The organism is Sphingomonas sp. Ant H11 (genome assembly GCF_000797515.1).
Lineage (GTDB): Bacteria > Pseudomonadota > Alphaproteobacteria > Sphingomonadales > Sphingomonadaceae > Sphingomonas.
Map to the genome: position 1 here is coordinate 1 of NZ_JSBN01000032.1, position 47095 is coordinate 47095.

The following is a 47095-nucleotide window of genomic DNA, read 5'->3' on the forward strand; positions in this document are numbered from 1 at the left end:
GCGACGATTCGTCTCTCAGGAGCAACTTAACCATGTTTTCGGGATCAATCCCGGCGCTCGTCACGCCGTTCTCCGCCGACGGCGCGTTCGATGAGTCGGCGTATCGCGATCTGGTTGAATGGCAGATTGACGAGGGTTCGACCGGTCTCGTGCCCTGCGGCACCACCGGTGAAGCGGCAACGCTGAGCGTGGAGGAGCATTTCCACATCGTCGGCATCTGCGTCGACCAGACCAGGGGCCGCGTGCCGGTGATCGCGGGGGCGGGCTCCAACGACACGCGCGTCGCGATCCACAATATCAAGGCGGCCAAGGCGGCGGGCGCAGATGCCGCGCTGATGGTGCCACCGTATTACAACCGGCCCAATCAGGAGGGCATCTTCCGCCATTTCGAGGCGGTGGCGCAGGCGTGCGACTTGCCGATCGTGCTGTACAATGTGCCCGGCCGCACCGTGACCGACATCGCGGTCGAGACGGTCGCGCGGATTGCGCATGCCTTCCCCAGCGTGGTCGGCATCAAGGATGCGACGGGGGGTGATCCAGCGCGCATCGGCGCAGCGCGCGGCGTGCCCGGCGGGGTTCGTGCAGCTTTCGGGCAATGACGACATGGCGCTGGCGTTCAACGCGACCGGCGGGGTGGGGTGCATTTCGGTGACCGCCAATGTCGCGCCGGCTTTGTGCGCGGCGTTCCAGGCGGCGTGTGCGGCGGGGGACTATGCGGCGGCGCTGGAGCTGCACGACCGGCTTTTCGCGCTGCATGTGGCGCTGTTCACCGATGCTTCGCCGGGGCCGGTGAAATATGCGCTGAGCCGGGTGCGGCCGGACTTTCCGAAAGCGCTGCGCTTGCCGATGACCTGGCCGAGCGAGACGAGCCAGCGCGCGGTGGATGCGGGGCTGGCGGCGGCTGGGTTGGTTTGAGGGGGTAGGGTTAGCCTCTGGGCTTGGTGGAAAGCCGCCGTTTCGTGCCTTGGCGATTGCGGGTATAAATAGACTGGAAAGGCACGCCGGATGACCGCGAAGAAAACACGCATCATGTATATCGAGGACAAATCCGAGGGCCTGAACGGCCCCGCCCGTATTGGTCGCGTCACCCTGTCGAAATCGGGTCAGTCGGTTCACTATGCAGGTCGCACCTTTCAGCGCCTCGGTGGGCAGGGCTTCAAGGCGAACTATTTCGATACGGAGAGCGGAGCGCACTTCTGGATTTCCGGGCCGTGCAAGGATGGCTCTGATCGGCTCAACAAAGGAAGCGCAAATCCGATCGATATCGATGGTGACGTGGAAGCCGAATATTGGGCTGATATCCGAGGTCAGAAACCGCCGCGTTGAACGTTCGCAACTGGGCGGTATCTGCTGTTATCGCGCCAGCCACGCGAACATTGAAAAAATAACGGCTGCAAACCCAAATAGCGATACGATGGCCGCAGCCCATCCTGCCCAAGGGCCATATTCCTCGTTGATCCATCCAACGAGATCGGTCGTCGCCAGGAAAATCTCTTCCATATTGCGACGATACCGCAAGCGCATTGCGTCCGCTATTGGTTAAAATCTTCCATGGTCGCTCTGGCGATCCCGCCCCGCAGCATAGCGCTTGGTCGTCCCCCGTTCGTTTACGAACGAACGATGGGGGGCTGGTAGGGATTGAGCGGCCAACCCGCCGCTCAATCCTTGGCGAAAAAGCGGTCGATCACGTCGCGCGCCAGGCGGGCCGGGCGCAGGGTGGTGGCGTCGAGGCAGCACCAGCTCGATTTGACTTCGGCGAGCACGTCTTCGCCGCGCTTGATGATCGTTTCGTAGAAAGCGCGCGCGCCCTGCACCTTTTCGAGCAGCACGGTGGCGATCACTTCGTCGTCGAGAAAGGTCGGCTTGCGATAGGTGATCTCGTGCTTCAGCGCGACCCAGGCGTGAGTCGCCAGCGCTTCTGCCGGGGCAAAGCGCTGCCAGTGGCTGACCACCGCATCCTGTACCCATTTGAGATAGGAGGCATTGTTGACATGGCCCATGAAATCGATGTCGGCGGCATCGATGGCGATGGCGAAGCTGTGCGTCGCGAATTTGGGGCTCAGGCACTCGGTCATACCCTCACCTTATAGGATTGGCGCGCGCATAGCGAGCGAACAACGCGCGCGACCTGCGCAAAATGTGCGATCTTGCGGTGGGTCGGTGCCAATCTGCGCTTGTGGCTTTTGTTTCGCGGCGACAGCGCCTACATCGCCGCTCTTATGGCCCGTCCAAAGCCCCCCGTTTTCGAAAAAACCAAGATCGTCGCCGAGAACCGGCGCGCGCGTTACGATTATGCGATCGATACCGTCTATGAAGCGGGCATCGCGCTGACCGGGACCGAGGTGAAGAGCCTGCGCAGCGGCACCGGCTCGATCGCCGAAAGCTATGCCGAGGTGAAGGACGGTCAGGTGTGGCTGATCAATTCCAACGTGCCCGAATTCAGCCACGGCAACCGCTTCAACCATGAGCCCAAGCGCGCGCGCAAACTCCTGCTGCACGAGCGCGAGATCAACAAGATGCACGGCGCGGTGGCGCGCGAGGGCATGACGCTCGTGCCGCTGATGGTCTATTTCAATTCCAAGGGCCGCGCGAAAGTCGAACTGGCGCTGGCCAAGGGCAAGAAGGCGCATGACAAGCGCGATTCGATCAAGGAACGCGACTGGAAGCGCGAGCAAGGGAGGCTGATGCGCGACCGTGGTTGACGTCGTCATCCGCGCCCGCCGCACGGCACAGATCATCGCATTCGCGCGTCGCCACATCCCCACGCGGGAAAGCGTGGAGGCGAATCGCTATCTTCGTCCCGTTGCGCACCGCATTCTCGCCCCGGAATTGTGGCGCTTTACGCGTCGTTCGGTGCCGCGGGGCGTCGCTTTGGGGCTCTTTACGGGCGTCCTGTTCCCATTCGCGCACATGCCCCTGGCGGCGGTGACTGCGCTTCCGGTGCGTGCCAACGTACCGGTCGCCGTCGGGACGACGTTGTTGCACAACCCGGTCACAACGGTGCCGCTATTCTGGTGCGCCTACGAACTCGGGCATTGGGTGTTGCGGCTCGATCGCAGCGTGCCGGGCGCGCCGATTGCCAGCAATGTGAAGGCCAATGTCGGCCTGCTCCATTGGCTGGTTTCGCAGGGTGGTCCGGCGACGATTGTCGGCCTGATTTTGATCGCTGTGGCGCTGTCGGCGGCAGGTTTTTTTCTGGCCGGACTGGTGTGGCGCGTCCGCATCGGTCGCAAATGGCGCAGGCGTGCTGCGCAAAAAGGGCCGAAACAAGCGATTTGACGGAATGTGTCATGCGGTTACAACACGCTCCATTAAATGTCCGTTGAGAGGATTTTTGCATGCGTCGTTCGTTGGTCACGGTTTCCCTGCTCGCGTCTGCGGCACTGGTGGGGGTGACCCACGCAAATCCGGCACCGAAGCCCAAGGTTGCAGCGAAGGCAGAGCCCGCGCCGAAAGCGGCCGGTGCCGAGATCGGCGCGTTCGGGCTCGATATTGCCGGCATGGACACCAGCGTTAAGCCGGGTGATGATTTCGTGAAGTTCGCAGGCGGCAAGTGGGAAGCAGCCACCGAGATTCCGGCGGACAAGGCGACGTACGGTATGTTCAACCGCTTGGCCGACCGCTCGCTGGAACAGACCCGCACGATCCTGGATGCTGCGGCGAAGCGTCCCGGCGACAAGATCGGCGATTTCTATGCGAGCTTCATGGATGACGCCGCGATCAACGCCAAGGGCATCGATCCGATCAAGCCCTGGATCGCCGAAATCCGCGCAGCGGGCGACAAGACTGCGCTGGCGGTCGAGATGGCCAAGCTGCAACGGATTGGCGTGGGCGGCCTGTTCCGCATGGGCGTAGGCCAGGACGACAAGGCCCCCGATACCTATATCGTCGGGCTGAGCCAATCGGGCATCGGCTTGCCCGATCGTGATTATTATCTGAAGGACGACCCCAAGCTCGCCGACACGCGCGCAAAATATCAGGCCTATCAGGTGCAGATGCTGGGCCTCGCCGGTGTGGACGATGCCGCGGCGCGCGGCGCGGCGGTCTACGCCTTTGAAAAGACGCTGGCGACCGCGCATTGGGACCGCATCAAATCGCGCGATTCCGATCTGACCTACAATAAGTGGTCGGCGGCTGACTTCGCGGCCAAGCCCCGGGCTTCCCGTGGGAGGTCTACATGAAGACGGCGGGGACCGCAGGCCAGGGCAATTATCTGGTCGGGATGCCCAGCGCGTTGACCGACGAAGCCAAGGCTTTCGCCGATGCCCCGGTCCAGGTGGTCCAGGATTTCCTGATCCTGCGCTTGCTGCGCAGCTACGCCGGCGTTCTCGCCAAGCCGATCAACGACGCCAATTTCGCCTTTTATGGCACGGTGCTGAGCGGTGCGCCGCAGCAGCCGGTGCGGTGGAAGCGCGGCGTGGGGATCGTCAGCGGGGCGATGGGCGAACAGGTCGGCCAGGAATATGTCGCGCAATATTTCCCGCCCGCGACCAAGGCGGCGGCGGACCAGCTCGTCAAGAACATCATCGCGGCGATGAGCGTGCGGCTGGACAATCTGACGTGGATGGCCCCGGAAACCAAGGTAAAGGCGCACGCCAAGCTCGCCGCCTTTACCCCCAAGATCGGCTATCCGTCGAAGTGGCGCGACTATTCGGCGCTGACGGTGAAGCGCGACGACATCGTCAGCAATGTCGCGGCGGCGAACGCGTTTGAATATGAGCGCGATCTGCACAAGCTCGGCCAGCCGATCGATCGCACCGAATGGGGCATGACCCCGATGACGGTGAACGCCTATGCCAATCCGCCGATGAACGAGATCGTCTTCCCGGCGGCGATCCTGCAGCCCCCCTTCTTCGACGCCAAGGCGGACCCGGCGGTCAATTACGGCGGCATCGGCGTGGTGATCGGGCATGAACTGAGCCACCATTTCGACGATCAGGGGCGCAAATACGATCCGACCGGCAAGCTCGCCGATTGGTGGACCGCAGAGGACGTCAAACGCTTCACCGCGATGACCGACAAGCTGGTCAAGCAGTATGACGCGTATGAGCCGCTGCCGGGCCTGCACATCAAGGGCGGGCTGACACTGGGCGAAAACATGGCGGATCTTGCCGGGCTGGCGCTGGCTTATGATGCGTATCACCGCTCGCTTGGCGGGAAGCCTGCTCCGGTGATCGACGGGCTGACGGGCGACCAGCGCTTCTTCCTTGGCTATGCGCAGGTCTGGCGGATCAAGTTCCGCGAACCGGCGCTGCGTTCGCAGGTGATTTCGAACGAACATTCGCCCGGGCCCTTCCGCACCGCCGAGGTGCGCAACGTCGATGCCTGGTACAAGGCGTTCGGCGTGAAGGCGGGCGAGAAGCTGTATCTTGCCCCGGCTGACCGTGTGAAGGTCTGGTAAAGGCGGTATTCTGCACCGCGCCGCCTGGACGGGTGGCGCGGTGCGGCGGTGTCTGGCCGCTTTGCCCTTGACGCTCCCGGCGCATCGCCCAATGCAGGTGCGGATGGCATCGCTTCCAACGTCTCCGAACCCGTCTCGCGGCGCAGCTTTGATCGCGATTGGCTGCGGCTGCGCGGCTGCGGCGATCGTTCTGGTGGTGATCGGCAGCGCGCCGATTGCGGCGGCGTTCTTTGCGACCGCGCTCGTGGCGACGGGCGGGCTGCTGTTGTTCCGCCGTCTGTTCCCGCGCACCGCGGAACTCGCTGCCGAGCCGGATTGGAGCGTCGCGCGTACGGTTGCGGAGAGCAGCCCGGATGCGATTGCGGTGACCGATCGTGCCGGACGGTTGGTGTGCGCCAACAATCGCTACGAGACGCTGTTCGGCGGCTTTGCGACCCCGCCGGGGCTGCCGTTTGATGCGACTGGTGTGGAGCTTTTGGGGGCTGCCGGACGCGCCGCCTGGCGTGATGGCTCGGCGGGAGTCGCCCGGCTCCTCATCAAAGGCGCGCAGCTTTCCGCCGAAGTGACGCGGGCCGGCGAAGACGGCAACCTTCTGGTCTGGCGTTTCCATGCAACGCAGGGCCTGGATCTCGCCCAGACGATGGAGAATTTGATCTCGGGAGCGACGGGCGATCGACTCGGCAGCGCCGGGATCATGGCGGCGTTGATCAATCCCGACGGGCGGATCCGGGCGGCGAACCGCGTGTTGCGGGCACGTGCGATGGGGCATGAGGAAGGCGCGATCGTCGGTCGCGACTTTGCGCGCTTTCTGATCACCGACTCGCACGGCATGGCGCGGTTCGAACGCGAAGGGCTGGCGCAGAACCCGTTGCGCGTTCTCCAGATCCCGTTTCTCGATGGGGAAGACGCGCCGATGCTGGTCGCGCTGATCGACGAGGAAGAGAATAGCCAGCCTGCCATTGGCGAAAGCGCGGCGGCGCATATCAAGAGCCTGGTGTCGTTGATGCCGTTCGGCGTTGCCTTGATCGGCGGCGACGGGCGCTTCGTGCAGATGAACGACGCCTTTGCGCGGGCGGCGGCGGTCGATCCGCACAGCCCGCCCATCTATCCCGGCGATTTGCTGGTGCGCGAAGACAAGGGTGTGGTCGCCGACGCGATCCGCCGTTTTGCCGGTGGCGCGACGCATTCAACCGACCTTGCGGTGCGGCTGAAGGATCATCCCGACGAGCCGGTCGCCCTGTCGATCGCGGGTGCGCGCGGCCTCGGCAATTCGGCAGTGTTGTTGAGCCTCAAGGACAATAGCGAGGAAACGCGGCTGAAGCGCGAAGTGGCGCAGGCCACCAAGATGCAGGCGGTGGGGCAGCTCGCGGGCGGTGTTGCGCACGATTTCAACAACATCCTCACCGCGATCATCGGGCATTGCGATTTGATGCTGATGCGCCATTCGCCCGGCGACAGTGATTATGACGACATCCAGCAAATCCGCGCCAACTCCAACCGCGCGGCCAGCCTGACGCGGCAATTGCTCGCTTTCTCCCGCCAGCAGACGCTCAGGCCGCAAGTGCTGCAACTGCCCGACGTGATTTCCGAAGTCACCAATTTGCTTAAGCGCTTGTTGGGCGAAAGCGTCACGCTTACCGTCAAACATGGGCGCAACCTGGGGCCGGTGCGTGCAGACCCCGGGCAACTCGAACAGGTCGTCGTCAATCTCGCGGTGAACGCGCGCGATGCGATGATGGCGAAGGATCCGCGCGGCACCGGCACGCTGGCGATCCAGACCTATGCGGTCACCACCGCCGAAGTGCGCAAGCTCGCATCGGATATCCTTCCGGCCGCCGATTATGTCGTGCTTGAAGTGGCCGATACCGGCGGCGGTATCCCGCCCGATGTGCTGCCAAAATCTTCGAGCCCTTTTTTACGACCAAGGAGGTGGGAAAGGGCACCGGGCTCGGTTTGTCCACCGTTTATGGGATCGTCAAACAATCGGGTGGCTATATCTTTGCCGATAATGTGAAGGCTGGACCGCGCGGGCAGGCGGGGGCGGTATTTACCATCTACTTGCCGGTCCACACCGTCGGTGCCTTGGCGGAAGCGCCACCCGCACGGATTTTGCCGCGCGAGAAGCCGGTCGATCTCTGGGGCACAGGCACGATCCTGCTGGTCGAAGACGAGGACATGGTGCGGGCCGTTGCCGAACGGGCGCTGACACGGCAGGGCTATACCGTGCTGTGCGCCGAACATGGGGAGGCTGCGCTCGAACTGTTGGCATCCGGCCCAAAGCCCGATCTGCTCATATCGGACGTGATGATGCCGTTGATGGATGGACCGACCATGGTGCGGCAAGCGCGCGCGCGCTATCCCGATCTGCCGATCGTGTTCATGTCGGGCTATGCCGAGGAGACGATTCGCAAGTCGATCGATCTCGACAACGTCGCCTTTCTGGCAAAACCGTTTTCGGTACAACAGCTTGCTGAAGCGGTGCGGGCGGTATTGGGTGCGAAATGATTTGGCGCATTCCGGCATGCCCGGCTAAGGGCCTATTATGAGCGGGCCACAGACCATTTTGATCGTCGAGGACGAACCCTTGATTGCGATGATGATCGAGGATTTTCTCGATGTCTTGGGAAAGCGTCATGGCGGCACGGCGGATAGCGTTGTGGCCGCGCTGGCGTTGATTGAAGCGGGTGGCATCGACGCTGCCATCCTGGACGTCAATTTGCGCGGCGGGGAGAAGAGCTTCCCGATCGCGGCGGTGCTCGCGGAGAAGGGCATTCCGTTCGTTTTCGCGACCGGCGGGTCGCATGATAGCGTCGGGGAAGAGTATCGCGATCGTCCGACTCTGGCCAAACCTTTCACGATGGATGGGGTTTCCAAGGCATTGGCGGCATTGGGCTAATCAGGCGGCTGATGGGGGGCTGATCACGATCAACCCAACAAAGCCGGCCTGATGCGGACCCATCGCGGCGCTCTGCCGTTTCTCCTGCCACAATCCCGGCACGGAGACCGATCGTGGCACTTTCCAGCTCAGACATTTCGCCATCCGCTTTGACAAACCCGCAAAAGGTTGGTCCCAAACCGCCGTTCGAACGCCAGAGCCAGCCTTGGCCGGGCCTTGCGCGCGACATGCGGCCCCGGCCCGATCACGGTGAATCGACCTATCGTGGCTCCGGTCGTCTGGCCGGTCGCAAGGCTTTGATTACCGGTGGCGACTCCGGGATGGGACGGGCGGCCGCCATGCTTACGCGCGCGAAGGAGCCGACGTTGCCATCAACTATCTGCCGGAAGAGGAGGCGGATGCCCGGGACGTGATCGATCTGATCCGCGCTTCGGGCCGAGTCGGAGTCGCCATCCCCGGGGATTTGTGCAGCGAGGATTTCTGCGCCACCCTGGTCCAGACCGCAGTCGATACGCTTGGTGGGCTCGACATTCTGGTCAGCAATGCCGCCCGACAACAAACCCACGGTTCGATCCTCGACATTTCCACCGAGGAATTCGACCGGACGATGAAGACCAATATCTACGCGCCGTTCTGGCTCATCAAGGCGGCGCTGCCGCATCTGGCACCGGGATCGTCGATCATCGGGACGACGTCGGAGCAGGCAACCGATCCGTCAGAAGATCTGTATGATTACGCGCAAACCAAGGCAGCAACCACCAATTATGTTCGCAGCCTAGCCAAACAACTGGCGTCGCGGGGAATCCGCGTGAACGGCGTCGCACCGGGGCCGATCTGGACCCCGCTGCAGGTGTCTGGCGGCGCGACGATGGAAAAGCTCGAGCAGTTTGGTGGTCAGACGCCGCTCGGTCGCCCGGGGCAACCGGGCGAGCTTGCCGGGATCTACGTTCTGCTGGCCGAAAGTGGCGGCAGCTACGCCACCGGACAAGTCTATGGCGCAGCGGGCGGCAGCGGAATGCCGTGATCCTGCCGGTTTTTTTAAAGAGGTTGTCGTTCTACTCTTGTTCCATAAGAACAAACGCGATACACGGTGCATCACGCATTGAACGCACCCGGCGTTCGGTCTAGCGCAGGAGGCTACCAATGGCGGTATCGTTGAAGGTCATCGACAGCAAAATGGCAGCCTCAGACAAGCAAGCAGACAAAGCCACCGCAGAACGCGCCAAGGCGCTGGAAGCGGCGCTCGCACAAATCGACCGCGCCTTTGGCAAGGGCTCGGCGATGAAGCTGGGCTCGAAACAGACGATGCAGGTCGAGGTGATCTCGACCGGCTCGCTCGGGCTCGATATCGCGCTCGGCGTCGGCGGCTTGCCGCGTGGGCGCGTGATCGAGATTTACGGGCCGGAAAGCTCGGGCAAGACCACGCTGGCGCTTCATGTCATCGCAGAGGCGCAAAAGGGCGGCGGCACCGCGGCGTTCGTCGATGCCGAACATGCGCTCGACCCGGTTTATGCCAAGAAGCTCGGCGTCAATATCGACGAGCTGATCGTGTCGCAGCCCGACACGGGCGAGCAGGCGCTCGAAATCGTCGATACGCTGGTGCGCTCCAACGCGATCGACGTGCTGGTGGTCGATTCGGTCGCAGCCTTGGTGCCGCGCGCGGAAATCGAAGGCGAAATGGGCGACAGCCATGTCGGTTTGCAGGCGCGACTGATGTCGCAATCGCTGCGCAAACTGACGGGCTCGATCAGCCGCTCGCGCTGCATGGTGATTTTCATCAACCAGCTGCGCATGAAGATCGGCGTGATGTACGGCAACCCCGAGACGACGACCGGCGGCAATGCGCTGAAATTCTACGCCTCGGTGCGCCTCGACATTCGTCGCACCGGCCAGATCAAGGATCGCGACGAGATCATCGGCAACACCACACGCGTGAAGGTCGTCAAGAACAAGGTCGCGCCGCCCTTCAAGCAAGTCGAATTCGACATCATGTACGGGCAGGGCGTGTCCAAGATTGGCGAGATTCTGGATCTGGGCGTCAAGGCTGGGCTGGTCGAGAAATCGGCGCGTGGTTCAGCTATGACAGCGTCCGCATCGGGCAGGGGCGTGAGAACGCCAAGACCTTCCTCAAGGAAAATGTCGAAATGTCCGATCGTCTGGAAAAGGCGATTCGCGCACGGACCGACAAGGTCGCCGAGGAAATGATGGCGGGTGCGGAACCCGATGAAGGTGACGACGAGATGTGAGTTTCGCCCCGGTCTGCTGCGGCGGGCCGGAGCAGGGGATGGCGGCAGTGCACGGCTGCGTCCCACCACGATGGCGGTATCGAGCGCTCTCGGTGCCGTCGCAGAGACCGGGAAGGCCCGCCAGCGATGGCGGGCCTTTCATATTGCGGCGGCGGGATGGCCGGAGTGCAGAGTGGCGACCCCCGGCGTCGGGCACCGCAAGGTAGCGTGTGACTTGTGTGCCGCATCGCTGCTAGGATGCGGGCAACAAGCCGACCCGGAGAGTCCTCATGACCTTGATCGTCCACCATCTCGAAAACTCGCGCTCGCAGCGGATTCTGTGGATGCTCGAGGAACTCGGGCTCCCCTATGAAATCAAGCGCTATGAGCGGAACAAGCAGACGATGCTGGCTCCGCCCGAACTCAAGCGAATCCACCCGCTTGGCAAATCGCCGGTGCTCGAGGATACCGAGCTGGGGGATGTGATCGTCGAAACGGGCGCGATTGTCGAGTATCTGGTCGAGCGCGGCGATGGTCGGTTGGGGCCCCCCGCGCACCGCGATGGTGTGCTGCGCTATCGCCAGTTCCTGCATTATGCCGAAGGTCGATGATGCCGCCGCTGCTCGTGCTGCTGGTCGTCAACCGCATTCCGCTGCTGGGCAAGACCGCCGCCAAGCGTATCCAACCGATGATCGACGTCCATCTCGATTATGTCGAAGCCGAGCTGTCGAGCCGTCCATGGTTTGCGGGCGACACGATCACGGGTGCCGACATCATGATGAGCTTCCCGCTGGAGGCCGCGCGCAGCCGCGCGGGCCTCGATGCCTCGCGCCCGGCGACGATCGCGTGGCTCGACAAGATCCACGCGCGCCCGGCCTATCAGGCGGCGCTCGCCAAGGGTGGACCCTATGCCTATGCGTGACGGGCGTCTTTAAAGCGGATCGGACCCCGTTCGCCCTGAGCTTGTCGAAGGGCTCCTATCCCAGCGCGGTGAGCGCGCGGGGAAGAAGGGCTTCGACAGGCTCAGCCCGAACGGCTTTTGGGCGGTCCTGCTTAAGATTAACCGGCGCTATGCGTGATCGGCGCGCGGCAGTTCGTTCAGGCCGATCTCGGGAGGCTCGGGCGCTTCCAGCGTCCCCTCCCATTTGGCGATGACGCTGGCGGCGATGGCATTGCCGACGACGTTGGTGGCCGAGCGCCCCATGTCGAGGAAATGGTCGACGGCGAGGATCAGCAGCAGGCCGGCCTCGGGGATGTGGAACACGGGCAAGGTCGCCGCGATCACCACCAGGCTGGCGCGCGGCACGCCGGCGATCCCCTTGGAGGTGATCAGCAAGGTCAGCAGCATCGTCACCTGCGCGCCGATCGACAGATGGATGTCGTAAGCCTGGGCGATGAACAGCGACGCGAAGGTCATGTACATCATCGACCCGTCGAGGTTGAACGAATAGCCGAGCGGGACGACGAAGCCGGCGATCTTGGGCGGCACGCCGAAGCGCTCCAGCGCCTCCAGCACGCGCGGCAGCGCTGCCTCGGACGAGGCGGTGGAAAAGCCGATCATCAACGGCGCGCCGATATAGCGCAGCAAGCTGCGCGTGCGCGGGCCGACGATGAGGTAGCACAGGCCGAACAGCAGCGCCCACAACACTGCCAAGCCGAAATAGAAGCTTCCCATGAAGTAAGCGAGGTTCTTGATGACGCCGGGGCCCTGCTCGGTCAGCGTGGCGGAGACAGCGGCGAACACCGCCAGCGGCGCGAACATCATCACATAATTGGTGATTTGCAGCATCACCGCGACCAAGGCCTCGGTCGCGCGGACGAGCGGGGCGGCTTTCTCGCCGACCGCCGAAATCGCGACGCCGAGGAACACCGAAAAGACCACGATCTGCAGGATTTCGTTGGTCGCCATCGCATCGAAGATCGACGAGGGCACGACATGGGTGACGAACTTGGCGAGATCGAACCCGGCCTTGTCGAGCCCGGTGCCGACGGTCACGGGCGGCACCACCAGATGCGGCGTGAGGCCGAGCACTTCACCCAGCGACGCGGTGACATGGAACAGCACCAGCCCGAGCGAGAGCGACAACAGGCTCGCGCCGACGAACCACGCCACCGCACGCAGGCCGATCCGCCCGAGCGCGCCGGTGCCGCCCATATGCGTGATGCCGACGACGAGGGTCGAGAGCACCAGCGGCGCGATGATCATCTTGATCAGCCGCAGGAACACCGTGGTGATGATCGAAATATAGCCGGCGATCTCCTTCAGCCGCGCTGCGCTGGCGGGGGTGCCGTCATCGATCGTGGCGTTGAGCGTCCATCCCACGGCGAGGCCCAGCACCAGCGCGATCAGGATATAGGTCGTCAATCGCTTCGCCACATGTCACCCCTTTTTGTCGTTCGTGTCATCAACGGGAGAAAGTGCGAGCGGTCAAGCCGAAGCGCTGCGTTGCTGCGTTGCGGCGGGCGCTTTCCGCTGGCACAGTTACGCCAAGGACAAAGGGGCGCGAGACGATGAAGATGTTGACGCGGCGTGGGTTTGCAGCCGGAGCGGCGTTGCTGCCGGTGTTTTCGGCCAGTGGCGTTCTGCGCGCGGCCGAGCCCGATCTCGCCGGTTTGCGCAATATCGCCAGCGGCGCGGTGGCGATCGGGCCGGGCGAGCGCAGCGCCCGCATCGCCCGCGCGCAGGCGCTGATGAACGCGCAGGGCATCGGCGCGGTGCTGATCGAATCGGGATCGAGCCTGGTCTATTTCACCGGGGTGACCTGGTTTCGCAGCGAGCGCCTGACCGCGGCGATTCTGCCGGTCGAGGGCGAGCCGTGCATCGTCACGCCGTTCTTCGAGGAACCCTCGGTCCGCCAGACGCTGGGCGTCGCGGCTGACGTGCGCGTGTGGCAGGAGGATGAGGATCCGCTGAAGCTGGTCGCGGGCTTCCTGCGCGAGCGCAAGCTGGCGGAGCGGCCGATCGGCATCGAGGAGACGGTGCGCTATTTCGCGGTCGACGGTCTGCCGCGGGCGCTGCCGGGGGCGAAGATCGTCTCGGCCAATCCGGTCGTGCGCGGGGTGCGGATGCGCAAGACCGCGCCCGAGATCGCGCTGATGCAGACCGCGACCGACGTGACGATCGCCGCCTATCGCTGGACCTGGCCGCGCGTGGAAAAGGGCATGAAGCCTGCGGACATCGCCGCGCTGATGAACGCCGCCACACGGCAATTGGGCGGGGCACCCGAATTCGCGTTGGTGCTGATCGGCCCGGCGGCGGCGCTGCCGCATGGCAGCCACGAACCGCAAGTGGTGGCGGACGGGCAGATCGTGCTGATGGATTGCGGCTGCACCGTGCAGGGCTATCAGTCCGACGTCTCGCGCACCTTCGTGTTCGGCAGCGCGAGCACGGAACAGCGCACGGTGTGGGATCAGGTGCGCGCTGGCCAAGCCACGGCCTTCGCCGCCGCCCAGGTCGGCACGCCGGCGGGGGCGGTGGATGATGCGGTGCGCGGGTTTTATGCGTCGCTCGGCTATGGGCCGGGCTATCGCTTGCCCGGCCTCTCGCACCGCACCGGCCACGGCATCGGGCTTGACGGGCATGAGCCGGTCAACCTCGTCCACGGCGAAACCATGCGGCTGGCCGAGGGCATGTGCTTTTCGGACGAGCCGGGCCTGTATCTGCCGGGCAAGTTCGGCGTGCGGCTGGAGGATTGCTTCCACATGACCGCGAGCGGGCCGAAATGGTTCAGCGTGCCGCCGACGTCGATTGATGCGCCGTTGGGGTGAGGGGGCGGGGGATGTAAGCTGGGTGGCCAATTGTGCCGAAGCAGCCGGATTGGTGGGACGCGGACGTCGCTTTCCATGCATCTGCCTGTTCGGTAGGCTTGGCATTCAGACGATTGGAACGGGGTGGGGATATGGTGAGACGCTCGTTCATCGCGGGCCTTGTCGGCGCAATCGGTTTTGGCAGAGTAAGGGCGAGTGAAATGGTCACGCGCTTCCCGCCAGTTCCAACATGGCACCCCTCATTTGAACAGCCGCTTGATGAAGTCGTCGGGCGCGTGAACTACTATACAAATGGCAAACGGGACTTCGTGGTCTTCACGCATGGCACTTGCATCATACTCGAAGATGGCCTGTCCGACGCGGGTGCCAGCGCCTTCGCGTTAAAGACGCTTGCCGAAATACTTGGCTTCCATCCGGATATGAACCCTGCGCCTATGGACGATGGGAACATCATTGTTCGCTACAACCATCCCGCCGTGAACGTTGTATTGAACGCGGTAGCCAAGACTCACTGGTCAGAGATTGAGAGAATGCATTTGGAAGGGCTCACGAAGTCTGAGGTTCTTATAACACCGCTTGGACCCAATAAGTTTGATGACTTTGGAAAACAGGCGCTTCTGGGCAGAGCGTATATGTTCATGGACGCTCAGCATCCGAAGATTAAAGCGATTCATCGCCATCGGTAGCGTCCGCTTCTGCTCGCAAACAGGCCGCCCGCGGTTTTGATGCTATGATCAGTTCGTCCCACCACACGCTTCCCCGACGAAGGCCGGGGCCCAGTGGTGGGCGGGTTATGGCGGGGGCTGGTCTTTCTTGCATCTGCCCTACCTACTGGGCCCCCGGCCTTCGCCGGGGGAAGCGCGTCTTGGGGCGGCGCGCTCCCGTCAGATCAACGCCGCCGAGAACGCGCTCTTATCGCCGTGCCAGCGCGCCACCGCCGCCGCCCGGTCCTTTTCCGCCGCTGCCGTCTGCCCCAGCGCTGTCAGCGCGTCGGCCCTGATCGACAGGCTCACCGGGTCGAGCGGGCGGCGGGCGAGGGCGGCGTTGGCTTGGGCGAGCGCTTGCTGGGCATCGCCCGTGGCCAGCAAAGCGGCGGCGAGGCTGCGTTCGGTTGGATACCACCACACGGGCGGATCATCGAAATGGACCAGGACCTTGGAGGTCTCGATCTTCGCCGCCGTGCGATACGCTTTCACCGCGTCGTCCGGGCGGTGTTCCAGCATGGCGGCGCGGCCTTCCAGCACGGCCTTGGCGATGCGCATCAGCGCGGTTGCCTGCAGGCTGGCATCTTCCTTGTCGGCGGGGCCAGCACGCAGCGGGATCGCTGCTGCTTCGGCACGGACTGCGGCGGCATTGCCGAGGCGCGCATAGGCTTCGCCGCGCGCATAATGGCGATAGGCGCGCAGGAAGCCGTATGCCGCGCCGGGTTCGGGCAGCGCCAGCACTGCCGCCGGATCGGCGAAGCGGCCTTGGGCGAAATAGGCGGTGCCGCCGACCATTTGCTGGAACGGATCGGATTTGGGTGCGCGCGACAGCGCCCCGAGGACGGGCTCGGACAGCGCCAATGCATCTTTCGCGTCGCCCGCGATCAACGCGCCGCCAATGCCGAAATGGACGTTGTGCGCATGGTAAGGCTGGCGGAACACGCCGTCGGGCTCGGGCGCATGCGCGGCCTTCGCATCGGCCACGCCCAGCGCCGCCGCGCGGACATTGGCGTCGGCGGCATCCTGATAGCGGCCGATCCAGTAATAGGTATGGCTCGGCATATGGATCAAATGGCTGGCGGCGGGGGCGAGCGCGGCGAGGCGGTCGGCATAGCGCTCGGCGCGGGCCGGGAAGCCGTTCATCTCGGTCGCGTGGATGTAGAAATGGATGGCGGGGGTGAAATCCGGGTTGCGCTTGAGCACCGTCTCGAGCAGCGCGACCGCGCGCGGCAGCGTGTCGCCGCGCTCGCCCAGCGCCGCCGGGATCATCCAGGCATCGGCGGCGAGCGTGAGCAGTTCGTCATTTTCGGGATGCGCGACCGCGATCGCTTCCATCGCGCGGGCGTAGGCGATGTCGCCGGGGCCTTTGCCGCCGCCATTTTTGTAGCGCAGCGCGAGGGCCGCGAGCAGTTGGCGTTCGAGCAGCGGGCCGCTCGCGGCCATCGGGATGGCGGCGTCGACCAGCTTGCCCATCTTCACTTGGGTGGCGGCGTCGACGGGGAAGTTGATCGTCGGGCCGCCCGACCAGGCTTCGCCCCAGCGGCACATCGCGCAGGCCGGGTCGAGTCGCGCGGCTTCGGCAAAGGCGGCGTGTCCGGCATCGTGCGCGAAGGCGTGGCTGAGTTGCAGGCCGTTGTCGAAAAAAAACGCCTGAGCCTGCGGCTTGGCGGTGCGGATCGGGAGCGCGCCCGCGCCGAAGCCGGGCAGGATGCGCGCGACGCTGGGGGCGATGGTGTCGTCGCCGCAAATGGCGTGCGGCGGCGCGCTGGCGGTCGCGCGCGCCACTTCGGCCGTGGGGGCGAGCAACAGCAGCAGTGGCGCAATCTTCAACACGCGCATCACGGGTCCCCGGGCAAGTTCCCTGCGCGATAGCCGATCGCGACGAACCGAGCCATGCTTGAGATACGCACGCGCCTCGCCTAAGCACCGGGCATGACCCAGCTCTCGCTCTCGACCAACGACATTCGTCGCAGCTTCCTCGATTATTTCGCGGCCAATGGCCATGCGAAGGTCCCGTCCGCACCGTTGGTGCCGCAGAACGACCCGACGCTGATGTTCGTCAATGCCGGGATGGTGCCGTTCAAGAACGTGTTCACCGGCCTGGAATCGCGGCCCTATTCGACCGCGACGTCTTCGCAAAAGTGCGTGCGCGCGGGCGGTAAGCATAATGACCTCGACAATGTCGGCTATACCGCGCGGCACCACACTTTTTTCGAGATGCTCGGCAATTTCTCGTTCGGCGATTATTTCAAGGAACGCGCGATCACGCTCGCCTGGAATTTGCTGACCAAGGAATGGGGGCTCGACCCCAACCGGCTGACCGTCACCGTCTATCACACCGATGACGAAGCGTTCGATTTGTGGCGCAAGATCGCGGGATTGCCCGAAGAGCGCATCATCCGCATCGCCACCAACGACAATTTCTGGTCGATGGGCGACACCGGCCCGTGCGGGCCGTGCTCGGAGATCTTCTTCGACCATGGCGACCATATTTATGGTGGCCCGCCGGGAAGCCCCGAGGAAGATGGCGACCGTTTCGTCGAGATCTGGAACCTCGTCTTCATGCAGTTCGACCAGGCCGCCGATGGCACGCGCACGCCGCTGCCGCGCCCGTCGATCGACACCGGCATGGGGCTGGAGCGCGTGGCCGCCGTGCTGCAGGGCGTGCACGACAATTATGATACCGACACCTTCAAGGCGCTGATCGCGGCGTCGGTGGCGCTGTCTGGCGCGCCGCTGACGCCCGAGACGCAGGCGAGCCACCGCGTGATTGCCGATCATTTGCGCTCGTCGGGCTTCCTCGTCGCCGATGGCGTGTTGCCCGCCAATGAGGGGCGTGGCTATGTGCTGCGCCGGATCATGCGCCGCGCGATGCGCCATGCGCATTTGCTGGGCGCGAAGGAGCCGTTGATGCACCGGCTGGTGTCGGCGCTGGTTTCGGAAATGGGTGCGGCTTACCCCGAACTGGTGCGCGCGCAGGCGTCGATCGAATCGACCTTGCTGCAGGAAGAAACGCAGTTCCGCCGCACCTTGGTGAACGGTTTGCGGCTGCTGGAAGAAGCGACCGCAGGGATGGCCGAAGGCGACACGCTGCCGGGCGAGACCGCGTTCAAGCTCTACGACACGTTCGGTTTTCCGTATGATTTGACCGAGGATGCGCTGCGGCGCCAGGGCTTCGGGATCGATCGCGCCGGGTTCGACACCGCCATGGCCGAGCAGAAGCGCGCCGCGCGCGCCGCTTGGAAGGGATCGGGCCAGCGCGCCTCGGATGATGTGTGGTTCGACATTGCCGAAGCCAGCGGCAGCACCGAGTTCATCGGCTATGCCAGCGAAGAAGGCGAGGGCCAGGTCGTCGCGATCGTCAAGGATGGCGCGCGGGTCGAGCGCGCCGGGCCGGGGGAGACGGTCGAGATCGTCGTCAACCAGACGCCTTTCTATGCCGAGAGCGGCGGCCAAGTCGGCGATACCGGCACGCTGACGGGTGGCGGCGTGCTGGCGCATGTCGAGGATACGCGCAAATATCTCGGCCGCCTGTTCGCGCATCAGGCGAAGATCGAACAGGGCGAGATCGCGGTTGGCGATGCGCTGCATCTGACGATCGACAGCGGCCGGCGCGACCGGATTCGCGCCAACCATTCGGCGACGCACTTGCTGCACGAGGCGCTGCGCCAGCGGCTGGGGCTGCATGTCGCGCAAAAGGGCAGCCTGGTCGCGCCCGAGCGGCTGCGCTTCGACTTTTCGCAACCGACCGCGATCGACCCCGCCGCACTGGCGCAGGTCGAGGTCGACGTGAACCACCAGATCCGTGCCAACGGCCCGGTCACGACTCGCTTGATGACGCCCGACGAAGCGATCGCGGAAGGGGCGATGGCGCTGTTCGGTGAGAAATATGGCGACGAAGTGCGCGTCGTGTCGATGGGGCGCGAGGGCGACGAGATCTACTCGCTCGAACTGTGCGGCGGCACGCATGTCCGCGCGCTGGGCGACATTGGCCTGTTCACGGTGGTGAGCGAAGGCGCGGTGTCGAGCGGTGTGCGTCGCGTCGAGGCGCTGACGGGTGAGGCGGCGCGGTCTTACCTCACCTCGCGCGACGAGAAACTGCGCGAGGCGGCGACGGCGCTGAAATCCTCGCCCGACGAAGTACCGGCGCGCGTGGCGGCTTTGGTCGAGGACCGGCGGCGGCTGGAGCGTGAATTGGCCGAAGCCAAGAAGGCGCTGGCGCTGGGCGGCGGGGCCGGTGCGGCTGCGGCGGGGCCGGAAGAGGTTGGCGGCGTGCAGTTCCTCGGCCAGGTGGTCGAGGGGCTCGACCCCAAGGGCCTGCGCGGCGCGGTGGACGAGATGAAGCAGCGCGTCGGCTCTGGCATTGCGATGATCGTCGCGGTCAATGAGGGACGTGCGTCGGTGGCGGTTGGTGTGACGGCCGATCTGGTCGCGACGCGCAGCGCGGTCGATCTGCTCAAGATCGCGGTAGCGACGCTGGGCGGGCAGGGTGGCGGCGGTCGCCCCGACATGGCGCAAGGCGGTGGGCCGGATGGTGCGAAGGGTGCCGAGGCGGTTGCGGCGGTGAAGGCCGCGCTGGCACGCTAAGCGCTCACGCCGCAGTCTCGGTTGGCTGCGGCGGTTAGTCCTTGCTCAGGCGCGCGCGGATCAGGCGCGGCGCGACCTCCAGATCGGCGGCGGCCTTGATCTCCTGGCGCAATTCGGCGCGCTTCTCGTGGATCGAGACGATCACCGGGCCGACCGCGACGCCGAGATCGGTCAGCACTGCCTCGGCCAATTGCAGCGAGCTTTCCAGCGTCTCGGGCACTGCGTCGCTCGCGCCTGCTTTGTAAAGTTCGGCGGCATGGGCGGTGTCGCGGGCGCGCGCGATGATCGTCAGATCAGGCACCCACCCACGGACCCGCCGTGTGAGCGCAACGCTCAGCACCGGATCGTCCATCGTCAGGATCAGCGCGCGCGCGCGGCCGAGATTGAGCCGGTCGACCAGTTCCGGGCGCACGACATCGCCGAAAATCACCGGATAGCCATCGGCCCGCGCCGCCTTCACCGCATCGATATCGGCCTCCACCGCGACATAGGGCTGGCCGTGGACTTTCAGCATGTCGCATACCATCCGCCCGACGCGACCGAAGCCAATCACAACGGTGCCGGGGCCTTCCTCCGGGATCGACGCCTCCGGTGAATCACCCTGGCGACGCTCGATCCGCTTGGCCGCGCGTTTGCCAAGCAAGGCGAGCAATGGCGTGATCGTCAGGCCGATCGCGGTGACGGTCTGCCAGAAGCTGGCGAGGCCGGGCGCGAGCAGTTGCGCCTGCCCCGCCGCCCCCAGCACGATCAGCGTCGTTTCGGACGGGCTGCCCATCAACATGCCGGTTTCCGCTGCCACCCCACCCCGGATGCCGGCCAGCCGCAGCAAACCGAAAGTGACCAGCGCCTTGATCGCGACGACGGCGATGATGGCGAGCAGATACGATCCCCAGTCGGCGACGATCGCGCCGAGATCGACGCTCATGCCGACGGTGATGAGGAACACGCCGAGCGCCAGCCCCTTGAACGGCGCGGTCATCACTTCGACTTCGCTGTGGTAATTGGTTTCGGCGATCAGCAGCCCGGCGATCAACGCGCCGACGATCGGGGAGAGCCCGGCTGCCGTCGTCGCCAGGCTCGCGGCGATCACCACCAGCAACGACGCCGCGAGGAACAGTTCCGGGCTCTTGGTGCGCGCCGCCTGGGCGAACAATTTGGGCAGGAAGAAGCGCCCGCCGACGAACAGGATTGCGACCGTCAGGATCGCGCCGCCGCCAACGCGCGCGAATCCCATCCATCCGCCCGCCGCCGCCATCGGCCCCAGCGCGCCCAGAATGAAGATGATCGGCACCAGCGCCAGATCCTCGAACAACAGCATGGCAAACGCCGTACGCCCGACAGGGCTCGACGTGCCCGCGATCGGGAGCACCAGTGCGGTGGACGAAAGCGCAAGCGCAATACCCAGCGCGAACGATCCGGTCCACGCCACGTCCGTCAACAGGTGCAAGCCGGTACCGAGTATCAGCCCCGATCCGATCAATTCCGCCGCACCGGTGCCGAAGACAAGTCGGCGCATCGACCACAAGCGTTTGAACGACAACTCGAGCCCGATCGAAAACAGCAGCAGCACGATGCCGAATTCGGCAAAAGGCTCGATCGCGTGCGGATCGGAAATGGTGATGTGGTAAAGCCAGGGATAGCTGGGGACGAGCGCGCCCAGCCCCGACGGGCCGACCAGTAATCCGACGAGAATGAAACCGATGACCGGGCTGATCTTGGCCCGCGCAAAAGCGGGGATAACGAGCCCGGCTGCCCCCAGGATTACAAGGGCGTCGCTGAAACCGGTGGAGTTTAGGGGAGATGCCATTGCGCCACTGTACGCAACACATTGGCGGCTTGTCAGCTTTTGACTGACAAAAAAGACCTTTAGTGGCCGAAAGACGGTTCGGCGGCCACGGGTCCGTATCGGACGCGGTGGCCGCCAAGTAGATTTGGGAGGAGGGTTAGGCCGAAGCGCCCATCGCCTGTTCGAGATTGACGCGCACCTGCTCGAAGAACTGCTCGGTCGTCATCCACGGCTGATCGGGGCCGATCAGCAGCGCCAGATCCTTGGTCATGTGGCCGTTCTCGACGGTCTGGATGCAGACACGCTCGAGCGTCTCGGCGAATTGGGTCACCTCGGGGGTGCCGTCGAACTTGCCGCGATATTTCAGGCCGCCGGTCCAGGCGAAGATCGACGCGATCGGGTTGGTCGAAGTTGCCTTGCCTTGCTCGTGCTGGCGGAAGTGGCGCGTAACGGTGCCGTGGGCGGCCTCCGCCTCGACCGTCTTGCCATCGGGGGTGAGCAGCACCGAGGTCATCAGGCCGAGCGAGCCGAAGCCCTGTGCAACCTGGTCGGACTGCACGTCGCCATCATAATTCTTGCACGCCCAGACGAATTCGCCGTGCCACTTGAGCGCCGAGGCGACCATGTCGTCGATCAGGCGATGTTCGTAGACGATCCCCGCTTCCTTGAACTTGTCCTTGAACTCGGTCTCGAACACTTCGGCGAACAGATCCTTGAAGCGGCCGTCATAGGCCTTGAGGATGGTGTTCTTGGTCGACAGGTACACCGGCCATTTCAGGTTCAGGCCGTAATGCATCGAGGCGCGCGCGAAATCGCGAATCGAATCGTCAAGATTGTACATCGCCAGCGCGACGCCCGCCGACGGGAATTGGAACACTTCGCGGTCGATCACTTCGCCGTCATCCCCGTCGAACACCAGGCGCAGCTTGCCCGGGCCGGGAACGAGGAAGTCGGTCGCGCGATACTGATCGCCGAATGCGTGGCGGCCGACGACGATCGGGTGCGTCCAGCCTGGGATCAGGCGGGGCACGTTCTTGATCACGATCGGCTCGCGGAAGATGGTGCCGCCGAGAATGTTGCGGATTGTGCCGTTGGGCGACTTCCACATCTTCTTCAGGCCGAATTCCTCGACGCGGGCCTCGTCGGGGGTGATCGTCGCGCATTTCACGCCGACGCCGTATTTCTGGATCGCCTTTGCGCTATCGACCGTGATCTTGTCGTCGGTCGCATCGCGGCTCATCATGCCGAGGTCGTAATATTCCAGATCGATATCGAGATAGGGGAGAATGAGCCGTTCGCGGATCCACTGCCAGATGATCCGCGTCATCTCGTCGCCATCGATTTCCACGACGGGCGTCTTCACCTTGATCTTCGCCATCACGATCTTTCCTATGGGAGTTTCGAGGAGCGTCTAGGAGCATGGCGCGCGGCGATCAACCCGGTGCGGAACGGCAGGAGCGCGGGATGATGATTGTGGCACGGGGGACGTGTGGGGTAGGGAAGGGGGATGCTTCCTCCCGAAACACCAAATCCGTCCGCCGAAGCCGTGAAATGGCGCATCCCCGATCTGCACCCGGAAGGGCGCAAATATGTCGCCATCGCCGGGGTGATCGCGCTGGTCGCATTGGTCTGGTTCGGCTGGTTCGTGGCGTGGCCGTTGATCGGCATCACCTTATGGGTCGCCTTGTTCTTTCGCGATCCGGTACGCGTAACGCCGAGCGGCGAGGGGCTGATCGTATCTCCTGCCGACGGGCTGATTTCGATGATTCAGCGCGTACCGGTGCCGCGCGAACTGGCCGGCCCGAATGGCCTGGGCGATGCGCCGCTGGTGCGCGTGTCGGTGTTCATGTCGGTGTTCGACGTCCATATCAACCGCACGCCGATCGCGGGAACGGTGAAGCAGGTTGTCTATATCTCGGGCAAGTTCGTGAATGCCGAGCTCGACAAAGCAAGCGAGGACAATGAGCGTCAGCATATCGTCGTCGAAGGCCGACCGGCTGCGGATGGCACCGTGCGGCGCATTGGTTTTACGCAAATTGCTGGCCTGCTCGCGCGTCGGATCGTGCCGTTCGTCAAGCCGGGCGACATGGTCGCGGCGGGGCAGCGCATCGGTTTGATTCGCTTCGGCAGCCGGGTTGACGTCTATCTGCCCGATGATTGCGCGTGCCAGGTTGTGCTTGGCCAGCGGAGCGTAGCGGGCGAAACGATCCTTGGCCGCGTAGGCGGCACTATGGCGGCCGGGATCGCGCAGTGATGCGACGGATTGTCATCGCATGAGGTCTCCGTATCGGCGCGGCGCGGCACGGGGGCTGCCACTGCGCGCGGTTGCGCCCAACGCCGTTACCGCGCTTGCTTTGTGTTCCGGCCTGACCGCATTCGCTTCGCGATTGCCGGTCAGTGGGAAACCGCAGTCGTGATGGTGATGATCGCCAGCGTGCTCGACGGGATCGACGGGCGGATCGCGCGCATGGTGCGCGGCGAGAGCCGCTTTGGGGCCGAGCTCGATTCGCTGTCGGATGCCATTTCGTTCGGCGTATCGCCCGCGCTGATCCTCTATTTGTGGTCGCTGAAGGATCTGCCCCGCGTCGGCTGGCTGTGCGCGCTGGTGTTCGCGGTGTTCTGCGCGCTGCGTCTCGCCCGGTTCAACGCAGCGATCGACGTGGTGGAGCAACCGCATAAATCCGCAGGTTTTTTGACTGGCGCGCCCTCTCCGGTCGGTGCCGGGCTGGCGATGCTACCCCTTTATTTGTGGTTCTGGACCGGTCTCGACTGGTGGCGTTCGCCGCTGATCGTAGCGCCCTGGGTCGCGCTGATGGCAGCGTTGATGGTGTCGAGCGTCGCGACCTTCAGTTGGTCTTCGCTGCGTTTGCGCAACAATATCCGCTTCGAAGCAATTGCGGTGGTGGTTCTACTGGGGGCAGCGCTCATCTCCGCTCCCTGGCACACGCTCAGCTTCCTGTGCGTCGCATATCTCGCGACATTGCCGTTCAGCATCGTCGCCTATGCCCGGGTCAAGCGGCTGCGCGCAGCGGCGTCCGTGCCAGCGCTGGGGCGGTCGTCCCCCGCACCCGCAGACGCGGCTCCCTGACCGTTACCTGCGTTTGGAGAGCAGCGAGAGGGTCGGCTCCATCGCGCAAGATCGCGACGATCCGCGGCAGCGCAGGTGCCAGGGTCAGGTAGAAAACAGCAAGGCTCGCGGCGAAGGCACTCGCGAACACCAGAAAACTCACAACGGCCATCGTTCAACTCCTTCATTCACGGTGAAGAGTCACAAAGTCGCAACATTCACGGGCCGTGTTCCGTTCCACGTTCCGCTCTGAGACCCGTTATGTTCTCATTGCGTTCCGTCGTCAAGCGCATTGCCGGACTTGATTTGCCGGAGCGTCTCGGATAAAGGGCGCGCCTTCACACCGCATGGGAAGCACACATCACCGGTGTCCGAGCAGGTTCGCCTGTCCGGATTACTCGCTTCCCAGAGGATCAACCGGAAAGGAACTACCTTATGGCGGCACCTGTCGTCTCCATGCAGCAATTGCTCGAAACGGGCGCGCATTTCGGCCACCAGACGCACCGCTGGAATCCGAAGATGAAGCCCTACATCTTTGGCGACCGCAACGGCGTCCACATTCTCGATCTCTCGCAGACCGTTCCGCTGTTCGCGCGCGCGCTCGAATTCGTCGCAGCGTCGACCGCCGCTGGCGGCAAGGTGCTGTTCGTCGGCACCAAGCGCCAGGCGCAGGAGCCCGTTGCAGAAGCAGCCCGTCGTTCGGGCCAGCATTTCGTCAACCATCGTTGGCTGGGCGGCATGCTCACCAACTGGAAGACCATTTCGGGTTCGATCAAGCGCCTCAAGACGCTGGAAGAGCAGCTTTCGGGCGACACGCACGGCCTGACCAAGAAGGAAGTGCTGCAGCTTACCCGTGAGAAGGACAAGCTCGAGCTGTCGCTCGGCGGCATCCGCGACATGGGCGGCATTCCCGACGTGATGTTCGTGATCGACGCCAACAAGGAAGAGCTGGCGATCAAGGAAGCCAACACGCTGGGGATCCCGGTCGTCGCGATCCTCGATTCGAACGTTTCGCCCGACGGCATCGCCTTCCCGGTTCCGGCCAATGACGACGCCAGCCGCGCCATCCGCCTGTATTGCGAAGCGATTGCGATCGCCGCGACCCGCGGTGGCCATGAGCAGCTGTCGCGTCGCCAGGACATCGGTTCGATGGAAGCTCCGCCCGCCGAGGAAGCGCTGAGCGTTGCTCCGGCTGCGGCCGCCGACATTACGCCGGCAACGACGCGGCTCTGCAGGCCGAGCTGGCTGCGGAAACCGAGCGCCAGATCGACGCGTAAGCGTCGCAGAACTGACATACGGACGGGGTAGGGCGCGGCTCTATCCCGTCCAAAACCATATTCTACTGAGATAAGGACCAACGACATGGCCGAGATCACGGCAGCTGCGGTAAAGGACCTGCGCGAAAAGAGCGGCGCGGGCATGATGGATTGCAAGAAGGCGCTGACCGAAGCCAATGGCGACATGACGGTGGCGATGGACTGGCTGCGCGCCAAGGGCCTCGCCGCGGCCGCCAAGAAGTCCAGCCGCACTGCGGCCGAGGGCCTGATCGGCGTCGAAGTATCGGGCACCAAGGGTGCTGCGGTCGAAGTGAACTCGGAGACGGATTTCGTCGCCAAGAACGAGCAGTTCCAGACCTTCGTTCGCGACGTGACTTCGGTCGCGCTCGAACTGGGTGACGATATCGCGACGATCAAGGCCGCCCCGCTGGGTGCCAAGACGGTCGAGGAAATCCTGACCAACAACATCGCCACGATCGGCGAGAACCAGAACCTGCGTCGCGCCAAGCGCCTCGAAGTGTCGGCTGGCGCGGTTGTTCCCTACATCCACAACGCAGCGGCCCCCGGCCTCGGCAAGATCGGCGTGCTCGTCGCGCTGGAGAGCGAAGCGGGCAAGGATGTGCTCGAGCCGCTCGGCAAGCAGATCGCCATGCACATCGCAGCAGCCTTCCCGCTGGCGCTGAACGAAGATGGCCTCGACCCCGAGATCGTCGAGCGTGAGCGCGCGATCGCGACCGAAAAGGCAGCGGAAAGCGGCAAGCCCGCCGACATCGTCGCCAAGATGGTCGAGGGTGCGATCGCCAAGTATCGCAAGGAAAACGCGCTCGTCAGCCAGCTGCTGGTGATGGACGGCAAGACCAAGATCTCGGACGTCGTTGCCAATGCCGCCAAGGCAGCCGGCACCGCGATCGTGCTCAAGGACTATGTCCGCTTCCAGCTCGGCGAAGGCATCGAGAAGGAAACGAGCGATTTCGCGGCGGAAGTCGCGGCCGCTTCGGGTGTGCCGCAGGCGACTGCATAACACTCGGCCCCGCTCGCGCGCGAGGCCGCAAATGCCGAAGGGCCGTGCCGGTGAGGTGCGGCCCTTCGTGTATTCGATCTGCACGGTTTCCGCGCTTCCAATCGCAGTGCGTGCCCGATAAGGTCCGCGCCGCACCGCCCCCAGGGCGATCATGACCCTTTGCAGTCTGGAATGCCGTGACCACCCCGCACTTTAAACGTATTTTGCTGAAATTGTCGGGCGAGGTCCTGATGGGGGCCGGTGGCCTTTCGATCGACCCTGACGTCATTGCCCGTGTGGCCGCCGAAATCGCCGATGTGAAGCACCAGGGGTATGAACTCTGCGTCGTCGTCGGCGGGGGTAACATCTTCCGGGGTATTTCCGGCGCGGCGCGCGGCATGGACCGCGCCACCGGCGATTATATGGGGATGCTGGCGACCGTGATGAACGCGCTCGCCGTGCAGAACGCGCTGGAAAAGATCGGCGTCGAGACGCGCGTGCAATCGGCGATCCCCATGGCGTCGGTGTGTGAACCCTTCATCCGCCGCCGCGCCGAGCGCCATCTCGAAAAGGGTCGGATCGTGATTTTTGCAGCGGGCGTCGGCAGCCCGTTCTTCACCACCGATAGCGGGGCCGCGTTGCGCGCCGCCGAGATGAAGTGCGACGCCCTGTTCAAGGGCACGTCGGTCGACGGCGTCTATGATGCCGACCCGAAATTGGTCCCGACCGCCAAGCGTTTTGAAACCGTGAGTTACGGCACTGTGCTCGCGCAGGATCTCAAGGTGATGGACGCGAGCGCGATCGCGCTTTGCCGCGACAACAAAATCCCGATCGTCGTCTTCAACATCCGTCAGCCCGGCAATCTTGCTGCGGTTCTGCGCGGTGAAGGCGTGTCGACGGTCGTTCAAACCACAGCAGGAGATTAAGTCATGGCCGCTTATGACAAGGCCGATCTCGAACGCCGCATGGCGGGCAGTGTCGAATCGTTGAAGGGCGATCTCGCCGGTCTGCGCACCGGACGCGCATCGACCTCGCTGCTCGATCCCGTCACCGTCGAGGTCTACGGCGCGCAAATGCCGCTCAATCAGGTGGCGACCGTGTCGGCACCCGAGCCGCGGATGCTGTCGGTACAGGTGTGGGACAAGTCCAATGTCGGCCCGTGCGACAAGGCGATTCGCTCGGCCGGGCTCGGGCTCAACCCGATCGTCGATGGCACCACCCTGCGCTTGCCGATTCCCGATCTGACCGAGGAGCGCCGCAAGGAGTTGGCCAAGCTCGCGGGTAAATATGCCGAGGATGCGCGCATCGCCGCGCGCAATGTGCGTCGTGACGGCATGGATTCGCTCAAGGTCGATGAAAAGAAGGGCCTGTTCGGCGAGGACGAGCGCAAGAAGCTCGAAACCGAAGTGCAGAAGCTGACCGACAAGACGATTGGCGAAATCGATGCGGCGGCGAGCGCCAAGGAAAAGGAAATTTTGGGCAAGTGAGGCCATTTGCCGCCTCTGCTCCCGAGTTGGTGACCGGCAAGGGCGCGGGGGTGTTGCCGCGCCATGTCGCGATCATCATGGATGGCAATGGGCGCTGGGCCAAGAAACGCCATTTGCCGCGGGTCGCTGGCCATCGGCAAGGCGTCGAAGCGGTGCGTCGTATCTCGCGTGCTGCGCGCGCGATGGGGATTGAGGCGCTGACGCTCTATGCCTTTTCGAGCGAGAACTGGCGACGCCCGGAGAGCGAAGTCAGTGACCTGATGGGGTTGCTGCGGCTGTTCATCCGCAATGACCTTGATGAGATGGTGCGCGACAATGTGCAACTGCGGGTGATTGGCGATTATCGCCGGTTCACCCCCGATCTGGTCGAACTGATCGACACCGCAGTCGCGCGTACCGCAGTCAACACCGGGCCGATCCTGGTGATCGCGCTCAATTACGGCGCGCAAGCGGAGATTGCGGCGGCCGCGCGGCGGCTTGCGGAACGCGCGCAAGCAGGCACGCTCGATCCGACGACGATCGACGAAGCCGTGTTCGAGGACGAGCTCGACACGCGCGACCTGCCGCCGCTGGATCTGTTGATTCGCACCTCCGGTGAGGTCCGTTTGTCCAACTTCCTGTTGTGGCAAGCGGCCTATGCCGAATTGCTGTTCGTCGATACGCTGTGGCCCGATTTTGACGCAGATACGCTGGCTGCTGCGGTCGAAACCTTCGGACAGCGGCAGCGTCGGTTCGGGGGCCTGTGACGCCACCTCCCGTGACGCCGCTTGCCGAGCCGCGTGGCCCGTCCAATCTGACGCTGCGCATCATCGTCGGGATCGCGCTGGTCGCGGTCGCATTGACCGGCGTTGTATTGGGCGGGATCGCATTCTGGCTACTTTGCGTGGTGCTCGGCATCGTCATGATGGGGGAATGGGCGGGACTGCAGTCCGCGCCGAACGAGACCAAGCGGCTTGCGCAATATGCGTTGTCGGTGCCGCTTGCGATTATGGCCCCCGTAATTGGTGCGGGAGCGGGGTTTCTCACGCTCGGCTTGCTAATCGGCGCGGGCTTCTTCGTGGTGATCGTGACCGGGCGGCGCGGGCTGGCGCAGGGCATCTTCTATGTCGGGCTGCCGATCATGGCCTTGCTGGTGATCCGGCGGCAAGATGAGGGTATTCTCTTTACGCTGTGGGCGCTGGCGTTGGTGTGGGCATGCGACATCGGTGCCTATGCGGCGGGTCGCGTTATAGGCGGGGCGAAGATTGCGCCGGCCATCAGCCCGAACAAGACCTGGGCCGGGCTGGGCGGTGGCGTTTTGGCGGCGGGCCTGTTCGCCGCGTTCCTGCATTATCGCTATGGCTTGCCGGTGCGCATGACGCTGGCGACGCCGGTGCTGGCAGTGTTGGCGCAGGCCGGGGACTTTTACGAAAGCTGGCTGAAGCGGCGGGCAGGGGTGAAGGATAGCGGCTCGCTGCTGCCCGGGCATGGCGGGGTGTTGGACCGCCTTGACGGGCTGGTGCCGGTCGCGCCGGTCGCTGCGTTGCTGGTGCTGTTACCGAAGGTATATTGGTGGTGAAGACGATAACGATCCTTGGGGCAACGGGCTCGATCGGCACCTCGACGCTCGACCTGGTCGAGCGCGAGCCGGACCGGTTCGAGGTTCTGGCGCTGACCGCCAATCGCGATGTTGCGGGACTGGCGGCGGCGGCGATCCGCACGCGCGCGAAGCTGGCCGTGGTGGCGGACGAGGCTTGCCTGCCCGATCTGCGGGCGGCGCTGGCAGGCACCAACATCGGCACTGCGGGCGGACGCTCGGCTGTGGTCGAGGCGGCCAGCCTTGGGGCCGATATCACGATGGGCGCGATCGTCGGCTGTATCGGGCTGGAGCCGGTGATGGCGGCGATTGCGGGCGGCAAGACCGTGATCCTCGCCAATAAGGAACCGTTGGTCTCGGCGGGCGATGTCGTGCTGGCGGCGGCGGCCCGGCATGGCGCGACCTTGCTGCCAGCCGATTCCGAGCACAACGCGATCTTCCAATGCTTCGATGCCGCACGGCCCGAGCGCGTGCGCCGCATCATCCTGACCTGTAGCGGCGGTCCGTTCCGTACCTGGACGACCGAGGCGATGCGCACCGTCACCCCCGAACAGGCGGTCGCGCATCCGAACTGGTCGATGGGCGCGAAGATTTCGATCGATTCGGCCACCTTGTTCAACAAGGGGCTGGAGTTGATCGAGGCGGCGCGGTTGTTCCCGGTGCCGCATGATTCAATCGAAATCGTCATTCATCCGCAATCGGTGATCCATTCGCTGGTCGATTATGTCGATGGCTCGGTGCTGGCGCAGATGGGTCCGCCCGACATGCGCACGCCGATCGCGCACTGCCTCGCCTGGCCCGATCGCATGGCGACGCCGATGGCTCCGCTCGATCTCGTTGCAATCGGGCGGCTCGATTTCGAGGCGCCCGATGCTGAGCGTTTCCCCGCGATCCGGCTGACGCGGGCGGCACTCGACGCAGGGGGCGCACGCCCCGCGATCCTGAATGCGGCGAACGAGGTGGCGGTCGCGGCCTTTCTCGACCGGGAGATCGGCTTCCTCGAAATTGCCGCAATCGTCGAAGATACCCTGTCGGCATATGATCCGGCCGCACCGGAAAGCGTGGATGATGTTCTGGCGGTCGATGCCGAAGCGCGCAGCATGGCGCGCAGGCAGATTGCGGTTCGTGGCGGGGCGTTAAGAGGGACGAATGTGAAGGATATCGTCGCTTGAGCCATTCTCCCGGACTGCTGGTCACCCTTGTCGGCTTTGCGCTGGTGATCGGCCCGCTCGTCTTCCTGCATGAGATGGGGCATTATCTGGCTGGGCGGGTGTTCGGCGTGAAGATCGATGCCTTTTCGATCGGTTTCGGGCGCGAGCTGTTCGGCTGGACCGACCGACGCGGGACTCGCTGGAAGTTCAGCGTGCTGCCGCTCGGCGGCTATGTGAAGTTTGCGGGCGATCTCAACGCCGCCAGCACGCCCGACCCGGCATGGCTGGAATTGCCTGCCGAGGAGCGCGCACGCACGTTGCAAGGGCGTCCGGTGTGGCAGCGCGCGATCGTCGTGGCAGCGGGACCGATCACCAATTTCGTTGTCGCGGTTGTGATTCTGGCGGCGTTCGCGATGGCCTATGGTGTCGATCGTACCCCCTCCATCGTCGGCGGCGTCAGCCCCGGCAGCACGGCGGCAGCGATCGGCTTGCAGACCGGTGATCGAATCACCGCGATCGATGGGCGCGCGATCAACACTTTCGAAGATGTCTACGAATTCGCGGTGTTACGGCCCGGTTACCCGGTGGTGGTCGAATATGAGCACGCGGGAAGCCGGATTCGGCGCGTTGGCGTCCTGGGTACCGCCGTGCAGCGCGACAGTTTTGGCAACACCTTCAAAAAAGGGCTGCTCGGCATATCGCCGACCACCCCGGTGCCGCATCGGGTGGGCCTGTTCGAAGCACCGGTGGTCGCGTCGAAATGACCGGCAGAATCCTGCGGTCCACGGTCGAAGGATTGGGCCAAATCCTTAGCGGGCGCCGCTCAACCGACGAACTTGGAGGGCCGCTCCGCATCGCCAAAGTGTCGGGCGAGCAATTCTCGCTGGGCTGGCCGGTGTTGATCTATTTCATCGCCGGTGTGTCGATTAATCTGGGATTCATCAACCTCTTGCCAGTCCCTCTGTTGGACGGCGGCCATTTGTTTTTCTACGCAATCGAGGCGATCCGGCGCAGGCCGGTCGCGCCGAATGTGCAGGAATGGGCGTTTCGTGCAGGATTGGCGGCGATTCTCGCCTTGATGGTGATGGTAACGTTTAACGATCTCGGCGCTTTCGGCCTGTGGAAGGCCCTGACCGGCTCTTGATCGGTTGACGCAGGTGAGGCAGGGCGGGCCGACGAGTTTTCGGCCACGCGGAATTTTCTCCGATTTGGGGTGGGATGTGACAGCAATCAAGGTTTCCAAATACGGCGCACGGGCCACCGCCGTGTTGCTCGCAGGCACGATGCTCACCGGCGTGCCGACCGTTGCGGTCGCGCAGACGACGGGCCAACCCGCGGCGACACCGCAGCCGGCACCGGCACCTGCACCAGCGCAGGTCGTCGCACCGGTCACCCGCACGATCAAGGCGATCCGGGTCGAAGGTTCGCAGCGTCTCGAACCCGAGACGGTGCTGTCTTACACCAAGCTGCGCACCGGTCAGGTCTTCACCAACGAGACGCTCGATCAGGCGATCAAGGATCTCTACGCCAGCGACCTGTTCGCCGATGTGACGATCGGCGGTGCCGAGACCGGCGACATCGTGCTGCGCGTGCGCGAAAACCCGATCATCAACCGCGTCATCTTCGAGGGCAATAAGCGGCTGAAGGAAGACAAGATCAAGAAGGAGGTGAAACTCGCCCCCCGCCAGATCTTCACCCGCACCGCCGTGCGTCAGGACGTGGCGCGCATCATCGAACTGTATCGCCGCCAGGGGCGCTTTGCCGCAGTCGTCGATCCCAAGATGGTGTCGCTCGACCAGAACCGCGTCGATGTCATCTTCGAGGTGACCGAGGGGCCGAAGTCGAAGGTCCGCCAGATCAACATCCTCGGCAACGAAGTGTTTTCCGACAGCAAGCTGCGCGAGCAGATGGCGACCAAGCAAGCGCGCCTGACGACGCTGCTCAGCTCGAACACCAGCTATGACCAGGATCGCCTGGCCTATGACCAGCAGAAGCTGCGCCAATTCTATCTGACCGAAGGCTATGCCGACTTCCGCGTCACTTCCGCCGTTGCCGAGCTGACCCCGGACAAGAAGGACTTCATCATCACTTATGTGGTGGAAGAGGGGAAGCGCTACAAATTCGGGGACGTGACCGTCGACAGCGACATTCGCGATTTCGACAACAAGCGGCTCGCGGCAAACCTCGGGATCAAGAAGGGCGACTGGTACAACGCCAAGAAGGTCGAGACCTCGGTCGATTCGCTTAGCGAGGCGGCGGGCCTGTTCGGTTACGCTTTCACCGAAGTGAATCCGGACTTCCAGCGTGACAAGGACACGCTGACGATGGGGATCAATTTCCACATCGCCGAAGCCAAGCGCACCTATGTCGAGCGCGTCGAAATCAACGGCAACACGCAGACTCAGGACAAGATCATCCGTCGTGAAATCCGCCTGTCGGAAGGCGACGCGTTCAACAGCTTCCAGGTCAAGCGTTCGCAGGACCGCATCAACTCGCTCGGTTTTTTCCAGGACAAGTTCGAGATCAAGCAGACGCAGGGGGCGGCCCCCGACCGTGTGGTTTTGACGGCCGATGTCGAAGAGAAATCCACGGGCGAATTGTCGCTGTCGGCAGGCTATTCCAGCCTTGAACAGTTCATCATTCAGGCGTCGATCAAACAACGCAATTTCCGCGGCAAGGGCCAGGAGTTGCGCGCCAGCGTCAATTATTCGACCTATTCCAAGTCGGTCGAGCTAGGCTTTACCGAGCCCTATCTGTTCAACAAGAATATCGCGATCGGCGGCGACATTTTCCGGCGCGATTACAACGCCTTCAACTATCTCGGCAATACGCGGCAGACCACCTACACGCAGGTGTCGACTGGCTTCCAGGTCCGTGCCGGTGTTCCGTTGACCGAATATTGGCAGCTCGCCGGGCGTTATGGCCTAAGCTATGACGAAGTCGGCCTCGACAAGAGCACCTATTTCAGCGACTCGAATAACGACGGCATTCGCGGCAATTCTCCGGGGGACACCTGCGAGCCGCTGCTTGCCGGCCGATATTTGTGCGACGCGATCGGTAATCGCTGGACGTCGTCGATCGGCTATTCGCTGGTGTTCGACAGCCTCAACAGCCGACTGCGCCCGACTGCCGGCCAGCGCTTCATCTTCAGCCAGGATTTCGCAGGGCTTGGCGGCGATGTGAAATATATTCGCTCGAAGATTGAAGGATCGAAATTCTTCAACATTGGTGCGGGGTTCATCGGGTCGCTCAATGCCGAGGGTGGTTACATCCATTCGCTGGAGAAGAGCCGTGGCGTTGGGATCGACAATGTCCGCATTACCGATCGCTTCTACCTGGGCGAGCCGGACTTCCGTGGCTTCGACATTCGCGGCGTTGGGCCGCGCGTCCAGCGCATCGGCTATACGACCGATGCGTCCGGCAACCAGACGCTGGTGACCGACCGTACCCAATTCGTCGACGACGCATTGGGTGGCCGGGCTTATTATCTCGGCAAATTCGAAATCGAGATTCCGCTCGGCGCGGGCGCGCGTGAGCTTGGGCTGCGGCCGTCCATCTATGTGCAGGCCGGTGCGTTGTTCGGCATCACATCGCCGGTTTTGTCGGGCAGCCAGTTTCCGACAACAGTGGACCCGGTCACGGGGCGGGTAACGTACCAGCCGTTGATCTCGCCGGTCTATGCGACCAACGGCCAGCCTTATTACACAGTGCCGGCGACCGATGCGACCAATCCCGGGGCAACCACGACGTGTCAGACCGGCTATTCTGCGACGATCGGCGGCACGTGCGTCGGCACATCGACCAATACGCCCTACACGACCACACAGGCTCCGTTCAAAGAAGTCTTCGGCGGCAACTCGGCGCGTCCGCGCATCTCGGTTGGCGCGGGCGTCAACTGGAACTCGCCGTTCGGGCCGCTGCGCATCGATCTTGCTTACGCTGTCCTCAAGGACAAGAGCGACGACTCCAAACTCATTACTTTCAACGTAGGGACACAGTTCTGATGAAAATGTATCAAAAGCTCATGCTCGGCTGCGCGCTGATCGCGCCGACGCTCGTTGCGGCGGGCTCTGCACAGGCGCAGGTTTCTGGCGTAGCGATCGCCGATCCGGAAACCGTGATCCTCACCGCCAAGGCACTCGATGCCGCCAACACCTCGATCGCGACGACCTACAAGGCACAGCTCGACCAGGCCAATGCTCGCCAGCAGGCTTTGCAGACCGAGTTGAACACGCTGTACGCGCCGCTTGACCTCAACAAGGACAAGAAGCTCGACGACGCTGAAATCGCCGCCGCCGAAGCCGCGAAGAACCCGGCACTGGCCAAGATCGAAGCGGCGCAGAAATCGGCCCAGACCGATCTCGCCCGCCTGCGCGGCCCGGCGATCCTCGCGCAGGCCTACGCGATCGAGCAGATCTCGCAGAAATATTCGGCTGCGATGAACGCGGTCGTGACCGCCAAGAAGATCAGCCTGTTGCTGTCGGCTAACACGGTGCAGTTCAGCACGCCCGCCGTCGACGTGACCGACGACATCAAGGCTGAACTCGACCGTACCAACCCGTCGGTTCCGATCACGCCGCCGGCCGGGTGGCAGCCGAGCCAGCAGACCCAGCAGCTCCTCCAGCAATATTTGCAACAGCAGCAATATGCCGCCGCGATCCAGGCACGCCGCGCTGCGGCCGCCGCGCCGGCACCGACCGGCAAGGCACCGCAGGGCCGCTGAGCGACACGATGGCGGATGCAGACGAAACAGGGCGGGGCGCAATCGGCCCGCTCGACATTGGGCGAGTGATGGCGGCATTGCCGCATCGCTACCCGATGCTGTTGGTCGACCGTGTCGAGGATCTTATCCTCGACCGGTCGATCACCGCGATCAAGGCGGTGACGATCAACGAGCAGTTCTTCCAGGGGCATTTCCCAGGACGACCGATCATGCCCGGCGTGCTGATCGTCGAGGCGATGGCGCAGGCTGCGGGGATTCTCGCGGTCGAGTCGCTGGGGCTCGCGGGCTCGGGCAAGCTCGTCTATTTCATGGCGATCGACGGGGCGAAGTTCCGCAAGCCGGTCGAACCCGGGGTGCTGCTCAAGCTCGAGGTCGAATTCGTCCAGAAGCGTTCCAGCGTGTGCAAATTCGCCGGACGCGCGACGATCGACGGGCAATTGGCGGCCGAGGCGAACTTCACCGCGATGATCGCCGACCCGCCCAAGGCATAACGGCCGCACAAGACGCATTGCTACACGGCGCGGGCTCTGATAGGGCCCGCGCCTTCGCTGCTGGTCGGTAACCAGCGGCCTTTCGGAGATTTACGACGTGAAAAAAGGCATTCACCCCGATTATCACACCATCACGGTGCAGATGACCGACGGCACGCAGTTCCAGACCCGCACGACCTGGGGCAAGGAAGGCGATCTGATGACGCTCGACATAGATCCGCTCGCGCATCCGGCCTGGACCGGTGGTCGCGGCACGATGCTCGATTCGGGCGGCCAGGTTGCGCGCTTCAACAAGCGTTTCGGCGCGATGTCGTCGATCGGCAAGAAGTAAGCTTCTTCGCGTCGTTAACGACGCATTAGCGATAGTCGCCTACTCTTCCCTCCTCGCGGTTTTCGCGGGGAGGGACGTTAAATGATTGCCGCCGAATTCGAACCTGTCGTCCAGACCGATCGCCGCCGCAGTCCGCGTGCGCCGATCTCGCTTGACGCAAAGCTGGGTCGTGGCGGATTCGATCGCGCGCTGTGCAAGGTGACCAACGTGTCGCTGCATGGTGCCAAATTGCACACATATTCCCCGATGAAAAAGGGTGCCAGGATCTGGCTGACCTTGCCGCGTATCGGGCAAGTCATCGCCACGATCGTGTGGGCCGATGATTTCGAAGCCGGTTGCCAGTTCCAGGAACCGCTCGACGACACCACTTTTGCAGCATTGACCGGCGCGAACGTCGAATTTGTCTGAGCAGCTCACGGCTGGGCGGTGCCGCGTTGCGCGGGTGTCCCGCATTTAGACGCCGCTAACCAAAAGAAGCACTGGTCGAAATCGTAAACGCGGCGTTAACCTGTTGCCATGCAACGGACCCTCTCGCTCGCCGCGCCCAGCGCCCGTCACCCGTTCCGCCGCTCCGTCGTAACCGGGCGGGTAGAGCGCGCGCGGGTCCGCGATGAGGGCGACATCAGACTGTTCGCGCTCAGCTTCACAGCCTTCTTCGTGTGCTTCTACACGTTCATTTTCTGAAGCGGCGAGTCGCCGCCGTTTGAGCTGGGTCGTCAGTCGCAGGCGAGGTGCAGCTTTTGCGCCAGCCACGCCGATACAGGACACATCGCCGCCACGATCAGCAGCATGTTTTCGGGCGATAGCCCGGCGACCGCCAGTCCCTGCACCGCCACCGCACCGATGGTCATCGCGCCGGCATTGACGACATTGTTGGCGGCGACGGTGCGGGCGGTTTGATCCTTGGTCACCGTGGTGGTGAGGAAGGCGTAAAGCGGAACGACGAACATGCCGCCGGTCACCGCAATTCCCATCAGTGCCACAATCACCAGCACAGCGCGGGGGAATCTCGATAAAGGTCATCACGTCGTACAGCGTGCCGTGCGGTGCGGCGGGCCAGTCGCGGCAGAGGAACGAGAAAGCGACGATAAACGCGCCCATCGCCAGCACCGAGGCAGGGGCATATTTCGCCGAGGTGTGGCCTTTCAGCAGCGCGTTGATCAGCACCGATCCGACCGCGACACCAATCGAAAACAGCGCGATCATCAGCGTCAGGACATGTTTGTCGGCCGTCAGCACATTCTTGGCGAGCGGCTGGAAGATGATGATGAGCACTGCCCCCATCGTCCAGAAGAAGCTGATCGCGCAGATAGCGAGGAACAGGCGGCGGATGTGCATCGTCGCGGAAATCAAGCGCCACGACGACGTGAAGGGATTGTAGCTCACCACCAGTTCGCGGCCTTCGCGCAGTGCGGGCGGGATTTGCAGCGATGCGATCCAGCCGACCGCTGCGACCACCAGTACCACGATCGCGGCATGCTGCACGGCGATGAACCCGCCGAGCACGGTGCCGATCAGGATCGCGAGATAGGTGCCCGATTCGACCAGACCAGTGCCGCCCAGCACTTCATCCTCATGCAGATGCTGCGGCAGAATCGCGTATTTGATCGGACCGAAAAACGCCGAGTGCACGCCGAGGAACAGCACTGCGGCCAGCATCAGTACCAGCCCGGCGGTGGTATACCCCGCCCAGGCGATCATCAGTCCGCTCGCCCCGACGATCATGATGCCGATCTCGGCGGTCTTCACCACCCGGATAATCTTGGCCTTGTCGTGCGTGTCAGCCAATTGCCCCGCAAGCGCGGACAGCAAGAAAAACGGCAGGATACCAAGCGCGGTCGCGAATGCCGTGAAATTCTGCTCAAGCCGTTGGTCGGCGAAAATCCGGTAAATGGCGAATTGAACCATCACCGTCTTGAACAGATTGTCGTTGAACGCCCCAAGGAACTGCGTGACGAACAAGGGCAGAAATCGGCGCTCTTTCAGCAAGCCGAGCGCGTTGAGCATGATGTGTTTCGAGGCCTCGATATCGCGAAATAAGGACCGCCCATAGCCCAGCCGGGCTAGCGCCAGCAACCCGCTTGTCATGTTGGGGTTTCGCGCGCGGGATCGGGCGAGTAGAGCGGGTGTGTGCTGACCTTACCCAACTTGCTCACCCTGTCGCGGATCGTCGCGGTGCCGCTGCTTGCCTGGTTCCTGTGGTGGCCGGGCTGGGCGGAGGGCTATGCAGCGGGATTCGTGCTGTATTGCCTGATGGGCATCACCGATTATTTCGACGGGTATCTCGCGCGGGCCAACGGAACGGTGTCGAAGCTCGGCGTGTTCCTTGACCCGATCGCCGACAAGATCATGGTCGCGGCCGTCATCCTGCTGCTGGTGGGCACCCGCGATGGCAATCCGGCGGTTATCCAGGGCGTGCATCAGATCGCCGCGCTGATCATCCTGCTGCGGGAAATCACGGTGTCGGGCCTACGCGAGTTCCTCGCGCAATTGCAGGTGTCGGTGCCGGTGTCGCGGCTCGCCAAATGGAAAACCACCCTGCAGATGGTGTCGCTGGGAGCGTTGATTCTGGGTGGCGCGGTGCCGCTCTACCCGTGGGTGGCGCACGTCGGCCTGGTTACCCTGTGGGGCGCAGCGGTGCTGACGGTGATCACCGGTTGGGACTATCTGCGCGTCGGCCTGAAGCATATGGACTGAACTGTGGCGATCGAGATGCTCTATTTCGCGTGGGTACGCGAACGGATTGGACGTGGCGGCGAGATGGTTGACCCGCCAGGCGACGTCGTGACGGTCGCCGATCTGATCGGCTGGCTGGCGAACGGGAGCGCGGTGCACGGCGCGGCCTTCGCGACCCGGCGCGCTTGCGCGCCGCGGTCGATCAGGTGTTCGTGCCGCTGGACGCGGTGCTGGGGTCGGCGCGTGAAGTTGCTATTTTCCCACCGGTGACCGGCGGATGATCGTCGTCGATCCTGCCCGCATCGACGCCGCCGAGCAATTCGCAGCCTTGTCTGCCGCCGGGGCAGGGGGCATCGCCACCTTCGTGGGCCTCGTCCGCGCCGATGACGGCGTCGCGACGCTGGAACTCGAACATTATCCCGGGGCGACCGAGGCGGCCCTGCAGAGGCTGGTGGACGAAGCGCGTGAGCGTTGGGCGCTGATCGATGCGCGGATCACGCACCGGGTCGGTGCGATGGCACCGGGGGATGTGGTGGTGTTTGTCGGCACAGCGGCACCGCACCGCGCGCCCGCGCTGGAGGCTTGCGCCTTTCTGATCGATCGCTTGAAGACCGACGCGCCCTTTTGGAAAAAGGAAACACGCGGCGACGAGACCCGTTGGGTAGAACCACGCGGCAGCGACGATGCCGCCGCCGCGCGGTGGACGCTTTAGCCGAGCTTGGGCGACAGTACGCCGTTGACGACATGCACGACGCCGTTCGACTGGGCGACGTCGGGGGGTTTCGATGTAGCTCTTATTGCCGTTGACGTCGGTCAGCTGCACGCCGCCACCGATCAGCTCGATCGTCAGCGGTTCGCCTTCGACAGTGGTCAATACCGCCTTGCCACCACCAGCGGTGACCTTCGCCTGGATGTCGGTCAGCGTCAGCGTACCCGGCACGACGTGATAGGTCAGCACCTTGGCCAGCGTGGCCTTGTTCTCAGGCTTCAGCAGCGTGTCGACCGTGCCCGGCGCGAGGCGGCTGAAGGCATCGTTCGTCGGCGCGAAGACGGTGAAGGGGCCGGGGCCCGCCAGGGTCGTGGCAAGGCCTGCAGCCTTCACTGCGGACACCAGCGTGGTGAGGTTGGGGGCAGCGGCCGCGTTCGTAGCGATCGGCTTGGTCGCATCCATTACGGCCCCGCCGACCGTCGGGTTCGCGCGGGGGCTGCTGCCGGGGCTGCGGGCGCTGCCGGAGCCGCTGGCGCGGTCTGTGCGGTGGCGGCAGCACCGAAGGCGAGTGCGCCAGCAACGGTTGCCAGATACAGGTTGGTCTTGAACGTCATCAGTTTCTCCACTGGATCAGGGAGCCTCTGTTACAGGAGGCTCCCCCAAACTACGGTCGAGCGGCCGAATAGTTTCGTCAAGCCGGTTCCGCCAACGCCGTCGCCAGCAATTGAAAGTCTTTCTCCCGCGGCGAACCGCGTCGCCAGACCAGTGCGATTTTTCGCGCCGGATTGGCGGCATCGAGCGGGCGCGAGACCAAACCGGTATGATCGAGGATGCCGGCCTTCAGCGCCATTTCGGGCAACATCGTGAGCCCCAGCCCATTGTCGATCATCTGTACGATCGTGTGGAGCGACGTGCCCATCATCGTCGCCTCGGCTCGCAATTCCGGCCGGGCACAAGCGGATAACGCATGGTCCTTAAGGCAATGCCCGTCCTCGAGCAGCAACAGCCGTGTCTCGTCGATTTCCGCAGAGGGCATCGCACGCGCGATATTGCCCATCTCGCCCGGCTGGCCTGCCACGAACAAGCGATCCTCGAACAGCACCTGCGCGCTCACCTCGCCACACGCGAACGGGAGCGCCAGCAACACGCAATCGGCACGCCCGTGATGGAGGCCCTCACAGGCGGCACCGCTGGGTTCCTCGCGCAGGAAGAGTTTGAGGTCGGGATAGTCGCGCCGCAACCGCGGCAGGATGCGCGGAAGCATGAACGGCGCGATCGTCGGGATCACGCTCATCCGCATCTCCCCCGATAAGGGGCGTCCGGCAGCGCGCGCCATGTCGCCCAGTTCATCGGCTTCGCGCAGCACGCGGCGCGCTTTGTCGGCGATGCGGTCGCCCAGCGGGGTGAAGCGCACGACGCGGCGGGTGCGCTCGACCAGGGTCACCCCGATCAGGGTTTCGAGTTCGCGGATCCCCGCCGACAAGGTCGACTGTGTCACGAAACACGCCTCGGCGGCACGCCCGAAATGCCCGTGATCCTGCAGGGCAGCGAGATATTGCAACTGTTTCAGGGTCGGCAAATAGGTCGCCATTTATCGCTCCACTCGATCAGAAGCGTGTAAATAACCCATTGGATCGATAAAAACAGGCCCTATATGAGCCTGTGCAACAGACGGTGCAGAAGCGCTGCGGTGGAGGATGCCAGAAGAGGCCCCATTTTTAGGAGGCCCAGAATATGTTGACCATTGGCGATAAGCTCCCCGATTTCACGGTTCCCGTTCAGCAGGGCGTCAACGCGCTTCCCGCCGGTGAAACGCTCAGCCAGGACGCGTTCCCAGGCAAGTGAAGGTGCTGTTCTACTGGCCAAAGGATTTCACCTTCGTCTGCCCGACCGAAATCGTCGGTTATGCGGGCCTGAAGGGCGATTTCGAAGATCGTGACGCGGTGCTGATCGGTGCGTCGACCGATACCGCGCACGTTCACCTCGCCTGGCGCAAGTCCGACCCCGATCTGGCCGCGGCGGATTTCCCCTGGCTGGCGGATAACGGTGGCGTGCTGGCGTCGCAGCTCGGCATTCTCGACAAGAACGAGCATGTCGCGTTCCGCGCGACCTTCATCATCGATCCCGACAACGTCATCCAGGCGGTGCAGGTCAACGGCCTGAACGTCGGTCGCAACCCGGCGGAAACGCTGCGCGTGCTCGACGCACTGCAGACCGACGAGCTGTGCCCGTGCAACTGGAACAAGGGCGACGACGTCCTGAAGATCGCGGCGTAAGTCGGTAAAATTCCCCTCCCGCTCTGCGGGAGGGGCTAGGGGAGGGGCGTACCGTAGGTCGAGCGCCCCTTTTCTATGTCAGGCCCTCCCCCAACCCCTCCCGCAAGCGGGAGGGGAGCGAGAAAGAAACATCATGTCACTTAAGGATTTCGCCGGGACGCTCCCGGATTTCGCCAAGGATATTCGTCTCAACGTCGGCTCGCTGCTCAACGAGGCGCATTTGCCTGACCAGCAAAAATATGGCCTGTTCCTGTCCTGCGCGCACGCCACCGGCTATAAGCCGCTGGTCGACGTGACCGAGGCCGAGGTTGCCGCGAAGCTGACCCCGGAAGCGGCGAATGCGGCGCGCGCGGCGGCGGCGGTGATGGCGATGAACAACGTCTATTATCGCTTCACCCATCTCGCCGGGAATGCCGAATATCAGACGATGCCGGCCAAGCTGCGCATGAATGTGATCGGTGCGCCGGGCATCGACAAGGTCGATTTCGAGCTGTTCAGCCTTGCCGTGAGCGCGATGAACGGCTGCGGCATGTGCATCGACAGCCATGAGCAAGTGCTCAAGAAGGCCGGTGCCACCGCCGAAGCGATCCAGACCGCGGTGCGGATCGGTGCGGTGATGAAAGCGGTTGCGACGGTCCACGCCGCCGTCAATTAAACGTCGTTCAGGCGAGCGCCGCCCAAACCGAGTAGGCGCTCGTCGCGGTCAGCAGCGTGCCGATCAGCCCCATCAGCGGGCGCGTCGGCACGCGCTTGGCGATGACAGCACCAAAGGGGGCCGCCAGCAACCCGCCGATCAGCAGGCCCAGCGTCTGAAGCGTGAACGCCTTCCACCCCATCGTGGTGATGAAGGTTATCGAGATCGTCGAGGTCAGGAAAAATTCCGAGGTGTTGACGGTGCCGATGGTGGTGCGCGGCGGCGCCCCCTGCACCAGCAAATTGGAGGTCACCACTGGACCCCAGCCACCCCCGCCCGCCGCATCGAGAAAGCCGCCGGCAAAGCCGAGCGGTTCAATGATCTTGGGTTCGCGCGGGTGGACCTTGCCGCGATAGGCGCGAAACAGCAGGTACAACCCGATTGCCGCGAGATAGGCCATCACGAACGGTCGCGCGACCGATGCATCGATGGTGCTCAGCACATAGGCACCCAGAATGCCGCCAAGCACGCCTGGGATCACCAGTCGGCGGAACAGCCGCCAATCGACATTGCGATGCAGAATGTGGCTTACGCCCGATGCGGCGGTGGTGAACGTTTCGACCGCATGGACGCTGGCCGAAGCGAGGGCAGGGGGCACGCCCAGAAACACCACCAGCAAGGTGTTGTTGATGATGCCGAAAGCCATTCCGAGCGCACCATCGATCATCTGTGCGGCAAAACCGACCAGAATGAAGGGCAGCATCACGGCTAGGATCGCCGTGAAATCCCATGAGGAGAGATCGAACATCGGCGAACTTTCGCGGAATTTCCCAAATCCCACAAGGTAGATAGGGATTTATGCGGCGTGGTCGGCGGTGAACTGGTCCTTTTATTCGCTCGACTGAGCGCCTAGATAATCTCCCATAATAAGGGGACACCGCCACGATGGGACGATTGCTCGCCTATCTCGATTCAATTAAGGCGCGCGATCCGGCCCCCCGGTCGCGGCTTGAGATTCTCACATATCCGGGTGTGTGGGCGCTCGCGTACCACCGGATCGCGCATCGTCTTTTCAAGGCGCGGCTGTTCTTTCTGGCGCGTGCGGTGAACCATTTTTCGCGTTTTCTGACCGCGATCGACATTCATCCCGGCGCGACGATCGGGCGCAATTTCTTTATCGACCATGGCTTCGTGGTGATTGGGGAAACCGCCGAGATCGGAGACAACGTCACCATCTATCAGTGCGTCACGCTCGGCGGCACGAGCCCAGACAATGGCGTCGCGGGCAAGCGTCATCCGACCCTTTGTGACAATGTCATCATTGGCTCCGGCGCACAGGTGCTGGGGCCGATCACGCTGGGCAAGGGCTCTCGCGTCGGTGCCAATGCGGTGGTGACCAAGGATGTCGTCGAAGGCGCGGTGATGGTCGGTATCCCGGCGCGCGCGACGATGGTGGAGGGGGGGCAGAAGCGACCGGCTTCCTCGCTTATGGCACGCCGTGCAGCGATATGTTCGATCCGGCGACGCAGCGCGTGGAGTTGCTGCGGTGTGAGCTGGAGACGATGCGCAAGCGGCTCGACGCATTGCTGGCGGAAAACCATCAGGAGCGTGACCGCGCCTGATGGGGACGGTTACGCCCTTTCCCAGCCCGCGCGGCGTTCCGACGCAGATCGGGTTCGAGCGGGTCGAACTGACGCGGATCCTCGATTTGTACGGACGGATGGTATCGGCTGGGCTGTGGCGCGACTATGCGATCGAGTTGGGCCATGACGCCGCGATCTTTGCCGCCTTTCGCCGTGCTGCCGAGCGCCCCGAATTCCGCATCGAAAAGCGCCCGGCCTTGCGCAACCGGCAAGGCATGTGGGCGCTGGTCAATGAAGCGGGCCTCGTTTTGAAGCGTGGGCACGAATTGGGCCCGGTGCTGGCCCCCGTCGAACGACGGTTGATGAAGGTGGTGGACTGACGACAAACCCCGCTCGCGGCCGAGCGGGGTTTGGAGCGGGGTCAGGCGGCGACCATCGTGCCGACCGGGGGCAAACGCTCGCCCAAATGGCCGAGCGTGCCGATCACTATCCGCCGCATCGTTGGCCAGAATGCCGACAGCGTCAGCAATGCCGAGCCGATCGCGAGGCCGGTGAACGCCCAGGCAAGCTCGATTGCCCCTGCATTCTGGAACAACGCGTACATCGCGTAGAGGACGTAGACGAGGCTCGACACCAGTAGCGCACGCCGGTCGACCGCAAGGGCGACGAAGGCGAAGGCGAGATACAGCGCCAGCACGATCAGCGCAGTGCCGATGTCGATATTCGCGCCGAACACGCCGAGCATGTGAAAGATCGGATGCGCAATCATCGGTGCGGCGGCGAGGTGGAGCCAGAAGGCGACGTCGGCGCGGCGCGTACGCCGTTCGCGGTCGGACATGTCCCACCGCATGGCGAGCGTGAACACGGCGATGCCGCACACCAGCACCAGCGGATAGACGAGGTCTTGCATCGTCGGGAAGGCCGCGAAGGTCAGACCGACCACGACGCCGACGCCCGCTGCTGCCCCCGCCGCGACGGTGATCGGTACCATGAACCGTTGCCAATGCGCCCAGGCTGCCGCTGTGGCGATAAGCGCAATCCCCGCGCCGATCGCGGCGTTGACCTGATTGGAGAGGTCGGGATGGAGTTCGACCATTACGCCGATCAAGCTCGCCGCGACCCCACCGACAAAGGCGAGCAGCAGCAGGATGCTCGGCAACGCCATGCGGCGGACGCGCGTGAAATATTCGGCCAGCGCCCAGGCGGCGACCGCGACCAGCGCACCTGCCAGGGGCGTGGTGATCGACTTGCCGATCCACGCCACCGCGACCAGCACCAGCGCCAGCGCGATCGAGACGAAGATGTCGTTGAATCCGGTCAGCAGCCGGAAGTGCTCTTCGTCGACCGCTGGCACCGCGCTCCGCGCGGCGACGTGGTTGCGCAGCGCAGCGGCGGCGTCGCGCGAGATCGCGCCTGCCGTCACCGCGCCGTCGATATCGCTTTCGCTATACATGGTAATCCTCCTGTTGTCGGCAGGAGGATTACCATAAGTGTGTCACTGTAGCAATACAGCGTATCGCTAAGCCGATCAGCCGCCCTGCAGCTTCTTGAGGATGCTCATCGACTGTTCCGCGCCGTTCTGCGGGGTCAACTCACCGGTGCGATCGGTGATCTTCGCCCAGTGCGCCGCAATGCCCTCCGGCGACAGGTCGTCACCGGTCAGCAGCTTGCCTTGCGTCAGCGTGACATAGGCCGCCTGGAACACGCCCGCGCCAGCACCGACGATCATGTTGGTCGGCGCGTCTTCGGACACGAGATAGAGCGCGGCGGGGGCGACCTTCTCGGGCGCGAAAGCAGCGAACGCCTCGGCCGGGAACAGGTCCTCGGTCATGCGCGTGCCCGCGGTCGGCGCGATCGTGTTGACCTTGATGTTGTTCTTGGCCCCCTCGATCGCGAGCGTCTTGGTGAGCCCGGCAAGGCCGAGCTTGGCCGCGCCATAATTGGCCTGGCCGAAATTGCCGTACAGCCCGGTCGAGGATGCGGTCATCAGGATGCGGCCATAATTCTGCGCGCGCATCGTTTCCCACACTGCCTTGGTGCAGTTGGCCGATCCGTTCAGGTGGACGTCGATGACGAACTTGAAGTCGGCCGGCTCCATCTTGGCGAAGCTCTTGTCGCGCAGCACGCCGGCATTGTTGATCAGGATATGGACGCCGCCCCAGGCTTCCTTGGCCTTGGCGACCATCTCGACCATCTGCTCATATTCGGTGACGCTGCCGCCATTCGAGATCGCGTCGCCGCCGGCCGCCTTGATTTCCTCGACGACCTTCAGCGCTGCGTCGGAATGGCCGGTGCCATCGCGCGCGCCACCGAGGTCGTTGACCACGACCTTCGCACCGCGCCGCGCCAGTTCAAGCGCATAAGCACGGCCCAGACCACCGCCGGCACCGGTAACGATGGCGACCTTATCGTCGAAACGGATGGACATAGCAGGACTCCTCCAAGTGATTTGAGGCGCGTCCTAGGCGATTGCGCGCACGGTGCAAGCCACGATCGCCATACTGAACTTACGAAAAGGCCGACGTGCGGGTGCTCCGCACGTCGGCCGTAAGGGAAAAGGAGGCAGACCTTCTGCCTACCTTTCCGTCATTTCAAATTTAGCGTTTGGCCGCGGCGTGGAGTGCAGGCGCGCGCCGGCTGCGTTGGAGTGTTCGCGGCACCCGTCGGTGACTGTGCGCGAGCACCACGGATAGCTTTCGGGGGCGGCAGGTGCCGGGGCCGCAGCGGAAGGCGCTGGAGCGGGGTTC

Annotated in this window: 35 protein-coding genes and 13 pseudogenes; 36 read left to right on the top strand and 12 right to left on the bottom strand. The window is 63.8% G+C overall.

Annotated features, from left to right (window positions below):
• The first annotated feature begins 32 nt into the window (after positions 1 to 32).
• Positions 33 to 915: pseudogene (gene dapA / locus NW75_RS07745) on the top strand (4-hydroxy-tetrahydrodipicolinate synthase).
• A gap of 90 nt (positions 916 to 1005) precedes the next feature.
• On the top strand, positions 1006 to 1326 hold the full coding sequence (locus NW75_RS07750; RefSeq protein ID WP_033964579.1) for a hypothetical protein: 321 nt from the start codon (positions 1006 to 1008) through the stop codon (positions 1324 to 1326).
• A 27-nt stretch (positions 1327 to 1353) separates the two neighbouring features.
• On the opposite strand, the gene NW75_RS24365 is transcribed toward NW75_RS07750, so the two are convergent.
• Positions 1354 to 1500, bottom strand: coding sequence for a hypothetical protein (locus NW75_RS24365; RefSeq protein ID WP_156142992.1), 147 nt, complete (start codon positions 1498 to 1500; stop codon positions 1354 to 1356).
• 158 nt (positions 1501 to 1658) lie between these two features.
• Positions 1659 to 2075, bottom strand: coding sequence for an acyl-CoA thioesterase (locus NW75_RS07755; RefSeq protein WP_033964580.1), 417 nt, complete (start codon positions 2073 to 2075; stop codon positions 1659 to 1661).
• Between the two features lie 144 nt (positions 2076 to 2219).
• Between NW75_RS07755 and smpB the strand changes: the two genes are divergently transcribed.
• The 8 genes and pseudogenes from smpB to NW75_RS07795 all read left to right on the top strand — a co-directional run bounded on the left by smpB (position 2220) and on the right by NW75_RS07795 (position 11444).
• Positions 2220 to 2702 carry an SsrA-binding protein SmpB gene (gene smpB, locus NW75_RS07760; RefSeq protein WP_033964621.1) on the top strand — a complete coding sequence of 161 codons (483 nt, stop codon included), beginning with the start codon at positions 2220 to 2222 and terminating at the stop codon, positions 2700 to 2702.
• On the top strand, positions 2695 to 3279 hold the full coding sequence (locus NW75_RS07765) for a DUF2062 domain-containing protein (protein ID WP_052192291.1): 585 nt from the start codon (positions 2695 to 2697) through the stop codon (positions 3277 to 3279). The genes smpB and NW75_RS07765 overlap by 8 nt, the downstream gene beginning before the upstream one ends.
• A gap of 59 nt (positions 3280 to 3338) precedes the next feature.
• A pseudogene (locus tag NW75_RS07770) lies at positions 3339 to 5401 on the top strand (M13 family metallopeptidase).
• Positions 5402 to 5504: 103 nt separating this feature from the next.
• A pseudogene (locus NW75_RS07775) lies at positions 5505 to 7906 on the top strand (response regulator).
• Between the two features lie 37 nt (positions 7907 to 7943).
• Positions 7944 to 8297, top strand: a complete 354-nt coding sequence (locus NW75_RS07780) for a response regulator (protein ID WP_033964581.1) — start codon at positions 7944 to 7946, stop codon at positions 8295 to 8297.
• Between the two features lie 110 nt (positions 8298 to 8407).
• Positions 8408 to 9321, top strand: a pseudogene (locus NW75_RS07785) (SDR family oxidoreductase).
• Positions 9322 to 9473: 152 nt separating this feature from the next.
• Positions 9474 to 10543, top strand: a pseudogene (gene recA, locus NW75_RS07790) (recombinase RecA).
• 269 nt (positions 10544 to 10812) lie between these two features.
• A pseudogene (locus NW75_RS07795) lies at positions 10813 to 11444 on the top strand (glutathione S-transferase family protein).
• Between the two features lie 147 nt (positions 11445 to 11591).
• On the opposite strand, the gene NW75_RS07800 reads toward NW75_RS07795, so the two are convergent.
• Entirely contained in the window at positions 11592 to 12899 is a 1308-nt protein-coding gene (locus NW75_RS07800) for a dicarboxylate/amino acid:cation symporter (RefSeq protein ID WP_033964583.1), read from the bottom strand.
• A 134-nt stretch (positions 12900 to 13033) separates the two neighbouring features.
• Between NW75_RS07800 and NW75_RS07805 the strand changes: the two genes are divergently transcribed.
• Positions 13034 to 14290: a M24 family metallopeptidase gene (locus NW75_RS07805; RefSeq protein WP_033964584.1), complete on the top strand. Its 1257-nt coding sequence runs from the start codon at positions 13034 to 13036 to the stop codon at positions 14288 to 14290.
• Positions 14291 to 14424: 134 nt separating this feature from the next.
• Positions 14425 to 14976, top strand: coding sequence for a hypothetical protein (locus NW75_RS07810; RefSeq protein WP_197057752.1), 552 nt, complete (start codon positions 14425 to 14427; stop codon positions 14974 to 14976).
• A 198-nt stretch (positions 14977 to 15174) separates the two neighbouring features.
• Here the strand turns inward: NW75_RS07810 and NW75_RS07815 are convergent, their stop codons facing one another.
• The gene (locus tag NW75_RS07815; RefSeq protein ID WP_033964587.1) at positions 15175 to 16833 is read right to left on the bottom strand and encodes a hypothetical protein; all 1659 of its coding nucleotides are present in this window, start codon (positions 16831 to 16833) and stop codon (positions 15175 to 15177) included.
• A gap of 93 nt (positions 16834 to 16926) precedes the next feature.
• Here NW75_RS07815 and alaS point away from each other — a divergent pair, with 93 nt between their 5' ends.
• Entirely contained in the window at positions 16927 to 19581 is a 2655-nt protein-coding gene (gene alaS, locus NW75_RS07820) for an alanine--tRNA ligase (RefSeq protein ID WP_033964588.1), read from the top strand.
• A gap of 34 nt (positions 19582 to 19615) precedes the next feature.
• Here the strand turns inward: alaS and NW75_RS07825 are convergent, their stop codons facing one another.
• Together NW75_RS07825 and NW75_RS07830 are read right to left on the bottom strand one after the other, a co-directional pair.
• Positions 19616 to 21388, bottom strand: coding sequence for a cation:proton antiporter domain-containing protein (locus NW75_RS07825; RefSeq protein WP_033964590.1), 1773 nt, complete (start codon positions 21386 to 21388; stop codon positions 19616 to 19618).
• 136 nt (positions 21389 to 21524) lie between these two features.
• Positions 21525 to 22745: an NADP-dependent isocitrate dehydrogenase gene (locus tag NW75_RS07830; RefSeq protein ID WP_010403143.1), complete on the bottom strand. Its 1221-nt coding sequence runs from the start codon at positions 22743 to 22745 to the stop codon at positions 21525 to 21527.
• 129 nt (positions 22746 to 22874) lie between these two features.
• Here NW75_RS07830 and NW75_RS07835 point away from each other — a divergent pair, with 129 nt between their 5' ends.
• The 16 genes and pseudogenes from NW75_RS07835 (at position 22875) to NW75_RS28185 (ending at position 37154) form a co-directional block, all read left to right on the top strand.
• Complete coding sequence (locus NW75_RS07835) at positions 22875 to 23621, top strand: phosphatidylserine decarboxylase (protein WP_033964591.1); 747 nt, start codon at positions 22875 to 22877, stop codon at positions 23619 to 23621.
• A gap of 19 nt (positions 23622 to 23640) precedes the next feature.
• Positions 23641 to 24455, top strand: a pseudogene (locus tag NW75_RS07840) (CDP-alcohol phosphatidyltransferase family protein).
• A gap of 414 nt (positions 24456 to 24869) precedes the next feature.
• Entirely contained in the window at positions 24870 to 25742 is an 873-nt protein-coding gene (gene rpsB / locus NW75_RS07845) for a 30S ribosomal protein S2 (protein ID WP_156142993.1), read from the top strand.
• Positions 25743 to 25796: 54 nt separating this feature from the next.
• Complete coding sequence (tsf, locus tag NW75_RS07850; RefSeq protein ID WP_033964595.1) at positions 25797 to 26732, top strand: translation elongation factor Ts; 936 nt, start codon at positions 25797 to 25799, stop codon at positions 26730 to 26732.
• Positions 26733 to 26908: 176 nt separating this feature from the next.
• Positions 26909 to 27637: a UMP kinase gene (gene pyrH / locus NW75_RS07855; RefSeq protein ID WP_033964598.1), complete on the top strand. Its 729-nt coding sequence runs from the start codon at positions 26909 to 26911 to the stop codon at positions 27635 to 27637.
• Between the two features lie 3 nt (positions 27638 to 27640).
• A complete protein-coding gene (gene frr / locus NW75_RS07860; protein ID WP_033964599.1) occupies positions 27641 to 28198 on the top strand; it encodes a ribosome recycling factor in 558 nt (185 codons plus the stop codon).
• The gene (locus NW75_RS07865; protein WP_260591475.1) at positions 28195 to 28944 is read left to right on the top strand and encodes an isoprenyl transferase; all 750 of its coding nucleotides are present in this window, start codon (positions 28195 to 28197) and stop codon (positions 28942 to 28944) included. Before frr ends, NW75_RS07865 begins: the two co-directional genes overlap by 4 nt.
• 11 nt (positions 28945 to 28955) lie before the next feature.
• Positions 28956 to 29756, top strand: coding sequence for a phosphatidate cytidylyltransferase (locus NW75_RS07870; RefSeq protein ID WP_033964601.1), 801 nt, complete (start codon positions 28956 to 28958; stop codon positions 29754 to 29756).
• Complete coding sequence (locus NW75_RS07875) at positions 29753 to 30946, top strand: 1-deoxy-D-xylulose-5-phosphate reductoisomerase (RefSeq protein ID WP_033964603.1); 1194 nt, start codon at positions 29753 to 29755, stop codon at positions 30944 to 30946. Before NW75_RS07870 ends, NW75_RS07875 begins: the two co-directional genes overlap by 4 nt.
• A pseudogene (locus tag NW75_RS07880) lies at positions 30943 to 32069 on the top strand (M50 family metallopeptidase). The gene NW75_RS07875 and the pseudogene NW75_RS07880 overlap by 4 nt, the downstream one beginning before the upstream one ends.
• A 76-nt stretch (positions 32070 to 32145) precedes the next feature.
• Entirely contained in the window at positions 32146 to 34929 is a 2784-nt protein-coding gene (gene bamA / locus NW75_RS07885) for an outer membrane protein assembly factor BamA (RefSeq protein WP_033964604.1), read from the top strand.
• Positions 34929 to 35648, top strand: a complete 720-nt coding sequence (locus NW75_RS07890) for an OmpH family outer membrane protein (RefSeq protein ID WP_033964606.1) — start codon at positions 34929 to 34931, stop codon at positions 35646 to 35648. Before bamA ends, NW75_RS07890 begins: the two co-directional genes overlap by 1 nt.
• An 8-nt stretch (positions 35649 to 35656) precedes the next feature.
• Complete coding sequence (gene fabZ, locus NW75_RS07895; RefSeq protein WP_033964608.1) at positions 35657 to 36139, top strand: 3-hydroxyacyl-ACP dehydratase FabZ; 483 nt, start codon at positions 35657 to 35659, stop codon at positions 36137 to 36139.
• Positions 36140 to 36236: 97 nt separating this feature from the next.
• The gene (gene rpmE, locus NW75_RS07900) at positions 36237 to 36470 is read left to right on the top strand and encodes a 50S ribosomal protein L31 (RefSeq protein ID WP_033964609.1); all 234 of its coding nucleotides are present in this window, start codon (positions 36237 to 36239) and stop codon (positions 36468 to 36470) included.
• Positions 36471 to 36551: 81 nt separating this feature from the next.
• Positions 36552 to 36878 (top strand): PilZ domain-containing protein, encoded by a 327-nt coding sequence (locus NW75_RS07905; RefSeq protein ID WP_033964610.1) that lies wholly within the window; start codon positions 36552 to 36554, stop codon positions 36876 to 36878.
• A gap of 108 nt (positions 36879 to 36986) precedes the next feature.
• Positions 36987 to 37154 carry a hypothetical protein gene (locus NW75_RS28185; RefSeq protein ID WP_156142994.1) on the top strand — a complete coding sequence of 56 codons (168 nt, stop codon included), beginning with the start codon at positions 36987 to 36989 and terminating at the stop codon, positions 37152 to 37154.
• Positions 37155 to 37186: 32 nt separating this feature from the next.
• On the opposite strand, the pseudogene NW75_RS07910 reads toward NW75_RS28185, so the two are convergent.
• Positions 37187 to 38477 (bottom strand): annotated as a pseudogene (locus NW75_RS07910) (MFS transporter).
• A gap of 123 nt (positions 38478 to 38600) precedes the next feature.
• On the opposite strand from NW75_RS07910, the gene pgsA reads away from it, so the two are divergent.
• The 3 genes and pseudogenes from pgsA (at position 38601) to NW75_RS07925 (ending at position 39858) form a co-directional block, all read left to right on the top strand.
• Positions 38601 to 39167, top strand: coding sequence for a CDP-diacylglycerol--glycerol-3-phosphate 3-phosphatidyltransferase (pgsA, locus tag NW75_RS07915; protein WP_033964611.1), 567 nt, complete (start codon positions 38601 to 38603; stop codon positions 39165 to 39167).
• A 3-nt stretch (positions 39168 to 39170) separates the two neighbouring features.
• Positions 39171 to 39427: pseudogene (locus NW75_RS07920) on the top strand (MoaD/ThiS family protein).
• Positions 39424 to 39858 carry a molybdenum cofactor biosynthesis protein MoaE gene (locus tag NW75_RS07925; RefSeq protein ID WP_033964613.1) on the top strand — a complete coding sequence of 145 codons (435 nt, stop codon included), beginning with the start codon at positions 39424 to 39426 and terminating at the stop codon, positions 39856 to 39858. The pseudogene NW75_RS07920 and the gene NW75_RS07925 overlap by 4 nt, the downstream one beginning before the upstream one ends.
• Here NW75_RS07925 and NW75_RS07930 read toward each other — a convergent pair.
• Together NW75_RS07930 and NW75_RS07935 are read right to left on the bottom strand one after the other, a co-directional pair.
• A pseudogene (locus NW75_RS07930) lies at positions 39855 to 40469 on the bottom strand (fasciclin domain-containing protein). The gene NW75_RS07925 and the pseudogene NW75_RS07930 sit on opposite strands and share 4 nt — an antisense overlap.
• A 77-nt stretch (positions 40470 to 40546) precedes the next feature.
• Positions 40547 to 41446 (bottom strand): hydrogen peroxide-inducible genes activator, encoded by a 900-nt coding sequence (locus NW75_RS07935; RefSeq protein ID WP_033964614.1) that lies wholly within the window; start codon positions 41444 to 41446, stop codon positions 40547 to 40549.
• Between the two features lie 143 nt (positions 41447 to 41589).
• On the opposite strand from NW75_RS07935, the pseudogene NW75_RS07940 reads away from it, so the two are divergent.
• Positions 41590 to 42131 (top strand): annotated as a pseudogene (locus NW75_RS07940) (peroxiredoxin).
• 133 nt (positions 42132 to 42264) lie between these two features.
• Positions 42265 to 42786 (top strand): carboxymuconolactone decarboxylase family protein, encoded by a 522-nt coding sequence (locus tag NW75_RS07945; protein ID WP_033964615.1) that lies wholly within the window; start codon positions 42265 to 42267, stop codon positions 42784 to 42786.
• Positions 42787 to 42793: 7 nt separating this feature from the next.
• Here the strand turns inward: NW75_RS07945 and NW75_RS07950 are convergent, their stop codons facing one another.
• The gene (locus NW75_RS07950; protein ID WP_033964616.1) at positions 42794 to 43573 is read right to left on the bottom strand and encodes a sulfite exporter TauE/SafE family protein; all 780 of its coding nucleotides are present in this window, start codon (positions 43571 to 43573) and stop codon (positions 42794 to 42796) included.
• Between the two features lie 137 nt (positions 43574 to 43710).
• Here NW75_RS07950 and epsC point away from each other — a divergent pair.
• Positions 43711 to 44387 (top strand): annotated as a pseudogene (epsC, locus tag NW75_RS07955) (serine O-acetyltransferase EpsC).
• Positions 44387 to 44728: a DUF2794 domain-containing protein gene (locus NW75_RS07960; RefSeq protein WP_033964617.1), complete on the top strand. Its 342-nt coding sequence runs from the start codon at positions 44387 to 44389 to the stop codon at positions 44726 to 44728. The pseudogene epsC and the gene NW75_RS07960 overlap by 1 nt, the downstream one beginning before the upstream one ends.
• A gap of 41 nt (positions 44729 to 44769) precedes the next feature.
• On the opposite strand, the gene NW75_RS07965 is transcribed toward NW75_RS07960, so the two are convergent.
• Positions 44770 to 45801, bottom strand: coding sequence for a hypothetical protein (locus NW75_RS07965; RefSeq protein WP_033964619.1), 1032 nt, complete (start codon positions 45799 to 45801; stop codon positions 44770 to 44772).
• 75 nt (positions 45802 to 45876) lie between these two features.
• Positions 45877 to 46776, bottom strand: coding sequence for an SDR family NAD(P)-dependent oxidoreductase (locus tag NW75_RS07970; RefSeq protein ID WP_033964620.1), 900 nt, complete (start codon positions 46774 to 46776; stop codon positions 45877 to 45879).
• Between the last annotated feature and the right edge of the window lie 319 nt (positions 46777 to 47095).

Excerpts from the sequence above, each read along its gene's own strand:
- NW75_RS07935 (WP_033964614.1), bottom strand. The coding sequence starts at position 41,446 with ATGGCGACCTATTTGCCGACCCTGAAACAGTTGCAATATCTCGCTGCC.
- NW75_RS07835 (WP_033964591.1), top strand. The coding sequence starts at position 22,875 with ATGCTTCCTCCCGAAACACCAAATCCGTCCGCCGAAGCCGTGAAATGG.
- NW75_RS07960 (WP_033964617.1), top strand. The coding sequence starts at position 44,387 with ATGGGGACGGTTACGCCCTTTCCCAGCCCGCGCGGCGTTCCGACGCAG.
- NW75_RS07830 (WP_010403143.1), bottom strand. The coding sequence starts at position 22,745 with ATGGCGAAGATCAAGGTGAAGACGCCCGTCGTGGAAATCGATGGCGAC.
- rpsB (WP_156142993.1), top strand. The coding sequence starts at position 24,870 with ATGGCGGCACCTGTCGTCTCCATGCAGCAATTGCTCGAAACGGGCGCG.
- smpB (WP_033964621.1), top strand. The coding sequence starts at position 2,220 with ATGGCCCGTCCAAAGCCCCCCGTTTTCGAAAAAACCAAGATCGTCGCC.
- NW75_RS07750 (WP_033964579.1), top strand. The coding sequence starts at position 1,006 with ATGACCGCGAAGAAAACACGCATCATGTATATCGAGGACAAATCCGAG.
- NW75_RS07970 (WP_033964620.1), bottom strand. The coding sequence starts at position 46,776 with ATGTCCATCCGTTTCGACGATAAGGTCGCCATCGTTACCGGTGCCGGC.
- NW75_RS28185 (WP_156142994.1), top strand. The coding sequence starts at position 36,987 with ATGCAACGGACCCTCTCGCTCGCCGCGCCCAGCGCCCGTCACCCGTTC.
- NW75_RS07905 (WP_033964610.1), top strand. The coding sequence starts at position 36,552 with ATGATTGCCGCCGAATTCGAACCTGTCGTCCAGACCGATCGCCGCCGC.
- NW75_RS07965 (WP_033964619.1), bottom strand. The coding sequence starts at position 45,801 with ATGTATAGCGAAAGCGATATCGACGGCGCGGTGACGGCAGGCGCGATC.
- NW75_RS07950 (WP_033964616.1), bottom strand. The coding sequence starts at position 43,573 with ATGTTCGATCTCTCCTCATGGGATTTCACGGCGATCCTAGCCGTGATG.
- NW75_RS07805 (WP_033964584.1), top strand. The coding sequence starts at position 13,034 with ATGAAGATGTTGACGCGGCGTGGGTTTGCAGCCGGAGCGGCGTTGCTG.
- NW75_RS07780 (WP_033964581.1), top strand. The coding sequence starts at position 7,944 with ATGAGCGGGCCACAGACCATTTTGATCGTCGAGGACGAACCCTTGATT.
- tsf (WP_033964595.1), top strand. The coding sequence starts at position 25,797 with ATGGCCGAGATCACGGCAGCTGCGGTAAAGGACCTGCGCGAAAAGAGC.
- NW75_RS07815 (WP_033964587.1), bottom strand. The coding sequence starts at position 16,833 with ATGCGCGTGTTGAAGATTGCGCCACTGCTGCTGTTGCTCGCCCCCACG.
- NW75_RS24365 (WP_156142992.1), bottom strand. The coding sequence starts at position 1,500 with ATGGAAGAGATTTTCCTGGCGACGACCGATCTCGTTGGATGGATCAAC.
- NW75_RS07925 (WP_033964613.1), top strand. The coding sequence starts at position 39,424 with ATGATCGTCGTCGATCCTGCCCGCATCGACGCCGCCGAGCAATTCGCA.
- NW75_RS07945 (WP_033964615.1), top strand. The coding sequence starts at position 42,265 with ATGTCACTTAAGGATTTCGCCGGGACGCTCCCGGATTTCGCCAAGGAT.
- frr (WP_033964599.1), top strand. The coding sequence starts at position 27,641 with ATGGCCGCTTATGACAAGGCCGATCTCGAACGCCGCATGGCGGGCAGT.
- NW75_RS07825 (WP_033964590.1), bottom strand. The coding sequence starts at position 21,388 with ATGGCATCTCCCCTAAACTCCACCGGTTTCAGCGACGCCCTTGTAATC.
- alaS (WP_033964588.1), top strand. The coding sequence starts at position 16,927 with ATGACCCAGCTCTCGCTCTCGACCAACGACATTCGTCGCAGCTTCCTC.
- NW75_RS07890 (WP_033964606.1), top strand. The coding sequence starts at position 34,929 with ATGAAAATGTATCAAAAGCTCATGCTCGGCTGCGCGCTGATCGCGCCG.
- fabZ (WP_033964608.1), top strand. The coding sequence starts at position 35,657 with ATGGCGGATGCAGACGAAACAGGGCGGGGCGCAATCGGCCCGCTCGAC.
- NW75_RS07755 (WP_033964580.1), bottom strand. The coding sequence starts at position 2,075 with ATGACCGAGTGCCTGAGCCCCAAATTCGCGACGCACAGCTTCGCCATC.